General features: G+C 64.3%; 39 protein-coding genes and 1 pseudogene (1 of these 40 running past the window's edge). 22 read left to right on the forward strand and 18 right to left on the reverse strand.

All coding sequences use genetic code 11. From position 1 onward, the window contains the following. The 13 genes from B9A31_RS22745 to B9A31_RS22805 all read left to right on the forward strand — a co-directional run. Positions 1 to 14,433: BapA/Bap/LapF family large adhesin (locus B9A31_RS22745; RefSeq protein WP_143512083.1), on the forward strand; the 14,433-nt coding region annotated here is incomplete at its 5' end. A gap of 63 nt (positions 14,434 to 14,496) precedes the next feature. Further along, on the forward strand, positions 14,497 to 15,933 hold the full coding sequence (locus B9A31_RS22750) for a TolC family outer membrane protein (protein WP_025754800.1): 1,437 nt from the start codon (positions 14,497 to 14,499) through the stop codon (positions 15,931 to 15,933). Then, a complete protein-coding gene (locus B9A31_RS22755; RefSeq protein WP_019099761.1) occupies positions 15,930 to 18,098 on the forward strand; it encodes a type I secretion system permease/ATPase in 2,169 nt (722 codons plus the stop codon). The genes B9A31_RS22750 and B9A31_RS22755 overlap by 4 nt, the downstream gene beginning before the upstream one ends. Beyond that, positions 18,095 to 19,279 carry an HlyD family type I secretion periplasmic adaptor subunit gene (locus B9A31_RS22760; protein WP_027609920.1) on the forward strand — a complete coding sequence of 395 codons (1,185 nt, stop codon included), beginning with the start codon at positions 18,095 to 18,097 and terminating at the stop codon, positions 19,277 to 19,279. The genes B9A31_RS22755 and B9A31_RS22760 overlap by 4 nt, the downstream gene beginning before the upstream one ends. A gap of 171 nt (positions 19,280 to 19,450) precedes the next feature. Next, positions 19,451 to 20,350 (forward strand): chemotaxis protein, encoded by a 900-nt coding sequence (locus B9A31_RS22765; protein WP_019099759.1) that lies wholly within the window; start codon positions 19,451 to 19,453, stop codon positions 20,348 to 20,350. A gap of 88 nt (positions 20,351 to 20,438) precedes the next feature. Continuing rightward, positions 20,439 to 20,750, forward strand: coding sequence for a hypothetical protein (locus B9A31_RS22770; protein WP_019099758.1), 312 nt, complete (start codon positions 20,439 to 20,441; stop codon positions 20,748 to 20,750). Next, complete coding sequence (locus B9A31_RS22775; RefSeq protein ID WP_019099757.1) at positions 20,747 to 21,481, forward strand: YkgJ family cysteine cluster protein; 735 nt, start codon at positions 20,747 to 20,749, stop codon at positions 21,479 to 21,481. Before B9A31_RS22770 ends, B9A31_RS22775 begins: the two co-directional genes overlap by 4 nt. Positions 21,482 to 21,634: 153 nt before the next feature. Further along, positions 21,635 to 22,798 carry an efflux RND transporter periplasmic adaptor subunit gene (locus B9A31_RS22780; protein WP_084297393.1) on the forward strand — a complete coding sequence of 388 codons (1,164 nt, stop codon included), beginning with the start codon at positions 21,635 to 21,637 and terminating at the stop codon, positions 22,796 to 22,798. Further along, positions 22,795 to 25,887 carry a multidrug efflux RND transporter permease subunit gene (locus B9A31_RS22785; RefSeq protein ID WP_084297394.1) on the forward strand — a complete coding sequence of 1,031 codons (3,093 nt, stop codon included), beginning with the start codon at positions 22,795 to 22,797 and terminating at the stop codon, positions 25,885 to 25,887. The genes B9A31_RS22780 and B9A31_RS22785 overlap by 4 nt, the downstream gene beginning before the upstream one ends. Before the next feature lie 9 nt (positions 25,888 to 25,896). Beyond that, positions 25,897 to 26,571, forward strand: a complete 675-nt coding sequence (locus B9A31_RS22790; RefSeq protein ID WP_012270545.1) for a heavy metal response regulator transcription factor — start codon at positions 25,897 to 25,899, stop codon at positions 26,569 to 26,571. Continuing rightward, a complete protein-coding gene (locus B9A31_RS22795; protein ID WP_025754803.1) occupies positions 26,546 to 27,961 on the forward strand; it encodes a heavy metal sensor histidine kinase in 1,416 nt (471 codons plus the stop codon). Before B9A31_RS22790 ends, B9A31_RS22795 begins: the two co-directional genes overlap by 26 nt. Positions 27,962 to 28,117: 156 nt before the next feature. Continuing rightward, positions 28,118 to 28,342 carry a hypothetical protein gene (locus tag B9A31_RS22800; RefSeq protein ID WP_019099753.1) on the forward strand — a complete coding sequence of 75 codons (225 nt, stop codon included), beginning with the start codon at positions 28,118 to 28,120 and terminating at the stop codon, positions 28,340 to 28,342. Positions 28,343 to 28,547: 205 nt separating this feature from the next. Then, positions 28,548 to 29,882, forward strand: a complete 1,335-nt coding sequence (locus B9A31_RS22805; RefSeq protein ID WP_084297395.1) for an OprD family porin — start codon at positions 28,548 to 28,550, stop codon at positions 29,880 to 29,882. Between the two features lie 256 nt (positions 29,883 to 30,138). On the opposite strand, the gene B9A31_RS27120 is transcribed toward B9A31_RS22805, so the two are convergent. After that, complete coding sequence (locus tag B9A31_RS27120; RefSeq protein ID WP_143512085.1) at positions 30,139 to 30,591, reverse strand: hypothetical protein; 453 nt, start codon at positions 30,589 to 30,591, stop codon at positions 30,139 to 30,141. A 117-nt stretch (positions 30,592 to 30,708) separates the two neighbouring features. Further along, on the reverse strand, positions 30,709 to 31,113 hold the full coding sequence (locus B9A31_RS22810) for an NUDIX hydrolase (RefSeq protein ID WP_084297396.1): 405 nt from the start codon (positions 31,111 to 31,113) through the stop codon (positions 30,709 to 30,711). 405 nt (positions 31,114 to 31,518) lie between these two features. On the opposite strand from B9A31_RS22810, the gene B9A31_RS22815 reads away from it, so the two are divergent. Then, complete coding sequence (locus tag B9A31_RS22815) at positions 31,519 to 33,009, forward strand: sensor domain-containing diguanylate cyclase (protein ID WP_084297397.1); 1,491 nt, start codon at positions 31,519 to 31,521, stop codon at positions 33,007 to 33,009. Here the strand turns inward: B9A31_RS22815 and B9A31_RS22820 are convergent. Next, entirely contained in the window at positions 33,006 to 33,482 is a 477-nt protein-coding gene (locus B9A31_RS22820) for a ferritin-like domain-containing protein (protein WP_019099750.1), read from the reverse strand. The genes B9A31_RS22815 and B9A31_RS22820 overlap by 4 nt on opposite strands. Before the next feature lie 203 nt (positions 33,483 to 33,685). On the opposite strand from B9A31_RS22820, the gene B9A31_RS22825 reads away from it, so the two are divergent. Beyond that, on the forward strand, positions 33,686 to 33,907 hold the full coding sequence (locus B9A31_RS22825; protein WP_016713256.1) for a DUF3820 family protein: 222 nt from the start codon (positions 33,686 to 33,688) through the stop codon (positions 33,905 to 33,907). 60 nt (positions 33,908 to 33,967) lie between these two features. On the opposite strand, the gene B9A31_RS22830 is transcribed toward B9A31_RS22825, so the two are convergent. The 3 genes from B9A31_RS22830 to ptsP are packed head-to-tail and all read right to left on the reverse strand — an operon-like array spanning position 33,968 to position 39,504. Further along, complete coding sequence (locus B9A31_RS22830) at positions 33,968 to 35,707, reverse strand: PTS fructose-like transporter subunit IIB (protein WP_025754806.1); 1,740 nt, start codon at positions 35,705 to 35,707, stop codon at positions 33,968 to 33,970. Further along, a complete protein-coding gene (pfkB, locus tag B9A31_RS22835; RefSeq protein ID WP_025754807.1) occupies positions 35,704 to 36,651 on the reverse strand; it encodes a 1-phosphofructokinase in 948 nt (315 codons plus the stop codon). Before pfkB ends, B9A31_RS22830 begins: the two co-directional genes overlap by 4 nt. Beyond that, on the reverse strand, positions 36,652 to 39,504 hold the full coding sequence (gene ptsP, locus B9A31_RS22840; protein ID WP_019099747.1) for a phosphoenolpyruvate--protein phosphotransferase: 2,853 nt from the start codon (positions 39,502 to 39,504) through the stop codon (positions 36,652 to 36,654). 284 nt (positions 39,505 to 39,788) lie between these two features. On the opposite strand from ptsP, the gene cra reads away from it, so the two are divergent. Continuing rightward, the gene (gene cra, locus B9A31_RS22845) at positions 39,789 to 40,784 is read left to right on the forward strand and encodes a catabolite repressor/activator (protein WP_025754809.1); all 996 of its coding nucleotides are present in this window, start codon (positions 39,789 to 39,791) and stop codon (positions 40,782 to 40,784) included. Positions 40,785 to 40,786: 2 nt separating this feature from the next. After that, positions 40,787 to 41,563, forward strand: a complete 777-nt coding sequence (locus tag B9A31_RS22850; RefSeq protein WP_084297398.1) for a TatD family hydrolase — start codon at positions 40,787 to 40,789, stop codon at positions 41,561 to 41,563. A gap of 63 nt (positions 41,564 to 41,626) precedes the next feature. On the opposite strand, the gene ampE is transcribed toward B9A31_RS22850, so the two are convergent. The 3 genes from ampE to B9A31_RS22865 form a co-directional block, all read right to left on the reverse strand. Further along, on the reverse strand, positions 41,627 to 42,457 hold the full coding sequence (gene ampE / locus B9A31_RS22855; RefSeq protein WP_084297399.1) for a regulatory signaling modulator protein AmpE: 831 nt from the start codon (positions 42,455 to 42,457) through the stop codon (positions 41,627 to 41,629). Then, positions 42,454 to 43,026, reverse strand: coding sequence for a 1,6-anhydro-N-acetylmuramyl-L-alanine amidase AmpD (gene ampD / locus B9A31_RS22860; protein WP_019099743.1), 573 nt, complete (start codon positions 43,024 to 43,026; stop codon positions 42,454 to 42,456). The genes ampE and ampD overlap by 4 nt, the downstream gene beginning before the upstream one ends. A gap of 88 nt (positions 43,027 to 43,114) precedes the next feature. Continuing rightward, complete coding sequence (locus B9A31_RS22865) at positions 43,115 to 45,271, reverse strand: DUF1631 domain-containing protein (RefSeq protein WP_084297400.1); 2,157 nt, start codon at positions 45,269 to 45,271, stop codon at positions 43,115 to 43,117. 243 nt (positions 45,272 to 45,514) lie between these two features. On the opposite strand from B9A31_RS22865, the gene nadC reads away from it, so the two are divergent. Continuing rightward, entirely contained in the window at positions 45,515 to 46,363 is an 849-nt protein-coding gene (gene nadC / locus B9A31_RS22870; RefSeq protein ID WP_027615751.1) for a carboxylating nicotinate-nucleotide diphosphorylase, read from the forward strand. A gap of 60 nt (positions 46,364 to 46,423) precedes the next feature. Here nadC and trxB read toward each other — a convergent pair whose 3' ends face one another. Then, a complete protein-coding gene (trxB, locus tag B9A31_RS22875) occupies positions 46,424 to 47,386 on the reverse strand; it encodes a thioredoxin-disulfide reductase (RefSeq protein ID WP_003247318.1) in 963 nt (320 codons plus the stop codon). A 331-nt stretch (positions 47,387 to 47,717) separates the two neighbouring features. Here trxB and cysZ point away from each other — a divergent pair, with 331 nt between their 5' ends. Beyond that, the gene (gene cysZ, locus B9A31_RS22880) at positions 47,718 to 48,446 is read left to right on the forward strand and encodes a sulfate transporter CysZ (RefSeq protein ID WP_016713267.1); all 729 of its coding nucleotides are present in this window, start codon (positions 47,718 to 47,720) and stop codon (positions 48,444 to 48,446) included. Positions 48,447 to 48,486: 40 nt separating this feature from the next. Here the strand turns inward: cysZ and B9A31_RS27845 are convergent, their stop codons facing one another. Continuing rightward, positions 48,487 to 48,918 carry a methyl-accepting chemotaxis protein gene (locus B9A31_RS27845; protein ID WP_371105378.1) on the reverse strand — a complete coding sequence of 144 codons (432 nt, stop codon included), beginning with the start codon at positions 48,916 to 48,918 and terminating at the stop codon, positions 48,487 to 48,489. 156 nt (positions 48,919 to 49,074) lie between these two features. Further along, positions 49,075 to 49,824: pseudogene (locus B9A31_RS27850) on the reverse strand (PAS domain-containing protein); the annotation flags it as partial. 157 nt (positions 49,825 to 49,981) lie between these two features. On the opposite strand from B9A31_RS27850, the gene B9A31_RS22890 reads away from it, so the two are divergent. Next, positions 49,982 to 51,172, forward strand: coding sequence for a glycosyltransferase family 4 protein (locus B9A31_RS22890; RefSeq protein WP_084297401.1), 1,191 nt, complete (start codon positions 49,982 to 49,984; stop codon positions 51,170 to 51,172). A 64-nt stretch (positions 51,173 to 51,236) separates the two neighbouring features. Here the strand turns inward: B9A31_RS22890 and B9A31_RS22895 are convergent, their stop codons facing one another. After that, a complete protein-coding gene (locus tag B9A31_RS22895; protein ID WP_016713270.1) occupies positions 51,237 to 51,719 on the reverse strand; it encodes a glutathione peroxidase in 483 nt (160 codons plus the stop codon). Between the two features lie 145 nt (positions 51,720 to 51,864). Beyond that, positions 51,865 to 52,350: an FKBP-type peptidyl-prolyl cis-trans isomerase gene (locus tag B9A31_RS22900; RefSeq protein ID WP_019098136.1), complete on the reverse strand. Its 486-nt coding sequence runs from the start codon at positions 52,348 to 52,350 to the stop codon at positions 51,865 to 51,867. Here B9A31_RS22900 and B9A31_RS22905 point away from each other — a divergent pair. Together B9A31_RS22905 and pta are read left to right on the forward strand one after the other, a co-directional pair. Further along, on the forward strand, positions 52,349 to 52,651 hold the full coding sequence (locus tag B9A31_RS22905; RefSeq protein ID WP_084297455.1) for a DUF3565 domain-containing protein: 303 nt from the start codon (positions 52,349 to 52,351) through the stop codon (positions 52,649 to 52,651). The genes B9A31_RS22900 and B9A31_RS22905 overlap by 2 nt on opposite strands. A 31-nt stretch (positions 52,652 to 52,682) precedes the next feature. Next, positions 52,683 to 54,770 (forward strand): phosphate acetyltransferase, encoded by a 2,088-nt coding sequence (gene pta / locus B9A31_RS22910; RefSeq protein ID WP_019098137.1) that lies wholly within the window; start codon positions 52,683 to 52,685, stop codon positions 54,768 to 54,770. A gap of 34 nt (positions 54,771 to 54,804) precedes the next feature. Here the strand turns inward: pta and B9A31_RS22915 are convergent, their stop codons facing one another. The 4 genes from B9A31_RS22915 to B9A31_RS22930 all read right to left on the reverse strand — a co-directional run. Then, positions 54,805 to 55,527: an OmpA family protein gene (locus tag B9A31_RS22915; protein ID WP_016501466.1), complete on the reverse strand. Its 723-nt coding sequence runs from the start codon at positions 55,525 to 55,527 to the stop codon at positions 54,805 to 54,807. A 109-nt stretch (positions 55,528 to 55,636) separates the two neighbouring features. Next, entirely contained in the window at positions 55,637 to 56,281 is a 645-nt protein-coding gene (locus B9A31_RS22920) for an MBL fold metallo-hydrolase (RefSeq protein ID WP_025754817.1), read from the reverse strand. Positions 56,282 to 56,579: 298 nt separating this feature from the next. Continuing rightward, positions 56,580 to 57,272 carry a sensor histidine kinase gene (locus B9A31_RS22925; protein ID WP_016713275.1) on the reverse strand — a complete coding sequence of 231 codons (693 nt, stop codon included), beginning with the start codon at positions 57,270 to 57,272 and terminating at the stop codon, positions 56,580 to 56,582. Beyond that, on the reverse strand, positions 57,269 to 57,671 hold the 3' end of the coding sequence (locus B9A31_RS22930) for a tetratricopeptide repeat-containing response regulator (RefSeq protein ID WP_019099592.1). Its footprint extends 1,205 nt past the window's final position; 403 of the gene's 1,608 nt are visible here — the last part of the coding sequence; its start codon lies off the right edge, out of view; the stop codon is at positions 57,269 to 57,271. Before B9A31_RS22930 ends, B9A31_RS22925 begins: the two co-directional genes overlap by 4 nt.

Genomic DNA, 57,671 nt, shown 5'->3' on the forward strand with positions numbered 1-57,671 from the left:
GCCACTGCCACCGATGCGGCCGGCAACACATCCACAGCCAGCTCGGTCACCGCACCGGATATCGACGGCGTCGATACCACGCCACCCGCAGCACCGACCGACCTGGTGATCGGCGTGGCCGGTAGCCAGCTCACTGGCCGTGGCGAAGCCGGCACCAGCGTGCAGGTCCGTGACGCTGCGGGCAACCTGCTGGCGACTGGCACCGTTGGGCCGGATGGTACCTTTGTGGTGTCCTTGACCCCTGCCGTGATCGACGGCAGCACTCTGCAAGTCACCCTGACCGATGCTGCAGGCAACGTGTCGCAGCCGGGCTCGGTGACCTCCGCCGACCTGCTGCCTCCGGCTCAACCCACCGACCTGGCCCTGGCCGATGGCGTGACCTTCACCGGTCGCGGCGAGCCAGGCGCCACCGTGCAGGTGCGTGATGCCGCTGGCACCATCATTGGTACGGGGGTAGTGGGCGCCGATGGCCTGTTCAGCGTTACCCTTAACCCAGCCCAGGCCAACGGCGAAGCGCTGGACGTTCGGTTGGTGGACGCGGCCGGCAACACTTCTGCCCCGCTGCAGTTCGATGCCCCGGATATCACCCCGCCCGCGGCGGTCAGCAACATCGTGGTCGGCAACGGCGGCCAGGCCCTGAGCGGGCGTGGCGAAGCCGGCGCCACCGTCGAAGTGCGTGATGCCAACGGCACGGTAATCGGCACAGGCATAGTGGGTGCCAACGGCACCTTCCTGATCGACCTTGACCCGGCCGCGCAGCCCGGCGAACAACTGAGCCTGGTGCAGACCGACCCCAGCGGAAACGCCTCCGAAGCGCTGCAGTTCGAAGTTCCGATAACCACCGCCCCGGCCAGCCCCAGCGATCTGGTGTTCGCCGAGGACGGCACCAGCATCAGCGGCACGGCGCCGGCCGGCACCCGCGTGGAAGTGCACGATGCCAACGGCACGCTGATCGGCAGTATCGTGGCCGGCCCTGATGGCAGCTTCACTGTCGTTCTGGCCCCCGCCCAGGCTAATGGCGAACTGCTGGACGTCGTGGCCGTCGATGATGCGGGTGTATCGTCACTACCAACGCAAATCACCGCGCCAGACATTACCGCGCCGGTCGCCCCGAGCGAACTGGCTGTCAGCGCCGACGGCACCGTGCTCACCGGCCGTGCCGAACCGGGCAGCACCGTGCGGGTACTGGCCGCCGATGGCACTACCGTGCTGGGTAGCGTCGTGGTTGGCGCTACCGGCAGCTTCAGCATCACCCTCAGCCCGCCACAAGTGGACGGCGAAGTGCTGCAAGTCACCGCCACCGATGCGGCAGGCAACACCTCGACGGCAGGTTCAGTCACCGCGCCAGACATCGACGGTGGCGACATCACGCCACCCGACGTACCAACCAATCTGGTGGTCGGCCTGGCCGGCAGCCAGCTGAGCGGGCGTGGCGAAGCCGGCACTACCGTGCAGGTGCGTGACGCCGCAGGTACTGTGCTGGCAACCGGTACGGTCAGCCCCGACGGCACATTTACGGTGACCTTGGCTCCTGCCGTGAACAACGGCAGTACCTTGCAAGTCACCCTCACCGATGCCGCTGGCAACGTCTCGCAACCCGGTTCAGTCACTTCGCCGGACTTGCAGGCCCCTGCGCAACCTACTGACCTGGCCCTGGCCGAAGGTGTCACCTTCACCGGCCGCGGCGAACCCGGTGCCACCGTGCAGGTGCGCAATAGCGCCGGCACTGTGATCGGCACCGGCCTGGTCAACGCAGACGGCACCTTCAGCGTCACCTTGTTCCCCGCCCAGGCCAATGGCGAGGCGCTGGATGTGCGGGTGGTGGATGCCGCCGGCAACAGCTCGGCGCCACTGCAGTTCGACGCCCCCGACATCACCCCGCCTGCTGCCGTCAGCAATGTCGTGGTCGGTGCCAGTGGCCTGGTGCTCAGCGGTCGCGGCGAAGCGGGTGCAACCGTCGAAGTGCGTGATGCGGGCGGTACCGTCATCGGCACCGCCACGGTCGGAGCCAACGGCACCTTCACGGTCAATCTCGACCCGGCAGCCCAGCCAGGCGCCGTGCTGAGCCTGGTACAGACCGACCCGAGCGGCAACGCGTCCGAAGCCTTGCAGTATGAAGTACCACTGACCACTGCCCCCGATAGCCCAAGCGGCCTGGTGGTTGCCGCCGATGGCACCAGCCTCACCGGTTCTGCCCCGGTGGGCAGCCGTGTGGAAGTGCGTGATGGCAACGGCATCCTGGTCGGCAGCGTGGTGGTGGGCGGCGATGGCACCTTCATCGTCATCCTCAACCCGGCCCAGGCCAACGGCGAACTGCTGGATGTAGTGGCCATCGACGGCACAGGGGCATCGTCGCTGCCGGTGCAGGTCAGCGCGCCAGACATCACCCCGCCAGCCGCGCCAAGCGAACTCGCGATCAATGCCAACGGTACCGTTGTCACCGGCCGTGCCGAAGTGGGCAGCACCGTGCGCGTTCTGGCTGCCGACGGCACTACGGTACTGGGCACGGCGGTGGTGGGTGCGACCGGTAGTTTCAGCATCACCCTCACCCCGGCACAAGTGGACGGTGAAGTGCTGCAAGTCACCGCCACCGACGCCGCCGGCAATGCTTCCGGCGCCGCTAGCGTCACAGCCCCCGACATCGACGGTGTCGATACCACGCCACCCCTGGCGCCGACCAACCTGGTCGTTGGCCTGGCCGGTGGCCAGCTGAGCGGCCGTGGCGAGGTGGGTGCCACCGTGCAGGTGCGCGATGCCCAAGGCAACGTGCTGGCCAGCGGCACGGTCAACCCGGACGGCACCTTCCAGATCGCCCTGACACCGCCCGTCAACGATGGCAGCACCCTGCAAGTGGTGCTGACCGATGCCGCCGGCAATGCCTCCACTCCAGGCACGGTGGCCTCCCCAGACCTGCAGTCCCCTGCTCAGCCCACCGGCCTCGACCTGGCCAGCGGCGTTACCTTGACCGGTAGCGGTGAACCTGGCGCCACTGTGCAAGTACGCGACACCTCAGGCACCGTGATCGGTACCGGTGTGGTCAACCCGAACGGCAGTTTCAGCGTTACCCTGTCCCCCGCCCAGGCCAATGGCGAAGTCCTCGACATCCGCCTGGTGGACGCCGCCGGCAATACCTCGACGCCGCTGCAATTCAACGCCCCGGACATCACCCCACCTGCGCAGGTCAGCAATATCGTGGTCGGTGCCGATGGCCTGACCCTGAGCGGTCGCGGTGAGGCCGGTGCCACCGTTGAGGTGCGGGACACCAATGGCACACTGATCGGCACAGGTACGGTGACCGGCAACGGCACCTTCGTGCTCGACCTCGACCCGGCCGCGCTGCCGGGCGAACGCCTGAGCCTGGTGCAGACCGACCCAAGCGGCAACGCTTCCCAAGCTTTGACCTTCGACGTACCGTTGGTGACCACGCCGGCCAGCCCGAGCGACCTGGTGTTCGCGGCGGACGGCACCAGCATCAGCGGTTCGGCGCCAGTCGGCAGCCGTGTGGAAGTGCACGATGCCAATGGGAACCTGGTTGGCAGCATCGTAGTGGGTGCCGGGGGCACCTTCACCGTTGTGCTCACCCCAGCCCAGGCCAACGGCCAGCTGCTGGATGTGATCGCCATCGACACCAACGGGGCCTCGTCACTGCCGACACAAGTGACTGCGCCGGACATCACCGCCCCAGCCGCGCCAAGTGAACTGGCCGTCAGCGCCGATGGCAGCGCAGTGACCGGGCGCGCCGAAGCCGGCAGCACCGTACGCGTGCTGGCCGCCGACGGCACTACCCTGCTGGGCAGTGTCGTGGTGGGCGCCAGCGGGGCCTTCAGCATTGGCCTCACCCCGCCGCAAGTGGCAGGCGAACAGTTGCAGGTAACCGCCACCGATGCCGCAGGTAATGCCTCCACAGCCGGTACCGTTACCGCGCCGGTCATCGATAACGGCGGCGATACCACGCCGCCGGCGCCAGCCACCAACCTGGTGATCAGCGCCGACGGCCGTACGGTTTCAGGCCGCGGCGAAGTGGGTGCCACCGTCAAAGTGCTCGACGACCAGGGCCAAGTGCTGGTGAGCGGCACCGTTCAACCCGATGGCAGCTTCAACGTGCAGTTGCCAACCCCAGTGGTGGATGGCTCCTCCCTGCAGGTGACCCTGACCGATGCCGCCGGCAACGTCTCCACACCTGGCCCACTGACCGCGCCAGACCTTGTGGCCCCCCTGCAACCAACGGGCTTGGTGTTGACCAATGGCGACACCCTGACCGGTACTGCCGAAGGCGGTGCCCGGGTAGAGGTGAAAGACGGCTTGGGCAACCTGATCGGCAGCGCCATCGCCCAGCCGGATGGCAGCTTCAGCCTGACCCTGAACCCGCCACAGGCCAATGGCGAAACACTGTCCATTACCGTGACCGATGCGACAGGTAACACCTCTGTACCGCTGAGCTATGTGGCCCCGGACATCACGGCACCGACACTCGTCACTGACGTGGTGGCCGCCGATGGCAGCCTGGCCGTGTCTGGCCGTGGCGAACCCGGTGCCACGGTGGAAGTGCGTGATGCGCAGGGTACGGTGCTCGGCACCGGCACCGTCGCGCCAAATGGCACCTTCGTGGTCGACCTCGAAACGCCGTTGGCGGCGGGCGAAACCCTGGTGCTGGTGCAGACCGATGCCGCCGGCAATACATCGGTAGGGCTTAGCGTGACGGTTGCCGATGCACCGCTGCCCGAGAGCCCCAGCGGTGTCGTGGTGAGCGCAGATGGCGCCAGCGTTTCCGGTACCGCACCGACGGGCACGCAGGTGCAGGTGCGTGACGCGCAGGGCAATGTGCTGGGCAGCGCACAGGCAGGTCCGGACGGCAGCTTCACCATCGGACTGACCCCGGCACAAGCCAACGGCGAAACCCTGGATGTGGTGGCTGTGGATGGTGCCGGCAACGCGTCACTGCCGACCCAGGTCACCGCCCCTGACATCACTCCACCCAATGAAGCCAGCCAGCTGCAACTGAGCGCCGATGGCAGCCTGCTCACTGGCCGCGGCGAGCCGGGCACCACCGTGCAGGTCATCAGCGCCCAGGGTGTCGTGCTGGGCAACGCCCAGGTCGGCGCCGACGGCGTGATCAGCGTGGTGCTCAACCCGCCGCAAACCGACGGCCAGGAACTGGACGTGGTGCTGCGCGACGCGGCCGGCAATACCTCGACCGCCACCGTCATTGCCCCCGATCTGGATGGCCCGCTGCAACCCTCGGGGATGGCCATCGATACCGCAGGCATTCACCTGACCGGCGAGGGCCAAAGCGGCTCCATCGTCACCGTGCGCGATGCCAACGGCAACGTGCTGGGCACCGCCATAGTGGGTGCAGACGGGAAGTTCGACGTCACCCTCAATGCGCCACAGCGCAATGGTGAGAGCCTGAGCGTCGAGGCCACCGACAACCTGGGCAACAGCGCCGGCCCGGTGAGTTTCACCGCACCCGACTCCACGCCGCCGCAGGCGGTCACCAACCCGACCATCGATGGCACAGGCACCACGGTCACTGGTAGCGGCGAACCTGGCGCCACCGTGACCGTGCGTGGGTCGGATGGCAGCGTGCTGGGCAGTGCCGTGGCAGGCCCGAACGGTGCATTCGAAATCATCCTCACTCCACCACAGACCAACGGCCAGGCACTGACCGTGGAGCAGCGTGACCCAACCGGCAACCTGTCGGCGGCGGCCGACCTGCCGGCACCGGACACCGAGTTGCCGGCAACCCCGACCGGCCTGACCCTGTCTGGCGATGGCAGGACCATCACCGGCAGTGGCGAGCCAGGTGCGCAGGTGAGTGTTACCAATACAGCAGGTACCGTGCTGGGCACCGCCACGGTTCAGCCAGACGGCAGCTTCCTGGTGAGCATCGACCCGCCCCAGCTCAATGGCCAGACGCTGTCTGTGACCCAGGCGGACAGCGCCGGCAACGACTCCCCAGCCGGCACCGTGACCGCGCCTGACTTGGAGGCACCGCTGCCAGCGCAAGGCCTGGGCCTGGATCCGACCGGCACACTGCTCAGCGGCCAGGGCGAGGCAGGCACCACGGTAGAAGTTCGCAACGCGGCAGGCGACCTGCTGGGTACCATTCAGGTGGAGCCCGACGGCACGTTCGAAGTACCACTCGCCCCCGCCCAGACCAACGGCGAAGTATTGTCGGTGGTGTTGATCGATGGCGATGGCAATGCCTCACCGTCTGCCAGTTTCACCGCCGATGACAGCAGCGCGCCAACAGCGCCGGGCGGCCTCACCATCACCCCAGGCGGCAACGCCATCCAGGGTACTGGTGAAGCAGGGTCCACGGTGGAAGTGCGGCTTACCGACGGCACCCTGGTGGGTACCATCGTCGTGCCGGCAGGTGGCAGCTTCACCGTGCCACTCTCGCCCGCCCAACTGGACGGCCAGTCACTCAACGTGACCCTGACCGATACTGCCGGCAATGTGTCCCTTCCCGGCCAGATCAATGCGCCGGACATCACGCCACCGGCAGTGCCCACGGGCGTGCTGGTCAGTCCGGACGGCAGCACCGTCACCGGCAATGCGCCTGGCGCCAACTCAGTGTCCGTGGACGACGGGAATGGCAATGTGGTCGTGGTGGCCGTCAATCCGGATGGCAGTTTCAGCGTACCGCTGGATACCCCGCTGACCAATGGCCAGACGGTGACCGTGGTGGTGACCGATGCAGCCGGTAACGACTCTGCTCCGGTCTCCGTCAACGCCCCGGATACAACCGACCCGGATGCGGCCACCGGCCTGACCGTGAGCCCGGATGGCAGCACAGTGGGAGGTAGCGCGGAACCTGGGAGCACAGTGGAAATCCGCAATCAGGATGGTAGCGGCGTGCGCGGCACGATAACCGTCGGGCCAGACGGCACCTTCGTGGTTGACGTCGACCCGCCACTGGCCACCGGCGAAACCGTCGATGTGGTGGTGATCGACCCTGCCGGCAATGAATCCTCCGAAGTGCCACTTGCCGGCCCGACCGGCACCGAGGTGGCCACACCTTCGGCCCTGTCCATCAGTGCCGACGGCTTCCTGCTGACCGGCCAAGGTACGGTCGGCTCGCTGATTACCGTGACCTCCGGTGGCACCACCCTGGGCACCGCCACGGTCGGCAGCGATGGCACCTTCAGGGTGTTCTTCCAGAACGCCCAGCTCAACGCCCAGATCTTGCAGGTCAGCGCCAAGGCTACCGTCGATGGCCAGCCTTCGGTGCCAGCCATTGTCGTGGCCAACGACACCACGGCGCCAAACGCACCGACCCAAGTCGTCCTCAACGCCACCGGCAGCACGCTGACAGGCCAAGGCGAAGTGGGTGCTACCGTGCGCGTGACCGATGCGCAGGGCAATCTCCTGGGAACCGCGCCCGTCGGCAGCAACGGCCTGTTCAGCATCGATTTCTCACCCGCTGTCGCCAACGGCCAGAACCTGATCGTGACCCAGGCCGACGCGGCGGGTAACGTCTCGCTCGCGGCCACCCTGCAAGCCCCTGACCTGCAGGCACCGCTGGCCGCCAGCAACCTCAGCCTCAACAGCGCGGCCACCGTGCTCAGCGGCCAGGGCGAAGCCGGCGCCACCGTGACCGTACGCGATGCCAGTGGTGCCATCCTGGCCACCGGCACCGTCAACCAGAGTGGGCAGTTCCAGATCACACTGCCCAGCGCGCAAACCAGCGGCAGCGCGTTGCAAGTCACCCTCAGCGATGCCGCCGGTAACATTTCCGGCCCGGCCAGCCTGACGACGCCAGACCGCACGCCGCCTGCCGCCATCACCAATCCGGAGCTGAGCCAGGACGGCCGGCAGCTGTCCGGCAGTGGCGAAGTGGGGGCTACCGTGCAGGTGCGCAACGCCGCCGGTGCGTTGCTGGGCACGGCCACGGTGGGCGCCGACGGTCGCTTCACCGTGACCTTCGACACCCCGCAAGCCACCGGCCAGGCCATCGGCGTGACGCAAGTGGATACCGCCGGCAACACCTCGCCAGCCGTCAATGTGGCCACCCCGGACCTGACCCCACCGACCCCACTCACCAACGTGGTGCTGAACAACAACGGCCTGACCCTGACCGGCTTGGGCGAAGCGGGTGCCACAGTCACCGTGCGCGGCCCGGACGGTACCATCATCGGCACTGGACTGGTGGCCGCCAACGGCAGCTTCACCCTCACCCTGAACAGCGCCCAGCTCAACGCCCAGCACCTGAGCGTTACGCAGACCGACGCAGGCAACAACACCTCTGCCGCCGTGGCCGTTACCGCGCCGGACTTCACCCCACCCGCTGCACCGACTGCACTGGCCCTCGCCGCCACCGGGCTGCAACTGTCCGGTAACGCCGAAGCCGGCAGCACCGTGACCGTGCGCGATGCCAGCGGCAACGTGCTGGGCACGGCGACAACCGGCAGCAACGGCACCTTCCAGGTCACCCTGAACAGCGCCCAGACCAACGGGCAGACCCTGCAGGTAACGGCTACCGACGCGGCCGGCAACGTTTCACCGGCCGCGCCTTACACCGCAGCCGATACCACGCCGCCAGCGGCCGTTACCAACCTGGCGGTGTCTGCCAGTGGCACCACCCTGACAGGCAATGGCGAAGCCGGTGCGACCGTCACCGTACGGGCACCCGACAACACCGTGCTGGGCACCGCCACGGTCGGCGCCGACGGCCACTTCAGCGTCACCCTGTCGCCAGCCGCGATCACCGGTGAAAGCCTGAGCGTGGTCCAGGCCGACGCCGCACAGAACGTCTCCCCTGCACAAAACGTCACCGCGCCGGGCCTTCTGGCACCGGCGACACCGGACAACCTGGTACTGGCCGCCGACGGCCTGTCGGTGACCGGTACCGCGACGGTGGGCAGCACGGTCAAGGTGTATGGCCCCAACGGCGTATTGCTGGGCAGCAGCCCGGTAGCCAACGACGGTACCTTCACCGTCAACCTCGGCAGCGCCCAGGCCAACGGCGAACGGTTGGAGGTAAGCGCCACCGGCAGCGACGGCGCAGTCTCGCTGCCGGCGACCCTGCAGGCACCGGACACCACGGCACCGCAACCACTGACCAACCTGGTGCTGTCCAACGACGGCCTGGTACTCACTGGGCGCGGTGAGCCAGGTGCCACCGTCACCGTCATCGGCGAAGGAGGGATCGACCTGGGCACCGCCGTGGTCGATGCCAGCGGCAACTTCAGCGTCAACCTCAGCGCCGCGCAGATCAACGGCGAACAGCTCAGCGCCAGCCAGTCCGATGTGGCCGGCAACGAGTCCAACAGCGTCAGCCTGACCGCCCCCGACCGCGTGGCGCCGGATGCGGCTGGCAACCTGGCCTTCGCTGGCGGTGGCAGCCTGCTCAACGGTACCGGTGAAACGGGGGCTGCTGTTCGCGTGCTGGCCGCCGACGGCACGGTGCTGGGCAACGCAACGGTACGCGCCGACGGCACGTTCCAGGTCAACCTCGCCTCGCCTCAGGCCAACGGCCAGCAGGTGCAGGTGGTGCTGACCGATGCCGCCGGCAACCAGTCCGCCGCCAGTGCCATCACTGCACCGGACACCACGGCACCCGCAGCACCCACCGCGCTGGCAATATCCAGCGATGGCGTGACCATCACCGGCCGCGGCGAAGTGGGCGCGCTGGTCACCGTCACCAACCCGGCAGGCCAGCCAATCGGCAGCGCCACCGTCGATGCCAGCGGCCACTTCACCATCACCCTCACCCCGGCGTTGGGCAACGCCGAACTGCTCAGCTTCACCCAGGCCGATGCCACCGGCAACGTGTCGGCCGTGGCCACCCTGCAAACCCCGGACTTCACACCGCCAGCTCCCCTTACCGCCGTGGTGATCAACGCCGACGGCAGTGTGGTCAGCGGCCTGGGCGAAGCAGGCGCGACGGTCACCGTCAGCAATGCCGCCGGCACCGTGCTGGGTACCGGCACAGTGCTGGCAGACGGCACCTTCCGCGTCGAGCTTTCGCCCGCGCAAATCAACCACCAGGTGCTGTCGGTGCAGCAGGCCGACCCACCCGGCAACATCAGCTTGCCGGTCACCGTTCAAGCACCGGACTATACGCCCCCCGCCGCCGCAACCGGGCTGCAGCTCAGTGTGGCAGGCGATGAACTGGGCGGTGTCGGCGAAGCGGGCGCTACCGTGCGCGTGTATGTCGGCACCACACAGATCGGCACTGCCGTGGTGGCTGCCAATGGCACCTTCGTGGTCGAGCTGGATACACCGCAACTGAATGGCCAACTGCTGCAGGTCACCCTGACCGACAGCAGCGGCAACGTATCGACGGTCAGCACGGTCACGGCGCTGGACATCACCCCGCCGGCCACCGTGATCGCCAGCCTCAACGACAGCGGCACCCAACTGATCGGTACCGCCGAAGCCGGCACCCGCGTCACCGTGGTCAACAACAACGGCGACCTGCTGGGCCAGGTCACAGTCGACCCGGACGGCACCTTTGTGCTCGACCTGAACAACCCGCAAATCAATGGCCAGGTACTGACGGTGATCGCCCAGGACGCCACCGGCAACCCGTCGGCGCCCTTGCAGGTAACCGCGCCAGACCTGACAGCACCGGTGCAGCCAGGCGACCTGCTGCTCAACCCGGCAGGCACGTCGATGACCGGTACGGCGGAAGCCGGCTCCACCATCACTGTTCGTGGCCCTGACAACAGCCTCGTGGGTACAGTGGTGGTGGGTGGCAATGGCGAGTTCACCGTTGCCATCAACCCGGCTCAGAACAATGGCCAACTGCTGACCGTGGTGTCCACGGATGCTGCCGGCAATGCCTCGATACCCGCCAGCTACCAGACCAACGACACCTCGCCACCCGCCGTGGTGACCAACCTGGCGATCGACAATACCTATAGCTCGTTAACCGGCAGGGGCGAAGCCAATGCCACGGTCACCGTCAGAATCGGTGGCCCCACCGGCACCGTGATCGGGACCGGTCTGGTGGATGCCGCTGGCAACTTCCAGATAAACCTTTCGCCGACGCCGGGCTCAGCCGCACTCCTCTCCGTGAGCCAGTCCGACGGTACCAATACCTCAGGGGCCGTGACGTACATCACCCCTCTGGTACCGCCACCCGAACCTCCGACCAATGCGATACTGGGCAGCGACGGCCTTACCTTGACCGGTACGGCCGCAGCCGGCGCAAGCATTCGCGTCTACGATGCTGCCGGCAACCTGATCGGTTCAGGCTCCGCCAACATCGGAACGGGTAGCTTCAGCATCACGCTGAACGCGGCTCAACTCAACGGCCAGCACATCTCGGTGACGGCAGTCTCCCTGCTGGGCGGCGAATCGCAGCCGGTCTTCCTGCAAGCGGCCGACATCACCCCACCGGCCAACCCGGTGGTTACCAGCCTGTCGGCCAATGGCCTGGTGCTTACCGGTACCGGTGAGGCCGGTGCCACAGTGACCGTACGTGATGCCAGCAACAACGTGCTTGGAACGGCGTTGGTGAATGGCGGTGGCGTGTTCACCGTCAACCTCAACGCGGCGCAGCTCAACGGCCAGGTACTGGGCGTGAGCCAGACCGACGCCGCAGGCAACGCGTCTGGCAGCACCAGCTACACGGCAGTCGATGTCCAGCCGCCAGCCGTGCCGACCAACGTGGCCATCAACGGCACAGGCACGGTACTGACCGGTAACGGCGAAGCAGGCGCTACCGTCACCGTGCAAGGCCCGAGTGGCCAGGTGGGTACCGGCGTGGTGCAAGCCAACGGCTCCTTCAGCATCACCCTGACCTCGCCACAGAACGATGGGCAATTGCTGGTGGTGCGCCAGACCGATGCAGCCGGCAACCTGTCCGCCAGCACCAGTTTGACCGCACCGGACACCACGCCGCCCGCAGCCCCGGTGGCGGTCATCAACGCCAACGGCACCTTGGTCAGCGGCTCTGGCCAGGTCGGCAGCACCGTCACCGTGCGCAATAGTGCCGGCACCGTCCTGGGTACCGCAACGGTGGGCACCAACGGCCTGTTCGTAGTCAGCTTGGCTGCCGCGCAAATCGACAACCAGGCGCTCAGCGTCACCCTCACCGACAGTGCCGGCAACGTGTCTACCGGCACCGCCCTGACTGCACCGGACCTGACCCCGCCTGCAGTGGCCGGAAACCTGCAGATCAGTGCCGACGGCAGTACCCTCACCGGCACCGGCGAAGCAGGCGCCACCGTCACTGTGCGCAGCGCCAGCGGTACCGTGCTGCAAACCGCGACCGTACAACCGAACGGCAGCTTCACCGTGACCCTGAGCCCACCTCAGGACAACGGCCAGGTCCTTTCGGTCGGCCTCACCGACCCGCGTGGCAACGTGTCGGGCAACGTCACCATCACCGCGCCCGATGTGGATGCCAACGCCCCGGTCATCGCCAGCGACAACCTGGCAACGGCAACGGTCAACCTGGTACCGGTCACTGCAACCAAGACCTACACCGACAGCTTCACCACCCTGCTGTCGGGCTTCACCAAGACCTACACCTGGACCGTAGCCGCCGGCACCACGGTGGACCCGACCCTGACACTGACCACCAACAGCGTACTGGCGCTGCTCAACAACTCCACGTTCACCCTGCAAGTGAAAGACGCTACGGGCGCCTGGGTGACGCTTGCCACCGGCAACACCCAGGGCCTGCTCGACCTGATCGTGCTACCACTCGGCCTGCAGGTCGATATCGGTACCCTGCAAGCCGGTGACTACCGCCTGACCGTGGGCAGTGGCGGTATTGGCCTGATCACCAACGTGACCACTTCGCTGGACATCACGGCCACCAGCCTGACCGAGTTCACCGGGACAGGCACCGCCACCACCGGCAACGTCATCACCGATGTGGGCACCGATGGCACTGTCGATGCACGTGGCCCGGACAGCGCCGCCGTGCTCCAGGTGTTCAAGGACGGCAGTTATGTCGCGGCCGGCAGCGCCACCACGGTACAAGGCCTGTACGGCACCCTGGTGATCCGCGCGGACGGCAGCTACACCTACACGCCAAACGGCAGCCCGAGCAGTGTCGGCAAGGTCGATGTGTTCAGCTACCAGCTGGTGCATGCGAACGGCCTGTCCGACTCCGCCAACCTGTATGTGCGTATCGACAGCCCGCAGGCCACGGAGGTGTGGAGCGACATCAACTACGGTGCGCCGGCCACAGTGGTAGATGCCGTCAACGACGTCGGCTTCAGCCACCTGACCCTGGTCAACCGTGTAGACACCAGCAGCAGCTCGCTGGGCACGCTGAGCCTGCCGGTAATTGGCACGCGCCAGGCCACCTACACCACCGCGGTTGCAGCCGATACCACGGCAAACCTGCAAGTGGTGGTCAACTCCACCAACCTGTTGAGCCTGCTCAACGGCACCACCATCGAGTTGCTCAAGCTCAATCCGGCCACCGGCCAGTATGTGCTGGTGCAGTCGGTGCCTGGCAGCTCATTGGTCAGCCTGCTGGGGGGCGGTGCGGCTTATACCTTCCAGAACCAGGGGACGGGTACCTACCACATACGCGTTACAGCGGGCGGCATCGGCTTGCTCAGTTCCATCACCACCAGCGTAAACGCCACCACCACGCACCTCACCGAGTTCGTGGTCAGCAGCGCGACCACGGCAACCGGCAACCTGCTCGCGGATGACACCGTGGGTTCGGCCTTGACCGTGCTGAGCGTGCTGACGGCGGCCAACACCTACACCATCCCGGGCTATAACGGGGTGAGCGTGGCGGGCACCTACGGCACGCTGCTGGTGCATGCCGACGGCAGCTACACCTACACCCTCAACTCAGGGCTCACGTCGACAGCCGTCGGCCAGCACGACACCTTCACCTACGAGCTGACCCACCCCAACGGCACCACCGACACCGCAACGCTCACCATCAACCTGGACAACGCCGCTGGTCTCACCAGCACGATGTCGCTGCTCTCCGATACCGGTGACGAAGGGGTAGCACTGGCCAGTGTGGCCGCATCCGCTTCCACAGAGGTGATCGCCGGCACCGACGGCAATGACCACCTCGATGGCAGCCAGGGTGGCCATATCACCCTGCAGGGTGGCGCAGGGGACGACACCCTGGTGGTGGTCGACCAGAACTTCGCCAGCGTCGAGGGCGGCACAGGGACCGACACCCTGCTGTGGGGCGGCGGCGATGCCAGCATCGACCTGGGCAACCTGGCCGATCGGGTGCATGACATCGAAGTCATCGACCTCAACGACACCAGCGCGGTGGCGCTGACCCTGAACCTGGCGGACGTGGTGGCCATCACCGAAACCGGCAACGACACACTGATCATCAAGGGGGACGACAAAGACACGGTTCACATGACAGACAACTGGACGCTGGTCGGGAACCAAACCGCCGACGGCATCGACTATAACCAATACACGGCCCAGGAGGATCCGAGCCATCACCTGTGGGTGCAGAACGGTATCCATGTGGTCTGAGGCCGCTGCAAACCCGCCGGGCACGCGCCCGGCGGCATGGACGACCAGCAGTAAGGGAACTATGTGAAGCGAAGCAGTCCGCTGTCACCGCTGTTGCTGGGCGCCTTCGGGCTCCTGGTGCTGAACTTCCATCCGGCCGCCCAGGCAGCCGACGACATCGACCCACAACTGCGCCAGATCGGGCCATCGCTGCTACGCGATGCGCCCGAAGCGGTACCCGCCCGCCCCGCTATCGGCATGGCCCCGGTGGCCAGTGGCGAGCGCCTGGGGCTGACCGACGCGGTGCTGCAAGCCGCGCAATGGCACCCCAGCATCGCCGAGGCCATCGGCAACCTGTACAAGCAGGGTGAAGGCATCAACGTCGCCCGTGCGGGGTATTACCCGCAGATTTCCGGCGGTATCCGCACCGGCTATGACACCGGTTACGGCGGTGACCGCAACAGCCAGGCACTGAACCTGTCGCTCAAGCAGATGCTCTACGACTTCGGCAAGGTAGACAGTGCCGTCAGCGCGGCCCAGGCCGCCGCCGCCCGCGCCCAGGCCAACATCCTGCTGGTGGTCGACGAGCTGGCCCGCGACACGGCCTACGCCTGGATCGAAACCCGCCGCTACGAACAACTGATGACCATCGCCCGCGACCAGATTCGCGGGGTCGGCGACATTGCCGGCATGGCCCGTCAGCGCAGCGACATGGGCGCCAGCACCCGCTCCGACGTGGTGCAAGCCGAGTCCCGCGTGGAAAGCGCACGCGCCACGCTGGAGGAATACCAGTCGCAGTATGAACGCTGGCGTTCCACCCTGGCGGCGCTGATGGGGCGCGTTACCCCACCAGCGCTGACCGAGCAGGCACCGCCCGAGCTGAACCAGGCCTGCAAGCGGCCCTCGCAGGGCGATGATCGCCTGCCCGCCGTGCTGATGGCCCTGGCCCAGCGCGCCCAAGGCCAGGCCGAACTGGCCCAGGCCAAGGCCGAGGCCTACCCGACCCTGTCGTTGCAACCCCAGGTCAACCACTACCTGGACGACGACTACAACCGCGACAACGCGCGCCTGGACCGCACCCAGGCCGGCATCTACCTGAACGTCGAGGTGCCCATCTACCAGGGCGGCGCCATCAGCGCCCGCACACGCGCTGCAGGCCACGCGCTGACCGCCGCCGACTCCGCCGAGGATGCGGCACGCCTGCAGGCCCGTCGCGGCCTGGCCGAGGCCATGGCGCAAACCTCCGGGCTGGGCCGGCGGCTGACGTCGCTGGAGGCGCGCCAGGCGAGCATCCAGGAAGCGCGCATGCTGTACGGCCGACAGTACCTGGACCTGGGCACGCGGCCCCTGCTCGACCTGCTCAACGCCGAGCAGGAGATCTACCAGTCACGCTTCGAACTCGCCGGCACCCGCTCCGACCTGCTGCGCCTGGATGTCGACTGCCTGTACAACACCGGCGCCCTGCGCACGGCCTTTGGCCTTGAGGGGCGCAACCTGCAAGGGGTGGAGATCCAGCCATGACCGATTCCATCAATGTAACCCTGCCTAACCAGGCGCCCGCTGCTGCGCCCGAAGCGGCTCACCGGCCAGACCTTGGGCCATGGCTGGAGGTGATGCTGCAAGTAGCGCATCACTACCGCCTGGACGTGTCACCACAACGCATCCGCCTGGCCGCCGTCGAGGACGCCCGCCCGCTGGACGAAATCCTCCGCCACATGGCGCGTCAGGCTGGGCTGGCCCTGCGCTTCGTGCGCTTCGATGCCAAGGGCTTGCGGCAATGGCGCACCCCGTTGGTGCTGGAGCTGGATGACGGCCAGTTGGCCGTGGTCGAGTCAGTCACTGAAGAAGACGATTTGGCGGTGGTATTTGCCGGCGACCAGGGCCTGACCTCACGCCTGCCGCGTGACAGCCTCAAAGGCCGCATCAACCGCGTCGCCCTGCTGCGCCCGGCACGGCCGCTGCGCGACGTGCGCACCGACGACTACACCGCGCCCTACGACCGCCACTGGTTCGCCCGCATCGTGCTGCGCGACCTGCGCCCGTATGGGCAAGTGATGGTCGCCTCGCTGGTGGCTAACGTCCTGGCCCTTGCGGGGGTGCTGTTCTCGATGCAGGTGTATGACCGGGTAATCCCGGCCGAATCGCTGCCCACCCTGTACGTGCTGTTTGGCGGCGTGGTGCTGGCGCTGGTGTTCGACTTCAGCATGCGCCTGCTGCGGCTAAAGGTAACTGACCTGCTCGGCAAGCGTGCCGACCTGCGGGTGAGCGACCTGGTCTACGGGCATGCGTTGCGCCTGCGCAACTCGGTGCGGCCGAAGTCCACCGGGTCGTTCATCTCGCAACTGCGCGAGCTGGAATCGATCCGCGACCTCATCACCTCCAGCACGGCCACGGTATTGGCCGACCTGCCGTTCTTCCTGCTGTTCCTGCTGGTGTTCTGGCTGATCGGCGGCGTGCTGGTGTTCATCCCGCTGGTCGCACTGCTGGCCATGGTAGTGCCCGGGGTGCTGGCACAGCGGCGCCTGGCGCGGCTGGCCAACGCCTCCATGCGCGAGTCGGCGCTGCGCAACGCCATGCTGGTGGAAAGCATCCAGGGCCTGGACGAAATCAAGGCACTGCAAGCCGAGGCGCGCTTCGAGCGGCAATGGAACCAGTACAACGCGGCCTGCGCCCACACCAACCTGCGCCTGCGCACCCTCACCAATGGCCTGGTGACCTGGACGCAGAACGTACAGGGCGCCGTGTTTGCCGTGGTCATCGTGATCGGCGCGCCCATGGTGATCGCCGGCGACCTCACCACCGGTAGCCTGGTGGCGGCGTCGATGCTGTCGTCGCGGATGATGGCGCCGCTGGCGCAACTGACCCATGTATTGACCCGCTGGCAACAAGCCAAGGTGGCCCTGCAAGGGCTGGATAAACTGATGCAGTCGCCGGTCGACCACCCCGAAGGTGAAGCCCGCGTACACTTGCCAGCCATTCGTGGCGAGTATCGCCTGCGCCAGGCCAACTTCCGCTACAGCGAAGAATCGCCGCCGGTACTGAATATCGGCCAACTGGACATTCAACCGGGCGAGCGCATTGCCGTGCTCGGGCGCAATGGCGCTGGCAAGTCGACCCTGCTGCAAGCCCTGGGCGGGGCCATGGACCTGGTGCAAGGCGACGTCAGCCTGGACGGCATCGCGCTGGCCCACCTCGACCCCGCCGACCTGCGCCGTGACGTGGGTCTACTGCCGCAATACGCGCGCCTGTTCCACGGCACGCTGCGGGAAAACCTCACCCTCGGTGCCGGCCAGGCCAGCGACCAGGAACTGGTGGCCGCGCTGGCGGCCACCGGCGCACTGGACTTCGTGCGCCGCCTGCCCAAGGGCATGGACCACCTGATTTTGGAAGGTGGCCTGGGTTTGTCGGGCGGCCAGCGCCAGGCCCTGGTGCTGTCGCGCCTTCTGGTACGCCAACCGCAAGTGCTCCTGCTGGACGAACCCACCGCCTCGCTGGACGACATGACCGAGCGCAAGCTGCTGGATAACCTCGAACGCTTCTGCCAGGGCCGCACTCTGGTGATCGCCACGCACCGCCTGAGCGTGCTGCAACGGGTCGACCGCATCCTCGTGCTCGACGGCGGGCGCATTGTCATCGATGACACCCGCGATGCCGCGCTGGCCAAACTGCAAGGAGCCCAGGCATGAGCAACCATGAACTCCCGGCCTCCTACCTGGATGGGCAGGACGACCAGGCGGTATTCCGCGCCGGACGTATCATCACGATTTGTGCATTGATGCTGGCCGCGTTCCTGGCCTGGGCCGCCTGGTTCGAGGTGACCGAGGTATCCACCGGCACTGGCAAAGTGATCCCCAGTTCGCGGGAGCAGGTGATCCAGTCGTTCGAGGGTGGCATCGTGGCGCAGATGAGCGTGGCCGAGGGCGACCTGGTCGAGCGCGGCCAGGTGCTGGCCCAGCTCGACCCGACCAAGACCGCCTCCAGCGTTGGCGAAAGTGAAGCCAAGTACCGCGCCGCGAAGGCCAGCCAGGCTCGCCTGCAGGCGGAGGTGACCGGCAAGCCGCTGACCTTCCCCGACAGCCTGCGCGACTCGCCCGAGCTGATCGACGCCGAAACCGCGCTGTACCAGACCCGCCGTCGCGGCCTGGAGCAAACCCTGGCGGGCATCCAGGACTCACTGCAACTGGTGCGCAGTGAACTGAAGATCACCGAAAACCTGGCCAAGATGGGCGCTTCGAGCCGGGTCGAAGTGATCCGCCTTAACCGCCAGCGTTCAGAGCTTGAACTGAAGGCCAACGAAGCCCGCTCCGACTACCTGGTGCGGGCCCGGGAAGAACTGGCCAAGGCCAGCGCCGAGGCCGACAGCCTGTCGGAAGTGGTGCGCGGGCGCAGCGACTCGCTTACCCGCCTGACCTTGCGTTCGCCAGTACGTGGCATCGTCAAGGACATCGAGGTCAACACCCTGGGTGGCGTGGTGCAGCCCGGGGGCCAGGTGATGAAGATCGTGCCGATGGACGAACGCCTGCTGATCGAAACCCGCATTGCCCCGCGTGACATTGCCTTCATTCACCCGGACCAGGCGGCCAAGGTCAAGATCAGTGCCTATGACTATTCGGTGTACGGCGGGCTGGATGGCAAGGTGGTGGGCATTTCGCCGGACACCTTGCAGGATGAAGTGAAGCCCGAGATCTACTACTACCGGGTGTTCATCCGTACCGAGCAGGACAGCTTGCAGAACAAGGCCGGCAAGCACTTTGCAATTGTGCCGGGGATGGTGGCCACGGTGGATATCCGCACCGGGGAGAAGACCATTCTGGATTACCTGATCAAGCCACTGAACCGGGCCAGGGAGGCCCTGCGCGAACGCTAGAGTACGACGTGATTTTTGTGTTGCTGGTGCGACCGAGCGCCGCGCGGGCGGCGCTCGGTCGCATCGGCAACCAAAAAGCCAAGGCGAACCCATCATCTGCCATCACCACCCTAAAGCCAGCCACCAAAGGGCCGATAACCGGTTATCCCCTGTTCCCCACCGAAGGTCACCATGGCCACGCAAAATGCCCGCGCGGACTCGCTGTCCCTGCTGCTGTTCACCCTGCGCAGCGGCAAGTTGATGGCAATCAACCTGCTCAAGGTCAGCGAGATCATCCCCTGCCCGCCGCTGACCAAGCTGCCCGAGGCGCACCCCCACGTAAAAGGCGTGGCGACCTTGCGCGGCCATTCGCTGTCGGTCATCGACCTGTCCCGCGCCATTGGCGAGCGGCCCCTGGCCGACCCGGACGGCGGCTGCCTGATCGTCACCGAGATCAGCCGGTCGCGCCAAGGCCTGCATGTGCAGGCGGTCAGCCGCATCGTGCATTGCCTGAGCACCGACATCAAACCGCCGCCCTTTGGCTCAGGCAACCGCTCGTTCATCACTGGCGTAACCCGCGTGGACAACACCCTGGTGCAGGTGCTGGACATCGAAAAAGTCATCCATGCCATCGCCCCACCGGTGGCCGAGCCGCATCACGGCACCTTGAGCGAAGAAGACGCCAGCCTGCTGGCCGCCGCCAATATCCTGGTGGTGGACGACAGCCAGGTAGCCCTGCAGCAGTCGGTGCACACCCTGCGCAACCTGGGCATCGAATGCCACACCGCGCGCAGCGCCAAGGACGCCATCAATGTACTGCTGGAGCTGCAAGGCACCGCGCAGGAGATCAACATCATCGTCTCCGACATCGAAATGAGCGAGATGGACGGCTACGCCTTCACCCGCACCTTGCGCGAAACGCCCGACTTCCAGCACCTGTACGTGCTGCTGCACACCTCGCTGGACAGCGCCATGAGCAGCGAAAAGGCAACCCAGGCAGGGGCCAACGCCATCCTCACCAAGTTCTCCTCACCGGAGCTGACCGATTGTCTGGTGGTGGCCGCGCGTACCGTGGTGTTCACCGAGCGCTGATATATTCAGCGACAACTTCCCCGGCTTGCCGCCGGGGGTGAGTCGGGCATAATTCGCGCCCCTCGGAAGAAAACTGCCGGAACTGCGTATGAAGTTTTTCAGCTCCATCCTGATCAGCTGCGCCCTCTTCAGCGGTATCGCACAGGCCTCCAGCAGCCAGGCCTGGAACGAGCAGCGCCAACAGATGCTCAAGGCCTGCCTGGCCGCCAGCCAGTTCAAGGACGCCCACGCCCGTGGCAAGCTCGCCGAGTTCGATGACCAGGTGGGCATGAGCGCGCTGCTGATCGAAGGCGTCTACCCACAGAAGCACATGCAGCAGCGCACCGGCACGGAGTTGTGCCTGTACGATCGCCAGCACCAGCGTGCCTTTGTCAGCGAGTGGAGCCCGGAGGCCAAGTGACCGACAGCTTGCGATTTGGCTGTACCGGTTGCGGCAAATGCTGCACGGGCCACCATGTACCGTTGACGCTTGATGAAGCGCGACGCTGGGCGGACGATGCCGGCCAGGTAGTGGTGCTGATCGAGGCGTTCATCGCCGACGGCCCCGGCATGCCGGCTGAACAGCGCGAGCATGTCATGCGCCGCTCCCATCCCGTGCACTGCGGTAACGGCGAAGCACGCGTGTCAGTAACCTTTGCCGCCTTCAACCCCGGGCGCTGCCGCAACCTCGACGACAACGACCTTTGCACGATCTACGACCAGCGCCCGCTGGTCTGTCGCATCTACCCGGTAGAGATCAACCCACACATTCCGCTGCGCCCGGACAACAAGGACTGCCCGCCAGAAGCCTGGCAGCAGGGGCCGGAACTGATCCACGGTACGCAACTGGTCGATGCGGAGCTGGAAGCGCTGGTGCAAGCCTCACGGCAGGCCGACCGGGATGACATTGCTGCCAAGGTGGCGGTGTGCCAGGCGCTGGGCATGACCACCAGTGCGCTCAAGGGGAATGGTTTTACAGCTTACCTGCCGGATATGGGGGCATTTGCCACTGCGCTGGCGCAGGTGCAGGGGGATCACGGGGGGCAGTGGACCTTGCATGTGCAGGATGAGGCGCTGGTCGCGAGTTTGCAGGGGCTTGGTTTGCGCACTACCAGCGAAACTCCGGTGTATTACGCCTTTATTGGTTTCTAGGCAAAACCTACGCGCGCCTACACGGGATCGCATTCTGCCGTGAGCGAAACTGACAGCGCTGTCAGCCAGCGGTCACGCTGCCGACCCGGTTCGGGGGCTATAAGCTGTATACAGACAGCCCTTCCCTCCCTTCTGGCCAAGGTGCCCGCACCGATGCGACGTCCGTCCCGCTCTGTCATCTTCGCCGCCCTGACGCTTCTTGTCCTGGTGGTAGCGGGCAGCTGGTACAGCCAGCGCCAGCCTGCACCCGCTGCCCGTGCGCAGGCGGCCATCCCCGTGCGCGTGGTCAGCGTCGCCCAGCAGGACGTGCCGCGGTACGCCAGCGCCATCGGGACAGTTCAGTCGCTGCACAGCGTCGAGGTGCGGCCACAAGTCGAGGGCGTGCTCACCCAGGTGCTGGTCAAGGAAGGGCAATGGGTCAAGGAAGGCGACCTGCTCGCCACCCTTGACGACCGCAGCATCCGCGCCAGCCTCGACCAGGCCCGCGCCCAGCTCGGCCAAAGCCAGGCTCAGATTCAGGTGGCCGGCGTCGACCTCAAGCGCTACCGCCTGCTCAGCAGCGACGACGGCGTATCCAAGCAGACCCTCGACCAGCAACAGGCGCTGGTCAACCAGTTGCAGGCCACCGTCAAGGGCAACCAGGCCGCCATCGCCAACGCAGAAGTGCAGCTTTCCTACACGCAGATCCGTTCACCGGTTACCGGGCGCGTCGGCATCCGCAATGTCGACCCAGGCAACCTGGTACGCACCAGCGATACCCAAGGCCTGTTCAGCGTCACCCAGATCGACCCCATCGCCGTCGAATTCGCCCTGCCGCAGCAGATGCTGCCAACCCTGCAAAGCCTGCTCAAGGCACCTACCCCGGCGCTGGTGCAGGCCTACATGGACGCCGACGGCGACCGCAGCCTGCTCGGTGAAGGCCACCTGGCACTGATCGACAACCAGATTTCCGGCACCACCGGTACCGTGCGGGTAAAGGCCGAGTTCGACAACAAGGACGGCCGACTGTGGCCGGGCCAGCTGGTCACCATCCGCCTGCGCACCGCCGTGGAAGAAAACGCCTTGGTGGTGCCGCCGCCGGTGGTGCAACGCGGCGTCGACGGGCACTTCGTCTACCGACTGGACGGCGACAAGGTCACCAGCGTGCCGGTGAAGGTGCTGTACCAGGACAGCGGGCTGAACATCATTGCCGGGGTCAAGCCAGGCGAGCGCCTGGTGCTCGATGGCCAGTCAAGGCTCAAGCCGGGCGCGCAGGTCGAGGTAACGCCTGATGCTCCCGCGCCGTCGGAAATGGCCGACCGCCGGAGCCAGCCATGAACACGCGCAACGGTGTTTCCGCCTGGTGCATCGACCACCCCATCGCCACCCTGCTGCTGACCTTTGCCCTGGTGCTGCTGGGGGCCATCGCCTTCCCACGCCTGCCGGTGGCGCCGTTGCCGGAGGCGGACTTCCCGACCATCCAGGTGACCGCCCAGCTGCCCGGCGCCAGCCCGGAAACCATGGCCTCATCGGTGGCCACGCCGCTGGAGGTGCAGTTCAGCGCCATCCCCGGCATGACCCAGATGACCAGCAGCAGCGCGCTGGGCTCGACCACCCTGATCCTGCAGTTCACCCTCGACAAGAACATCGACACCGCCGCCCAGGAAGTGCAGGCGGCGATCAACACCGCCACTGCGCGCCTGCCGCAAGACCTGCCCAACCCGCCAACCTGGCGCAAGGTCAACCCGGCCGACAGCCCGGTGCTGGTGCTGACGGTCAGCTCCGACCAGATGCCCGGCAACGACCTCAGCGACTACACCGAAACCCTGCTGGCCCGCCAGCTGAGCCAGATCGACGGGGTGGGCCTGATCAACATCACCGGCCAGCTGCGCCCGGCAATCCGCGTGCAGGCGCAGCCCGAGAAGCTGGCCGCCATCGGCCTGACCTTGGCCGACCTGCGTCAGGCCATCCAGCAGACCAGCCTGAACCTGGCCAAGGGCGCGCTGTACGGCGAGCACAGCGTGTCGACCATCGCCGCCAACGACCAGCTGTTCCACCCCGAGGACTACGCGCAACTGATCGTCTCGTACCGCGATGGCGCCCCGGTACACCTCAAGGACGTGGCCAAGGTGATCAACGGTGCCGAAAACGCCTACGTCAAGGCCTGGTCCGGCGACCAGCCAGGGCTGAACCTGGTGATCTTCCGCCAGCCCGGGGCCAACATCGTCGATACCGTAGACCGGGTGCTGGCCGCCCTGCCCCGACTGCAAGAGATGCTGCCAGCCTCGATCGAAGTGTCGGTGCTGCAGGACCGCACCCAGACCATCCGCGCCTCACTGCACGAAGTGGAACTGACGCTGATGATCGCCGTGGCCCTGGTGATCGGGGTAATGGCACTGTTCCTGCGCCAGTGGTCGGCAACCATGGTGGTATCCAGCGTGCTGGGCGTGTCGCTGATCGCCAGCTGCGCGTTGATGTACATCCTGGGTTTCAGCCTGAACAACCTCACCCTGGTGGCCATCGTCATCTCCGTGGGCTTCGTGGTGGACGATGCCATCGTGGTGGTGGAGAACATCCACCGCCACCTGGAGGCCGGCGACGACAGCCGAACGGCGGCGCTCAAGGGTGCCGGGGAAATCGGCTTTACCGTGGTGTCGATCAGTTTCTCGCTGGTTGCCGCATTCATCCCGCTGCTGTTCATGGGCGGTGTGGTCGGGAGGCTGTTCAAAGAGTTTGCCCTGACCGCCACGGCCACCATCCTGATTTCGGTGGTGGTTTCGCTGACCTTGGCGCCAACCCTCTGCGCGCTGTTCATGCGCCGCCCACCCGGAGAACACAAGGGCGGCTTTGGCGAACGCCTGGTCGGGTGGTACGAAAAGGGCCTGAACCGCGCCCTTGCCCACCAGCGCCTGACCCTCGGTGTGTTTGGCGTGACCCTGGCGTTGGCGGTGGCCGGCTACGTGGCCATCCCCAAGGGGTTCTTCCCGCTGCAGGACACCGGTTTCATTCTGGGCACCAGCGAAGCAGCGGCGGATGTCTCGTACCCGTCGATGATCGAGAAGCACCAGGCGCTGGCCAAGATCATCGGGGCAGACCCGGCCGTGCGCGCGTTCTCCCATTCGGTGGGCGTTACCGGCAGCAACCAGACCATCGCCAACGGCCGTTTCTGGATCGCCCTCAAGCCACGCGGCGAGCGCGATGTGTCAGCCAGCGAACTGATCGACCGGCTACGGCCCAAGCTGGCCCAGGTACCGGGCATTGTCCTGTACATGCGCGCCGGCCAAGACATCAACCTCAGCTCAGGCCCATCACGCACCCAGTATCAGTACGTGCTCAAGAGCAACGACGGCGAGGCCCTGAACCGGTGGACCCAGCGCCTGACCGACCGGCTGCGGGAAAACCCGGCGTTCCGCGACCTGTCCAACGACCTGCAACTGGGCGCCAGCGTCACCCGCATCGACATCGACCGCCAGGCCGCCGCGCGCTTCGGCCTGACCACCACCGATGTCGACCAGGCGCTGTATGACGCCTTCGGCCAGCGGCAGATCAGCGAATTCCAGACCGACACCAACCAGTACAAGGTGATCCTGGAACTGGATGCGCAGCAGCGTGGCAAGGCCGAGAGCCTCAACTACTTCTACCTGCGCTCGCCGCTGAGCAACGAGATGGTGCCGCTGTCGGCAGTCGCCCACGTGGCGCCGCCCAGCACCGGCCCCTTGTCGATCAGCCACGACGGCCTGTTCCCGGCGGCCAACCTGTCGTTCAACCTGGCCCCCGGCGTGGCCCTGGGCGATGCGGTGCGCATCCTCGACCGCACCCAGCGCGAGCTGGGCATACCCGACTCCATCAGCGGCAACTTCCAGGGCGCGGCCCAGGCCTTCCAGAGTTCGCTGTCGAGCCAACCGTGGTTGATCCTGGCCGCGCTGGTGGCGGTGTACATCATCCTCGGCGTGCTGTACGAAAGCTTCGTCCACCCGCTGACCATCATTTCCACCCTGCCCTCAGCCGGCCTGGGTGCGCTGCTATTGCTATGGGCCATGGGCCAGGACTTCAGCATCATGGGGCTGATCGGCGTGGTGCTGCTGATCGGCATCGTCAAGAAAAACGGCATCCTGCTGATCGACTTTGCCCTGGAGGCCCAACGCCATCAGGGCCTGACGCCGGAGCAGGCGATTCATCAAGCGTGCCTGACGCGCTTCCGTCCGATCATCATGACCACCCTGGCAGCCTTGCTGGGCGCGGTGCCGCTGATGTTCGGCTTCGGCACCGGCGCCGAGTTGCGTCAGCCACTGGGCATTGCAGTGGTGGGCGGCCTGCTGGTGAGCCAGGCCCTGACGCTGTTCACCACCCCGGTCATATACTTGGCCCTGGAGCGCCTGTTCCACCGCCGCCGGACTGCCCGTGCGGCAGCGCCAAGTGCCAGCTAGGACAAGACCATGCGTGTGCTGATCATCGAAGACGAAGAAAAAACCGCCGACTACCTGCATCGTGGCTTGAGCGAACAGGGCTTTACCGTGGACCTGGCACGGGACGGCATCGACGGCCTGCACCTGGCCCTGGAGGGCGATTACGCGGTGATCGTACTGGATGTGATGCTGCCCGGCCTGGACGGCTATGGCGTGCTGCGCGCCTTGCGCGCGCGCAAGCAGACGCCGGTGATCATGCTGACCGCCCGCGAACGGGTCGAAGACCGCATCCACGGCCTGCGTGAGGGGGCCGACGACTATCTGGGCAAGCCGTTCTCGTTCCTTGAACTGGTCGCCCGTCTTCAGGCCCTTACCCGCCGTAGCAGCAGCCACGAACCGCTCCAGGTGCAGGTGGCAGACCTGTGGATCGACCTGATGGCGCGCAAGGCCACCCGCGCCGGCCAGCGCCTGGACCTGACTGCCAAGGAGTTCTCGCTGCTGAGCGTACTGGCCAGGCGGCAGGGTGAAATCCTGTCGAAGACAGCAATTGCCGAGCTGGTCTGGGACATCAACTTCGACAGCGATGCCAACGTGGTTGAAGTGGCGATCAAGCGCCTGCGCGCCAAGCTGGACGGGCCTTTCGACAACAAGCTGCTGCACACCATCCGAGGCATGGGCTATGTCCTGGAAAACCGTGCGGGGTAATTCCATCGCCCTGCGCCTGTCGGCGCTGTTCATCCTGGTAGCGCTGGGCGTGTTCGTGTTGATCGGCTCGGCACTTTACCGCCAGGTCGACCACAGCCTGGACTTGCTGCCGCAAGCCGAACTGGACGCACGCTTCAGCGTGCTCGAATCCACCCTCAACCGCTTCGGTACGCCAGACCACTGGGCCAAGATCAACAACAAGCTCAACCTGCTCAGCGAAGAAGACAAACGCATCCGCTTCTGGGTGGTCAGCAGCAACCCGGCCTACGAGTACGGCCACCCCAGCGAGCTGGTACGGGCGTTCGCCGAAGGCCCGCAGGGTATGCGCGACCTGCGCCTGCCCGACCGCCCCTACCCTTACAAGGTGCTGGTCAGCGAACTGCCGGCGATGGGCGAGCGGCCACCGCTACGCTTTCTGATCGGCATCGACACCGAAACCTTCTGGCAGGCGCAGCACAGCCTGCTGGTGGCGATTGTCGGGTTGGCAGTGCTTGGCGTACTGCTGGCCTCAGTGCTGGGCTACTGGGTGGCGCGCATTGGCCTGCGCCCGTTGCTGGCGTTGTCCAACGAGGCCCAGGCCTTGGCCCCGCCACGCCTGGACGGGCGCTTGAAGACCCACGCGCTGGCCCCGGAACTGGCGCAGTTTGCCGGCGCCTTCAACGCTGCGCTCGACCGCGTGAGCCAGGCCTACTCGCGGCTGGAAGCCTTTAACGCTGACGTTGCCCATGAACTGCGCTCCCCGCTCACCAACCTGATAGGCCAGACCCAGGTAGCACTCACCCGAGGCCGCAGCGCCGAGCATTACTTCGAAGTGCTGCAATCCAACCTGGAAGAGCTGGAGCGCCTGCGCAGCATCATCAACGACATGCTGTTTCTGGCCAGTGCCGACCAGGGCAGCAAGGCCACTGCCCTGATTCAGGCCTCGCTGGCCGAGGAAGTGGCAACCACGCTCGACTACCTGGACTACATCCTCGAAGACGCGCAGGTCAGCGTGAACGTAAGCGGCGATGCCCACGCCCCCATCGAAAAAGCCCAACTGCGCCGGGCGTTGATCAACCTGCTGAACAACGCCGTGCAACATACGGCGCCACACCAGGTGATCCAGGTGCAGATCGATGCCGGGCCGGAGCAGGTCAGCATCGCTGTGAGCAACCCGGGGCCGGCGATTGACGATGAGCACCTGCCGTTGCTGTTCGAGCGCTTCTACCGGGTGGATGCGGCGCGCAGCAACAGCGGTGGGGGTAACCATGGGTTGGGGCTGGCCATCGTCAAGGCGATTGCGCTGATGCATGGGGGTGAGGTGTTCGTGCGCAGTGGTGCAGGTGCCAATACTTTCGGTATCCGCTTGCCAGCGCTGAGGCCTGCGCGCTCGGTGCAGGACCGTGTCTAAGACGGGGGTTTGCGGCGAAAGTCCTATTGCTTTTCCATGGATCGTTACCTTTTGCGCAACAGTGCTTATCGCACTCAGGTCTGTTTCCAGTGCATTGAAAGGACTAACTTTACCCCCGTCCTCATTAGCACTTGCCCCGCAAGAAGGTAGTTTCAAATGTCCAACAGTATGGGTATTGCCAGCGTCTTCGTCCTGTCTTCCCTGTTGTTGTCGCCCCTGGCCATGGCCGAAGAATCCAGCGCTTTCGTCACCCGTAATGCAGCGCTCGCCGCCGTCCACCAAGAGGCCCGCGACGCTGTAGCTGCAAACAAGTCTGACGCCGCCAAAGACGCAAAACAGACAGCTTCCAAAGTTTCTGTCGATGCCAATGCCGACAGCTGATCAAGCGCTGTTGCTGCTCCCGATTTCCCTTGGCTACGCCATGGGCACCACCGGTGCCGATATGTTAGCCTTTTAAAGCCGCTGCCGATCAGCGGCTTTTTTTATGTGCTTTAACGCTCAGCCCGGCTGTAACGTCTACTTATAAGAAAGACGCACATTCAAAAATAAAAACTGCCCCACCGTCACACCAAAGGAGCTAGTACCGGTGCCTTCCGCGTTTCGTTTCACCCCGCTGTTCATTGCGTTGACTGCAACGATCCCTTTCGCCGCCCAGGCAGATGAAGACAAGGCTGATGGCTTCATCGAAGGGTCGTCCTTCAACCTGCATTTCCGTAATGCCTACTTCAACCGCGACAACCACAACGCCGGCGTGCGCGACACCCGCGAGTGGGGCCAGGGCGCAGTCGCGCGCTTCGAGTCGGGCTACACCCCGGGTGTGATTGGCTTTGGCCTGGACGCCCATGCCATGCTGGGCCTTAAGCTCGACGGCGGTGGCGGCCATGCCGGCACCAGCATCCTGCCCGAGCACATCAAGGACGACGGCGAGCTGGGCGCTGCCCCGCACTCGTTCTCCACGGCTGGTGCTGCAATCAAGCTGAAAGCCTTCGACACCGAGCTGAAAGCCGGTGACCTGTTCCTCACCAACCCGGTGATCGCGGGCGGCGAAACCCGCATGCTGCCGCAGTCCTTCCGTGGCGTGAGCCTGACCAACACCACCATCGACGGCCTGCTGCTCGAAGGCGGCCAGGTGAGCTTCACCCACCCGTACAACCAGAGCGGTCACCGCCGTATCGACACCTACTACGGCGCGCTGAACGAACACGACAAGAGCAAGCACCTGAACTGGGCCGGCGCGTCGTGGAGCGGTACCCCGAACATCACCGCCAACCTGTACGCCGCCGAGCTGAAGGACATCTGGAACCAGTACTACGCTGACTTCGACTACACCTACGTAGTCAACGACCTGGTCAGCCTGAACCCGGGCGTGCACTTCTACCACACCCAGGACACCGGCCAGGCCCTGCTGGGCAAGATCGACAACAACACCTACAGCGTTCACTTCACCGTCAACGCCGGGTTCCACAGCGTCACCGCCGCCTACCAGCGGGTAAACGGCAACACGCCGTTTGACTACATCAACCTGGGCGACAGCGTGTACCTGGACAACTCGCGCATGTACTCGGACTTCAACGCGCCGAACGAGCGTTCGTGGAAGCTGCAGTACAACTATGACTTCGCCGGGCTCGGCGTGCCTGGCCTGACCACCTCGCTGTCGTACTCGCGCGGTGAAGCCGACCTGACCAAGGCGGTGCAGGACACCACGCACTACGACTACTACCGTGAAGATGGCAAGAACGCCATGCACTGGGAGCGCGACCTGGACGTGAAGTACGTGTTCCAGGAAGGTGACCTGAAAGACCTGTCGGTGCTGGTGCGCTATGCCACCCATCGTGGTAGCCAGGGTTATGCGTCGATCGACAGCAACAGCGACAACGATGAAGTGCGGGTGATCGTGGATTATCCGCTGAACGTGTTCTGATCGCCGTTTGTAAGCAATAAATCTAATCCTGTGGGAGCGGGTTCACCGAGGCGTCGAACCGCCGCGAACACCGACAAAGCCGGTGCCAAGCACCGCGGTGGATTCTTCGCGGGTAAACCTGCTCCCACATTTGTTTCGGGCCAGTATCGCCTGTGACAAACTACGCGACCACCTTTTTTGTTCGACGCAGTATCGAGCCATACGGTCGTATGGTAGTAAAAATAGTTTTCAACTGATACCTGTTCAAATTGAATTTCTATTTCAACCGCGCCTTGATTTGCAATACTCTCAATCCGCCTGCAAAACCATTAGGAGAGTAAGAAAAGCTATAAAGCGACTCAGCAATTCGGTGTACATCTGCCTCGCTACAGAGGGCATGATTTAGTAAATCTATTGAAATTTGCTTAAATGACTCATAGATTATTTTTTTCTGTTCGATTGTTGCCAACATCGGCTGCGAAACGTTAATGGCCTCTACGTGATAAAACTTTGAGATATCTTCTAGCAGAGATACGGGATTGTTGTAATTGAGGTTAAGTTCTCCAAGCTTGATTGTTAAGGCATTCGCCTCATAAAACTCAGGGAAGTAGGGATGGCAAAACTGACTTCTCAGACAAGGCTCTTCAAATATTGAGATTCCGCTTTCTGATAATGAATCACTGATAGATCTCAAGGCATCTAATCTATTATTTTCGCTCAACAAAGCCAAGAGAGCCAGGTGTGGAAGTACCTGGCGCGGGTCTGGCGGACAGATGAAAGGGCTTTAAGCGGGAGGTAGACTTACTCGGCGGAGATAATGCAAAGCTGGGATTATTAAAATTCCTGTTCAAAACTTCCTACTGGTAACGATTCCAGAAAAATTTAAACAGTCATTGACGCGAATGGCTTGAATTTCACTCAGGGAGGATATTGGGAAAAAATTGTATTCGGAATGTTCACTACTCAAGGTCATTTTTGAAATTTCACTTATACTGCAACGGAAGATAAAGGCCTGTGAGTTATAGTGCTTGTGATAATATACGCCTGTCAGTGTAGCAGCGGTGATTGGCTGGCCTAGTTCTTCAAGGCACTCCCTGACTAATGCTTCATGAATAGTTTCCCCAACTTCTAATGCTCCGCCGGGAAGCCCCCAAGAAAAGCTTTCGTAATTTGCCTTTAATAGAAGCACTTCATTGTTTTCGTTAAGTATCACAGCATGAGAACTCAAGCGAAATGTATCGTCAAATGCCATGTGTCAAACCTTAAGCAGCTTAATGATATGATCGTAAGTAGGTTAGTACCTATCGCAGTTTAGTCAAAAAAGAAAATGTTTTAAGTTGTGACGAACGCTGAAAGGTGCTCGGCACCACATGTTCCGCGCCTATGGAATAACCCAGTGGGACCGGGTTCACCCGCGAACACCGGCGAAGCCGGTGCCATGCACCGCGTGGCTCCCTTCGCGGGACAAGCCCGCTCCCACAGTGGACACTGTTCTCTGCGCGACAGCGCAGTCCGCAGGGCTGGGCAATCTCCCACAGGGTTCGGCGAGAAGCCGGAATACAGCTCTGCGTGATTCCGTCGGACAAATCTTGTTCGACAATCCGCGCTTCCCTAAAATGTCGCCGCCGCGAATGGCCCTGCCCACGCAGTAGCGAGCATGCCCACCCGATTACCGCGCTTCGCATTCCTCAGGTCGCACCCCGAGCTGACCCTCAATCTGGGCAGCTGCCTTGCCGTGCTCGCCATCGTCGCCATCGTCAGCTACTTGCTGGCGCGGGAACGCGATAGCGTCGAGCTGTCGGCCATTCGCTCGTCCAGCAACATCGTTCAGTTGATCGAAAGCGACATCCTGCGCAACGCCGAACTCTACGATCAGTCCCTGCGGGGCCTGATTTGGGCTGTCGGACGCAAGGAACTGCCGGAAATCCCCGGCCCGCTACGCCAGCGCCTGCTATTCAATGAAGCCTTCGTCGACCGCAAACGCGGTGATGTGTTGTGGCTGGACAAACAAGGCAACGTAGTGGGCGACTCCACCAGCAGCGTGCCGCGCAAGGCCAACTTCGGCGATACCGGGGTGTTCAAGGCGCATCAGAACAACGCCAACCTCGGTTTGCTGGTGGGCCCGCCGTTCAAGGCCAAACTGGGCGACCTGGACTGGTGTATCAGTTTCAGCCGGCGTATCTCTGGCCCCAATGGCGAATTCGCCGGCCTGGCGGCAGGGGCATTGCGCCTGTCGTACTTCAGCGAGCTGTTCCAGCGCCTGGACATCGGTGACGATAGCAGCATCAACCTGTTCAACACCGACGGGCAGTTGCTTGCCCGCCAGCCCTCGCGCACGCAGGACCCACTGATCGGCACCAACTATGCCGAGCGGCCCAACTTCAAGCGTATTCTCAGCGAACAGAGTGGCAACTTCACCGCACGCTCCGGGAGCGACGGCAACTCACGCATCTATACCTTTGCCCGTGTCGCGCAGTTGCCGCTGATCGTACTGGTGGTTCACTCCACAGACGAGGTGTTCCAGTCGTGGCGACGTACCGCGATTCTGGTCAGCGTCGCTACCGGCGTGCTCTGCGTGGGCATTCTCTGGCTGACCCTGCTGCTGGGCCGCGAACTGCGCCGCCGCCAGGAAGCCGAGCGAGGCCTGGCAACCCTGGCTGCCACCGACAGCCTAACGGGCCTGGCCAACCGGCGCCGCCTGGACCAGGTGCTGCGCCACGAATGGGCTCGCGCGCAACGCAACCGCAAACCGCTGGCCGTGCTGATGGTGGATGTGGACCATTTCAAGGCGTTCAACCAGCGCCATGGCCATGCAGGTGGCGACCATGCTCTGCGTGAGGTGGCCAAAGCCATCGAAGCGTGCATCCGCCGCCCGGCCGACCTGGCTGCGCGTTATGGTGGGGAGGAGTTTCAGGTGGTGCTGCCGGAAACCGACCTGGTCGGCGCCCGACTACTGGCCGAACGCATACGCGCCAGCGTCGAGGCGCTAGCGCCGTTTGCCGATGATGCCCACGCGGTAACGGTGAGCATCGGTATCGGCCTGTCCGGCATCCAGCACGACCTGGCCGGGGTGCTGGGTGCTGCGGACGAAGCGCTCTACCGGGCCAAGGCCATGGGCCGCAACCGGGTAGAGGGGCCTCGGGATTAAGAACGGGCGCGGGCCGCGTTGCGCAGGGCCTTGACCTGGTCATGGTTGCGCTGCACGCCTTGCAGCTGTTTTTCCACCAGGCTGTAGGTCATGTCGCTGGCGGTGCGGCCCAGTTTCACCAGTTTTTCGCGGGCTTCCTTGTAGGCTTTAAGCGCGTGGTCCTCGCCCCGCTCCACCTCGTTGAGCACCGCTTCTTCATCCTTGCCGGTGACCATCGACTTCAGGTTGACCCAGCCACGGTGCAGGTCGCCGCTGATGCTGGTGGAGGTTTCCGGGTCGCCGCCCAGACGGCGTACTTCGCTTTGCAGTTCGCCTGCAGCATTGGCGCACTCGCCAGCACGCTGAACGAAGAACGCTTTCAACTCTGGGTTCTTCACATCATCGGCCGAGGTCTTGAAGCCTTTCTCGCCATCCTTGCTGTACTCGATCAGGTCGTTGAGCACATCGATCACGTCTTTGTTGGGGTTGCTCATGGTACGAACTCCTTGGCAGGTGATAGTCATCTGTAAGGGAGCAGTGTTCGTGCCAAGCCTCAATCAAAAAATAAATCCAGCATTTTCAATAACTTATTCAATTCAGGATGATAGCTGACAAGGGCGTTCTGCATGATTGCCGCTTGGGCACTCGTGCAGATTGCAGTATGGTCGGCGCTTTTCCACAGCCAGGTGCATCGACGATGAAGCCGGAAACCCTCGAACTGCTGGTGACCCGGACCATGCCGTTTGGCAAGTATCAGGGACGGATCATTGCCGACCTGCCGGGAGACTACCTGGCGTGGTTTGCGCGCAAGGGCTTTCCGGCGGGGGAGCTGGGTGGGTTGCTGGCATTGATGCATGAGATCGACCACAACGGGTTGGGTGATCTGTTGGTGCCGTTGCGGCAGAAGCATCGGCGGTGACCTGCTCCGGCCTCTTCGCGGGCTTGGCCGCGAAGAGGCTAGTAATGCCTCCAGAATTCTCTAGCCTTTTACGGGTGCCACCGCCAACTCCACCCGCTCGCTCTTCTTGATCACCGCATACACCACCGCCGTCACCAGGCTACCCGCTACAATCGCCAGCAGGTAAAGCAGTGCATGGTTGATCGCATTGGGGATCAGCAACACGAACAAGCCGCCATGGGGCGCCATCAGCTTGCAGCCGAAGTACATCGACAGCGCCCCGGTCAATGCGCCACCCACGACACTGGCCGGAATCACCCGCAGCGGGTCTTTGGCTGCAAACGGGATCGCCCCTTCAGAGATGAAGCACAGCCCCAGCGCCAACGCCGCCTTGCCTGCCTCGCGCTCGCTCTGGGCGAATTTGCGCCGGGCCAGGAAAGTGGCGATGCCAAGGCCTATAGGCGGCACCATGCCGGCGGCCATGGTCGCCGCCATCGGTGCGTAGCTCGACGACGCCAGCAACCCCACCGAGAAGGCATAGGCGGCCTTGTTGATCGGCCCGCCAAGGTCGACGCACATCATGCCTCCCAGCAACAGCCCCAACAGGATGGCATTGGTGGTGCCCATGCTGTCGAGGAAGTGCGTAAGCCCTTCGAGCATGGCCGCCACCGGCTGGCCCACCACGTAGATCATCACCAGGCCGGTGAAGAGGCTGGCCAGCAGCGGAATGATCAGGATCGGCTTCAGCGCTTCCAGGCTGGTGGGCAGGCGCGCCCAGCGGGCAATGGCCTTGGCGCTGTAACCGGCAAGAAAGCCCGCGACGATGCCGCCGATGAAACCGGCCCCCAAGGTGCTGGCCAGCAGGCCACCGATCATGCCAGGCGCAAGCCCCGGGCGGTCGGCGATGGACCAGGCGATATAGCCCGCCAGCAGCGGTACCATCAGCTTGAACGCGGCCTCGCCGCCGATCTGCATCAACGCCGCCGGCAGGGTGCCTGGTTCTTTGTACGCCTCGATGCCGAACACGAACGACAGGGCAATCAGCAGCCCACCGGCCACCACCATGGGCAGCATGAACGACACCCCGGTCAGCAGGTGCTTGTACACACCGGTCTTCTCACCCTTTGTCGTACTGGCAGCCGCTGCGGCATCGGCGCTGCTTTCCACTTTGGCTTCGGCCAGAGCCCTGTCCAGCGTGGCGCGGGCTTGCTTGAGGGCGATGCCAGTGCCACAACGGTGGATACGTTTGCCGGCAAACCGTGCAGTGGGCACTTCGATGTCAGCGGCCAGCAGCACCACATCCGCCTCTGCGATGGCCTCGGCAGACAAGGGATTGCGCGCCCCGACCGAACCCTGGGTTTCGACCGTGAGTTGGTAGCCCATCTGTTGTGCCGCTTGCTGCAAGGCTTCTGCGGCCATGAATGTGTGCGCGACGCCGGTCGGGCAAGCAGTGACCGCAACGATTCGCGTGACAGCGCTGCCAACAGCGACTGGGGCGTCTGATGCCGCCACCAACGGCTGGGCGTTGGCTGCTGCCTCATCGAGGAAGCCTTCACGGTCGGCCAGCGCCTGGGAGGGTGTGCTCTGGTACACGCGCTTGCCGACAAAGCGGGCCAGGTCCACTGCGCCAGTGCTGACTACCAGCACCCAGTCGGCCTCGGCGATCTGCTGCGCACTCAGTTGCCGCTCCGGGTGCCCGGCTTCCTGCACTTCGACGCTGGTACTCCAGCCACGCCGCTGGGCAGCGGCGGACAACAAACGTGCGCTCAGCACACTCGACACCTGGCCGTTGGGGCAGGCGGTGACAATGGCAATGTTCATCGGCAACCCTCTTGTTGTTCTGTCAGTTGCACGGCCGCTTCCAGACGCGCCAGTTGCTCGCGGTCACGGATGCCGAAGCCAACCTGGGTGACGGCCTGGGCGGCAATCGCGGTGGCACGGGTCAACGTCTGCGCAGGCAGCTCGCCCTGCAGCAGGCCATGGACCATGCCGGCTACCAGCGAATCCCCCGCCCCCACCGTGCTGGCGACCCGCACCTTGGGTGGGCTTGCGTGTACGGCCAGATCGCGGGCGAACCAGCTGACCCCTTGCTCACCTGCAGACACCACCACATGTTCGACGCCGCTGGCCAGCAGGTGCTCGGCGGCTGCACGTTGCTGCGCCGGGTTATCCACAGCCAGGCCGAGTACCTCGCCCAACTCTTCGGTATTGGGCTTGACCAGCCAAGGCGCGCTTTGCAGGCCCGCACGCAAGGCTTCGCCGCTGCTGTCCAAGGCTACCCTGAGGCCTTGGGCCTTCAGTTGGTCAAGCAACTGGCGGAACCACTCGGCACTGATGCCACGCGGCAGGCTACCGGCCACCACCACCGCATCATGGCCTGGGGCGACCTGTTCCAGGCGGCGCAGCAACGCGCTACCCGCCGCCTCATCGACCTCCGGGCCCTGGCCGTTGATATCGGTGACGCGGCCATCGGCCTCGACCAGCTTGATGTTGCTGCGGGTTTCGCCCGGCACGCGAACAAAGCAGTCGGCAAAGCCTCGCCACTGGATCAGCGCTTCGAACGGCTGCAGGTTGTCCTGCCCGAGAAAGCCGCCGACGGTCACGCTGTGCCCCAGGTCGGCCAATACCTGGGCAACGTTCAGCCCTTTACCCGCGGCGTGGCTCTGTTGTACCTGGCTGCGGTTGACTTGTCCCGGGCGCAGGGTGTCCAGGCCGATGGTGATATCCAGCGCCGGGTTCAGGGTGAGGGTGAGGATCTTGGCCATTCAGGAACGCTCCACCAGCGCGCGAACCGCCGCAGCGCTGTCTTGTTGCAGGGCCTCGCGCGCCAGGGCGCGGGCCGTCTGGTGATCGGCCTGGCGAACCAGGGCCTTGACTTCGGCGATGCTGCGCGCAGACACGCTGAGCTCGTCAACGTCCAGCCCCAGCAGCACAGGCACCGCCTGCGGGTCGGCCGCCAGCTCGCCGCACACGCCTACCCACTTGCCATGGGCATGGGCGGCGCGCACGGTCATGTCGATCAGGCTGAGCACGGCCGGGTGCAGGCCATCGGCCTGGGCCGAAAGGCTTGGGTGGCCACGGTCGATGGCCAGGGTGTACTGGGTCAGGTCGTTGGTGCCGATGCTGAAGAAGTCCACTTCACGCGCCAGTTGCGGCGCCAACAAGGCCGCCGAGGGCACTTCGACCATGATGCCCAGTTGCAAGTCGGCCACCGGGGTTTCTGTACGCAAGCGCTCGACCATGGCCCGCGCCTCGCGCCACTCGTGTACCTGGCCAACCATCGGGAACATGATACGCAGCGGGCGATTGTCGGCAGCCTGCAGCAAGGCACGCAGCTGGTCTTCCATGATGTGCGGGCGCTGCAGCGTCAGGCGCACGCCGCGCACGCCAAGGAAAGGGTTTTCTTCAGCGGCGATCGGCCAGTACGGCAGCGGCTTGTCACCGCCGACATCGAGGGTGCGCACCACCAGCGGGCGCCCGTCCAGGCCATCGAGCACGCGGCGGTACTCGGCTTCCTGGGTCGCCACGTCCGGGGCCTGGGGGTGTGCCATGAAAATCAGTTCGGTGCGTAGCAGGCCGACGCCTTCGGCGCCCTGCTCCACCACCTTGGCGATGCCGTTGCTGTCCCCGATGTTGGCGAACACCTCGACAGCGTGGCCATCGCGGGTCACGGCGGGTTCGAGGCGATTGGCCCAGGCGGCCTGCAGGCGTTGCTCGCGGGCATCACGCTCGGCCAGGGCGCGTTGCAATTCTTCTTCCGGCGGTGCCACGTTGACCACGCCGCGCTGGCCATCGAGCAACAGCGGCGTGCCGGGCTCAAGCAAAAGGACCGCTGCCCCCGCGCCCACCACTGCAGGAATGCCCAGCGCACGGGCGACGATGGCACTGTGGGCAGTGGCGCCTCCTTGAGCGGTGACGATGCCGGCGACCCGGCTTGGGTCCAGCCGCGCCACATCGGACGGGCCGACTTCGGTCATCACCAGTACGTAAGGCTGCGCCGGCTCAACCTGGGCCTGCACACCGCACAATTGCGCCAGCACGCGGCGGCCGATGTCGCGCAGGTCGGCGGCGCGTTCGGCCAGCAAGGCATCGTGCAACGCCTCTTGCTGACGGGCTGCGGCTTCGATTACCGCCATCCAGGCTGCCGCAGCACTTTCGCCTTGGGCAAGGCGTTGTTCGACATCGTCGGTCAGGGCCGGGTCGGCGAGCATTTCCTGATGGGTGACGAAGATCTCGCCAATGGCTTTGTCGCTGCGCTTGACCAAAGCCTGCAGATCGCTGTCCACCGCCGCTATGGCCTGACGCAGCTTTTGCCGCTCCAGGGCACTGGATTCGCCACGTAGCGGATAATCGAACTCACGCTCGACACACACATGCGCCGGGCCGCTGGCAATGCCGGGGGCAGCGCCCACGCCCTGGATACGGCTACCGGCCACGGGGGCTTGCAGCACGTCGGCCGCAACGCTGGCAACGGGTGTTGCACGTTGCGCCAGCGGCTCTACCTCTTCACCCAAGCCCTGTTCGATGGCCGCCAGCAACACCGGCAAGGCATCGGCGGCGATGCCCGGTTCGGCCACCAACTCCAGCGTCTGGCCACGGCGGGCGCCAAGGCTGAGCAGCTTGCTCAGGCTCTTCACCGACACCGCCGGCTGCGCACTGTCGACCACGCGCACGCGGAGCTCGCCCTCGAAGCCTTTGGCCAGTTGCGCCAGCACCTTGGCCGGGCGCGCATGCAAGCCATGCGGGTTGGCCAGCACGATGCGCGCACTGGGCCAATCTGCTGGCGCCTCGCCCCCCAGCATTTCCAGTACCGCACGGCTGCTGGTGGCCTGGTAGAGCATCTGCCCACGCCCTTCGATCAGCACTTCGCACAGGCGCTCAAGCAAGGCCTGGTGGGCCGCGCCGAGGCTGGCCAGGCAGAACAGGCCGTTGAGCGGCTGGTCACGGTAACGCAGTGGCTGCTGCGGGGTGATGAAAGCGAGGCCCGGTTGGCGCACCTGACGCTCGCTGTGCAGCCACCACAGGCCCTCGCCCAATGGCAGCGGCTCGGCCTGTTGCAGCACGGCGGCAAAACCGCTGTCGACACAGTCGGCACGCTGCAGCAGGCGGGCACCCCGCCAGGCCAGCTCGTCGAAATCCTCAGCGGGAACGTTCAGGCCGACCAACTGCGCATCCAGCGCCAGTTCCTGAGGTGCACCTTGCAGCAACTTGAGCAGCGCTTCGGCAGAGCTGGCCCGGCGTAGCGCTTCGGCCAGGTCGGTCTCACCCAGGGCACGGGTGAGCAGTTGCAGCAGGCGCAGGTGTTCATCGGAGCGTGCAGCAATGCCAATGGCCAGGTAGACCATTTGCCCATCACCCCAGTCTACGCCCTCGGGAAACTGCAACAGGCGCACGCCGGTGGCATGCACCAGATCGCGGGTTTGTGGCGTGCCATGAGGGATGGCGATGCCCTGCCCAAGGAACGTTGAGCCTTGGGCCTCGCGGGCCTGCAGCCCTTGCAGGTAACCCTCGGCGACCAGGCCGTCAGCGACCAGCCGGTCCGCCAGCAGGCACAACGCCTCGGCCTTGTCGGCGGCCGTCTGACCCATGGCTATCTGCTCCTTGGCGAGCTCGAGCATGACCTTCTCCTTTTACAGTTCCCGGTCGGGTACTGGAGTATTGTTGTGAAATTCACATGAAGGGCCAGTTCAACAGCCTTGCACAGATGGCAGCCGAGGCAGAAAATTCGGCGGCTGAAACGTTTAATCTGACCAGACGGCCACGTTACTCGATAATCTGCCCGGTAAAAAGCCCCATCCTGTCGGACAATTGCGACAATGGTCGTCTGCGCGTGATGCCTGCGCTGGGTCAAAATGCCCGGTCCGGCCTTACAGCCAGCCCCGGAAATAACAAGGAAAATTCGGTGAAACTCAGCGATATCGCCCGCCTGGCCGGTGTGTCCGTGACCACAGCCAGCTATGTCATCAACGGCAAGGCTGAACAGCAGCGCATCAGCAACACCACCGTCGAGCGCGTGCGTGCAGTGGTCGAAGCCCATGGCTTTACCCCAAACCCTCAGGCCGCTGGCCTGCGCAGCCGGCACACCCGCACCCTGGGCTTCATTCTCCCGGATCTGGAGAACCCCAGCTACGCCCGCATTGCCAAGCAACTGGAGCAAGGCGCCCGCGCCCGTGGCTACCAGTTGCTGATCGCCAGCAGCGACGACCAGCCCGACAGCGAGCGCCAGCTGCAGCAATTGTTCCGTGCCCGCCGCTGCGACGCGCTGTTCGTCGCCAGCTGCCTGCCACCGGAAGACGACAGCTACCGTGACTTGCAGGACAAAGGCCTGCCGGTGATCGCCATCGACCGCCGCCTGGACCCTGCGCACTTCTGCTCGGTGATCAGCGACGATCGCGATGCCAGCCGCCAACTGGCCGCCAGCCTGCTCACTGCCGCCCCGCGCAGCATTGCCCTGATCGGCGCCCGCCCTGAGCTGTCTGTCAGCCAGGCGCGTGCCGGCGGCTTCGACGAAGCGCTGCAAGGCTATGCCGGTGAAGTGCGCCGCTATCAGGGGGAAGCGTTCAGCCGCGAGTGCGGCCAGCGCCTGATGCAGCAGTTGATCGACGACCTGGGCGGCCTGCCGGATGCCTTGGTGACCACCTCGTACGTACTGCTGCAAGGGGTGTTCGATACCCTGCAGGCGCGCCCTGCCGATTCGCGCCAGCTGCAGCTGGGCACCTTTGGCGACAACCAGTTGCTCGACTTCCTGCCGCTGCCGGTCAATGCCATGGCCCAGCAGCATGGCCTGATTGCCGCCACCGCGCTGGAGCTGGCGCTGGCCGCCATCGAGGAAAAGCGCTACGAGCCGGGTGTGCATGCCGTTGGTCGAACCTTCAAGCAGCGCATCACTGCGGCCTGACCATGCGCCTGATCGACACCCACACCCACCTGGACTTCCCCGACTTCGACGCCGACCGCCCGCGCCTGCTGGCCAATGCGGCGGCGCGTGGGGTAGAACGTGTGGTGGTGCTGGGGGTGTACCAAGCGAATTTCCAGCGGGTGTGGGACCTGGCCTGCACCGATCAGCGCCTGTTCGCAGCACTCGGCCTGCACCCGGTCTACCTCGACCAGCACCGCCCGGAGCACCTCGTTCAGTTGCGCGAATGGCTGGAACGCCTGCACGGCGATACGCGGCTGTGCGCCGTGGGTGAATTTGGCCTGGACTACTACCTTGAAGACCTGGACAAAACCCGCCAGCAGGACCTGTTTGAAGCGCAACTGCAGATGGCCTGCGACTTCGAACTGCCTGCGCTGTTGCATGTACGCCGCAGCCATGCGCGGGTGGTTGCCACGCTCAAGCGCTACAAACCGGTGCGGGCGGGGGTGATCCATGCGTTTGCCGGCAGCTACGAAGAGGCGCGCGAGTACATCAAGCTGGGCTTCAAGCTCGGGCTTGGCGGTGCCGCGACGTGGCCACAGGCACTGCGGCTACGCAAGACCCTGGCGCGGCTGCCGCTGGAGAGTGTGGTGCTGGAGACTGATGCGCCAGATATGGCACCGGTGATGTACCCGGGGGTGCGGAACAGCCCGGAGCATTTGCCGGAGATTGCCGGGGCGTTGGCCGAGGTAATGGGGATTGATATCGGGGAGCTGGCTGAGGCTAGCAGCCGCAATGCTTGCGAGTTGTTTGGCTGGTAGATGTTTTGCTGCCTGTCATGGCCTCTTCGCGGGCACGCCCGCGAAGAGGCCAGCCAATTCAGTTCAGACCAGCACTGTCCACAGCGCAAACCCGGCATACCACAACACCGCACAACGCAGCAGCAGCTCCCAAAGGCTGTCCAGCCGCCCCAACCCGCGCTGGCTGTCTTCTTCCTCGGGAATATCGTCGGCAATGCGCCCGACACGGGCCACCAGGTGCGCGGCACTGATGTGCCAGTTGAGTAACTCGTGCAACATCACCCGGGTGACCGAGAGGAAGTTGCCCACCAGGGCAAAGCTCAACGCCAGTACCCGAACCGGCAGCCAGTCCATGATATGCCGCAGCTGTTCGGCCCGCGCCTTCAGCGCAGGCTGCTTGCTGTGCTCGCCGCACAGCGCCAGCAGGCGATAAGCCATCGCCGCTCCAGGCCCCAGCACGAAATACCAGAAGATCACCGCGAAAAAGCCCTGGTACACCTGCCACAGCAGGTTGCCCTGCACCCTTACCAACAAGCTGTGCGGCTCGTCGGCCGCCAGGCCCAGGTCACGCTCTGCAACATGCAGCGCCGCCTGGTCATCACCGCGCCGCCAGGCATCGCGCAACGGCCCAAGCGAGGCCTTGGCATCACCACGGCCCAGGCTATAGACCAGCACCAACAGGTGCACCGGCAAGGCCAACAGCCCATAGGCCACCGGCTCCAGCACATGCAGCAGCAATACCAGCAGCGCTACAGGTGCCAGCACCAGGATGGCCAGCGTCCACCATGGGTGAACCTTGCCGCTGCGTTCCAGCCGCACCAACTCGCCAAGGAAAAACCCGTCACGCTGCACTTGGTGACGAAGGGCCGAAAATTTCTCGACCCACAACGCCAGCAGCAACACCAGAAAACTCATGCCTTGTCCTCTTTGTGCAACAACGCTTCGCGGTAACGCGGCCAATCGAAGGACGGGCCGGGGTCGGTCTTGCGTTGCGGAGCAATGTCACTGTGCCCCTGAATGCGACCCAGGTCGATGGCCGGCCAGGCGCTAAGAATGTGCCGGGTAAGCCGTTCCAGCACGGCGTACTGGGCATCGGTGTAGGCCAGGTCGTCAGTGCCTTCCAGTTCGATACCGATGGAGAAATCGTTGCAGCCTTCACGCCCGTCAAAACACGAAACGCCAGCGTGCCAGGCGCGATCGAGCAAGGATACGAACTGGGTCACCGCCCCGTCACGCTCGACGAACAGGTGCGCTGACACGGTCAGGTGCTTGATGCTGTCGAAGTAAGGATGCTCATCAGGGTCCAGGCGATTCTGGAAAAACTGCTGGACCTTGCCGGTGCCGAAACAAGCTGGCGGCAGGCTGATGTTGTGGATCACCAGCAGGGAAATCGATTCGCCTTCAGGGCGGGCATTGAAGTTCGGCGAGGGGCAGTGGGTGATTCCGGTTCCGTGAAACCAGCCAGTGGCACGGTCCAATTGCATGGGGCAGATCCTGAAAACGCCGTGAACAGGTCAACAGTATGCCCTGCGCTCAACACCGTTTGCATGTGAATGATTGTAATGTTGCCGCCTACTGCACCCAAGGTTGCCGCAACCCATCGAGCACCGCCTCCAACGCCCGCTCGAACAACAAACCGTCATCCAGCATCCGTACGTCCCCTCGGTGCAGTGCCTGGGCCAGGGCGGTGCTGTTCCACTCGCGCACTTTCATGCCGGTACGGTTGGCGAATACCAGCCTGTCGTGACTACCGACGTGCGCCACCAGTTTGCAACGCAGCGGTTCGCCGTCATCCATGACTTCAACCCAGCTTCCGATGCGCAAGCGCTGCACGTGCTGCAGCGTTGCTGCCTGCCCATCGGCAAATTGCAGCGGTGCACAGGCCGGTTCTTCGGGCATCGCCAGTACGATGTCCTCGTCCACCAGCACTTCGGCAAAGGGCTTGTCATGGCCAGCCGGTAGCTCAGTGCCCGCACAGGCATGCAAGTGCAATTGCTCCAGTTGCAGGAAGAACTCTCGGGTTGCTGCCGAATCCAGCGCCACGCTGGCCAGGCCATCGCGCAGCGCCTTGAGCAGGCCCGGAACCTGCTGCAAAAGGGCTTGCGGCTCATGCCCCGGGGTGATGCTGGCCAGTAGCGCATCCACGGTCTGCAGGGCATCGCGCCAGCCCTGGGAGGCTTCACCCTGCTTCAGCCATGCCAACTGCAGTACCTGGCTCCAGGCTTGCACCAGCATCTGCACCACCACCAGGGGCAATACCCGACCGCGCAGGCGCTGGTTGAGCACCTGCTGCACCTGGTGCCGCGCCTGCAAGGCACGGGCACGCCCCTCTTCGGCATCGCGGGTGCGCTGTTCAAGCAGCTCGTTGCGCCGTCGTTCCTCCTGATTGGATGCGAGAAACTCGTCGAGAAGCTCGACAAACAGGCCAGTATCTTCGGCAAAATCATTGAGCAGGCGCTGGACCGTGCATTCTACCCGCAGGTGAAGGCTGTCACGCAGGCCTTCGCTGCCGCACGCCCAGCCAATGGCCGCGCCCGCGATCTCGTTGATCAGCCGGCGCCCCGGGTGGCTGGCCCGACTGAACAGCCCCTTGTCCAGCAATGCTACCTTGAGCAAGGGAATATGCAGGCGCGCAAGCAGTGCGCGCAGGCTGGCGGGCAGGTTGTCATCACGCTGGATGAAGGCGAACACCAGGCCGATCAGGTTGATCACGTCCTCATCGTCCACGGCGATGCGCCGGCGCGTGCCGCTGCGCACACTGACCCGCAACAGTAGTTGCTCAAGCTGCTGGCCGAGCTCGAAATCATCGGCCTCGTGAGTTGCGGGTACATAGTGTTGCAAATGCGACAGCAGGCGTATCAGGTCGGCCGTGCTGATCGGCTGGGCAGCAGCCACCGCCTGCAATCGCGGTGCGAACTGCCCGCGCAGCGGGGCCAGCAAGGTTTGCAATGAGGCGAAATACGCTTGCCCTGCCGCGTCTGCCCCAACGTCCTGGCCTTGGCTCAACGGCCCTCGTCGTGTGCGCAAGCGCCTGTCTTCGGCGCGCCGGCGCGGTGCCGGCTGCAACTCCGGAAGGACACCGGCTGCGGCCAATAGCTGGTTGGCGTCGGCATAGAGGATGTCGGCATCACGCAGTACATAGCGTTCGAACAGCTTGAGCAGCACCAGCTTGACCCGTAAACCAACCCCCAGGTTGCGCCCGGCGTCCAGGAAGTATCCGCACAAAGCGGCCGGGCCCAACGGGTTGTGCTGCTCATGCAGGGGGCGATCGAGCAGCGCCTGCAAGCGAAGACCCAGTTGCTGCAGGGCAATACCATCGCGTGACAGCACCCGCCCAACCATGCCTTCCATGGCCGCAGCCCGCTCCCGTTGGGCCTTGCTCCGCAAGCTACCCGGTTCGGCCAGGTGCGCCAGCGGGTCGGGCTGGCCGATGCGCGCGAAAGTGTCATGAAAGGTATCAAGAAAGCCGCGCTCGATGCTTTTGCGCTTGAGCCTCAGATCACGCATGGCTTCGAAGTACAGATGCTGATCATAACGGTCGAAGGCCTTGTCAGCCATTTCGAAGAGCGTGTCATCGGCGTTGTCGAACAAGTCCTGCAAGCCTTGGCGCAACTGCAAGGCGGCCTTGTCCCGCACCTGCAGCAACAATACCGGAAGGCAAGGAAGAGGCGTGCGCCCCCCTCGGTCGATGGCAGCCGCCAAGGGCACCACCTTGCCTTCTTTCTGCATCCTGGACTCCTTGCAGGGTGTTTTGCCCGACAGGGGCTAATGATCGTCAAAGCTATGACGCCAAATACTGGGCGCCATTATCGGTAAAAAATCGCATCGCTGCCAGCACCGTTTCGTCGACCGGTTAATGCCCCGAATGGGCTTGAATGGCTCACAATGCCCGACCAACGGACATCGCCAAGGCGGCTGTACACACCGGCCCCCTGCCCTATAATCGCGGGCATCTAGCTAGTGGAGCCGAACATGCCGAACCTACGCCTCGCCGACCTGACCGCTGAAATCGAAGCCAATGTGCGCCGTGCACTGTTGGAAGACATCGGCAGTGGCGATATCACTGCGCAGTTGATCCCGGCCGAGCGCCTCGCCAAGGCGACCATCATCACCCGCGAAGACTGCGTGATCGCCGGCACCGCCTGGGTCGACGCCGTGTTTCGTCAGCTCGACCCACGCGTGGCGGTGCACTGGCAGGTGGCGGACGGTGAGCGGGCGACTGCCAACCAGCCGCTATTCCACCTCGAAGGCCCGGCCCGTTCGCTGCTGAGCGGTGAGCGCAGTGCGCTGAACTTCCTGCAGATGCTGTCGGGGGTAGCCACCCGTGCGCGCTTCCTGGCCGACCTGGTAGAAGGCACCCAGGTGCGCCTGCTGGACACCCGTAAAACACTGCCGGGCCTGCGCCTGGCGCAGAAGTACGCGGTAACCTGTGGCGGCTGCGACAACCACCGCATCGGCCTGTACGACGCGTTCCTGATCAAGGAAAACCACATCGCTGCCAGCGGCGGCGTGGCCGAAGCCGTGGCCGCGGCACACCGTATTGCGCCAGGCAAGCCGGTTGAGATCGAAGTGGAAAGCCTGGATGAACTGCGCGAGGCGCTGGCCGCTGGCGCGGACATCATCATGCTTGATGAGCTGAACCTTGATGAAATGCGCGAAGCAGTGCGCATCAACGCGGGCAAGGCCAAGCTGGAGGCCAGCGGTGGGGTCAACGAAACGACCCTGCGTGTGATTGCCGAAACCGGCGTGGACTACATCTCGATTGGTGCCATGACCAAGGATGTGAAGGCGGTTGATCTGTCGATGCGCTTGAGCCTGTAAGCGGCTTGCGGGCAATAAAAAACCGGCTTTTCAGCCGGTTTTTTCAGGGGTGTTATCCAATCAGAACGAGGCGTTGGCCAGGCCGTCCAGATAACGCTCTACGTCCAGAGCAGCCATGCAGCCGGCACCCGCCGAGGTGATTGCCTGGCGGTAAACGTGGTCAGCCACGTCACCTGCAGCGAACACACCTTCAACGTTGGTGGCGGTAGCGTTGCCCTCACGGCCGCCGTTGACCACCAGGTAGCCGTCTTTCAGGGTCAGCTGGCCTTCGAACAGCGAGGTGTTCGGGGTATGGCCAATGGCGATGAACACGCCGTCGACCTTGATTTCGTCGCTGCTGCCGTCGTTGTTCTTCAGGCGCGCACCGGTCACGCCCATGTTGTCACCCAGCACTTCGTCCAGGGTGGCGTTGAGCTTGAGCTCGATCTTGCCTTCAGCCACACGAGCGTTCAGCTTGTCGACCAGGATCTTCTCGGCGCGGAATGTTTCGCGACGGTGTACCAGGGTCACCTTGCTGGCGATGTTGGCCAGGTACAGCGCCTCTTCCACGGCAGTGTTGCCACCGCCAACCACGGCGACCGGCTTGTTGCGGTAGAAGAAACCGTCGCAGGTGGCGCAGGCCGAAACGCCCTTGCCCATGAAGGTTTCTTCCGACGGCAGGCCCAGGTAACGGGCGCTGGCACCGGTGGCGATGATCAGTGCGTCGCAGGTGTACTTGCCGCTGTCACCCTGCAGGGTGAACGGCTTGTTGGCCAGGTCGACGGCATTGATGTGGTCGAAGACGATTTCGGTTTCAAAACGCTCGGCGTGCTCTTGCATGCGCTGCATCAGGGCCGGGCCGGTCAGGCCGTGGGGGTCGCCCGGCCAGTTGTCGACTTCGGTGGTGGTGGTCAGCTGGCCACCGGCCTGCATGCCGGTGATCAGCAGCGGCTTGAGGTTGGCGCGGGCAGCATAGACTGCGGCGCTGTAACCGGCAGGGCCGGAACCGAGAATGATGACGCGCGAATGACGTACTTCAGACATGTCGAACTCCTGTCGAGCGGGCCGCACGGGCCGGCATCGGTGTACCGGCTGCGCCAGCTGGAAATTTAAAACGGACCCACGCAGCACTTGGGGAAGGCTACAACGCGCAGGCCCGAAAAGCGGAAAGTTGAGCGCACTGTAGCGAGGTCGCAAAGATTAAGGAAATATCCTTAGACAATCCACCTCATAGGCATCGTCTATGCCGCGATTTCATCGATAAACACACCCCCGGCGCTTTTGTTACATCCCGTTTCCCGCCCGCAACCCACCTTTCGTCGGCGCGGCAAACTCGGTAAGGTCAGCGCGTTTTCCTTCTCTGCGGAGTACCTCGATGCAAGCCCCTGTCCTCTCTGGCCCCCAATACCTGCGCGAAGGCCTGAAACTGGTGCTGAGCCCCAACCTGCGGTTGTTCGTGCTGCTGCCGTTGGCGGTCAACCTGCTGCTGTTCGGTGGCCTGATCTACTTCGCCGGCCACCAGTTCGGCCTGTGGCTGGACGCGCTCATGCCAACGCTGCCGGACTGGCTGAGCTTCCTCAGCTACATCCTCTGGCCGCTGTTCGTGGCCTTGCTGCTGCTGATGGTGTTCTTCACCTTCACCCTGGTGGCCAATATCATTGCCGCGCCGTTCAACGGCTTTTTGGCGGAAAAGGTCGAGGTGGTGGTGCGCGGCCAGGATAACTTCCCCGCGTTCAGCTGGGGTGAGCTGGTGGCCATGGTGCCACGCACTTTCAGCCGCGAAATGCGCAAGCTGGGCTACTTCCTGCCACGGGCTATTGGCCTGTTCATCCTGTCGTTCATTCCGGTGGTGAACGTGGTGGCCGCACCACTGTGGCTAATGTTCGGGGTATGGATGATGGCCATCCAGTACATCGACTACCCGGCGGACAACAACAAGATGAGCTGGCAGGACATGCTCGCCTGGCTGCGCAGCAAGCGCTGGCAGAGCCTGGGCTTTGGCGGGATTACCTACCTGGCGTTGATGATTCCGGGGGTGAACGTGCTGATGATGCCGGCCGCGGTGGCCGGGGCTACGTTGTTCTGGGTGCGGGAGCGCAACTGACCCCCGCCCCCATCAGATCAATCCTTGCCTGGCCGGGGCTTCACTGCCCCAACCGGCTGGAAAACTGCCCCACCACATCCACCACCCGTTTCGCCCCGTCCTGAATCTCGACAATCACGCTGCCCGTCTCGTCAGCCAGTGCCAGCCCCTGCTCGGCCTGGCGCTTGCTGGTGTCGATGATCGCCACCGCCGCCTGCGCCAGTTGCTCGTTCTGCTTCACCACCCGGGCGATTTCCTCGGTGGCGGTGCTGGTGCGCGAGGCCAGTTGACGCACTTCGTCGGCAACCACGGCAAAACCCCGCCCCTGTTCGCCGGCACGGGCCGCCTCGATAGCGGCATTGAGCGCCAGCAGGTTGGTCTGCCCGGCGATGTCGCTGATGGTCTTGATGATGGAGCCGATTACCCGCGACTGGGTATCCAGCGCCTGAATGCCCTCGGCGGCCTCCTGCATCGAGGCCTCCAGGCCGCGCATCACGCTGACGGTCTGGGTAACCACATCGGTGGCCTTCTGGGCGCTGACATCGGTACCCAGCGAGGTGTTGTAGGCAACATCTGCTGCCTCGGCCACCGCCTGTTCCTGGTTGACCTGGTCGGTAATCACCGTGGCGAACTTGACCACTTTGTACAGCACGTCATGGGCGTCGAAGATCGGGTTGTACGAGGCCTCCAGCCAGATCACCCGCCCGTGGGCGTCGATGCGCTTGAAGCGCTCGGCAACGTATTCGCCACGGCGCAGCTTGTCCCAGAACGCCTGATAGCCGGCCGAATTGGCCTCTTCCGGCTCGCAGAACATGCGGTGGTGCTTGCCGCGAATCTGTTCCAGGCGATAGCCGACGGTGGCCAGGAAACGGTCATTGGCAGTGAGGATGGTGCCGTCCAGGTCAAACTCGATAACGGCGGTCGAGCGCATCAACGCCTTGATCAGGCTTTCATACTCGCGCGAGGTCTCAATGGTGCGGGTGAGGTCGCTGGAATGCAGGGTGAAGTACTTGATACGCCCTTCGCTGTTCTTCACCGGCTGCAGGATCGAGCGCAGCCAGGCTTCCTGGCCATTGCCGCGCAGCAGGCGGAAGGCACCGTTCAGGTGCTCGCCACGGGTGATCGCGCTTTTCATGCGCTGGTAGAAATCCAGCGACTTCACATGCGCGGGGACGATGTCCTCGATGTTGCGTCCAAGCAATTGTTCGGCACGGTAGAGCATCTCGCTCTCGAAGTTGCCGTTGACCATCTCGATCCGTCCCTGGGGGTCGAGTTGAAGTACCAGCATCTCGTTGTCGAGGCTACTCTTGACCTGTTCCACGGACATCAGGTCTTCGCGCAGTTGCCGGATTTCTTGCTTGAGCTTGCTGTTGAACATCACCGCACTCCTGGAGCGCATCACCTAGTCGAATGCATCTTCATCGGCTGCCGGTTGCACCTTCTTGAGCAACGCGCAACGAAATATTCATAAAGGCAAAAGCGTCAGCAGTCAGGCGTCATTTGCCTGTCATATTGCAGTCACATTGGCGCAACCCAGTAGGCGGAAACTTTTTGTCATGAATACACCCGCCCTGCGCATTACCCTGGTCAGCGAAACCTTCCCACCCGAGATCAACGGCGTGGCCAACACCCTTGGCCGCCTTGGCGAAGGGCTGCGTCAGCGTGGCCATGAGATCGAGGTTGTACGCCCGCGCCAGGCCGGCGAAGCGCCTGTGCACAACGACCAGCACCTGATGCTTTGCCGTGGCTGGGCTCTGCCTGGCTACCCCGGTTTGCAGTGGGGCGAGGTGTCGATGCACAAGCTGTTACGTCGCTGGCGGCGGCAGCGCCCGGACGTGCTGTACATCGCCACCGAAGGGCCGCTGGGGCTCAGCGCACTGCGCGCGGCCAGGCGCCTGGGGATCGCGGTCGTCAGCGGCTTCCACACCAATTTCCCGCAGTACTCGGGCCAGTACGGCCTGGGTTTGCTGGCGCGCCTGCTCACCCACTACCTGCGCTGGTTCCATCGGCGCACGGCGATCACCCTGGTGCCCAGTGTCAGCCAGCGCCTGGAGCTTGAACGCCGTGGGTTCGAGCGCCTGGAACTGCTCGCACGGGGTGTCGATGCCTGCCTGTTCAACCCGTCGCGGCGCAGCCAGGCGTTACGCGAAAGCTGGGGGCTCGCCCCGGACGATCTCGCCGTGCTGCATGTCGGTCGGCTCGCTGTGGAAAAGAACCTTGGCTTGCTGCGGCCTTGCCTTGAGGCATTGCGGAAGACTTATCCACAGAAACGCCTGCGTCTGATCATGGTGGGTGACGGCCCGCAGCGCGCCGCCCTCCAACAGCAGATGCCGGATGCTGTGTTCTGTGGTGCCCAGCGCGGCGAGGTACTGGCCGAGCACTATGCCAGCGGTGACCTGTTCCTGTTCCCTAGCCTGACCGAAACGTTTGGCAATGTGGTGCTCGAAGCCATGGCCTCGGGGTTGGCGGTGGTTGCCTATGACGAGGCGGCGGCTGCGCAGCATATTCGCCATGGCCACAGCGGAGCACTGGCCATGCCGGGGGACCAGGCAGCGTTTGTGGATGCGACTTGCTGGCTGCTGGAGGAGGAGGAAACGTTGCGCCGGGTACGCCTGAATGCGCGACAGCATGCAAGCCGTCAGGGGTGGCCGGCGATTGTCGAGCAGTTTGAGGGGTATCTCTATGGTGCTTGCCAGCAAACCGGTACTGCGACTGGGCGTTCTGCTCAATATGTGCAGCGCCTGTGAGATCGAGCGCCGCGCGGGCGGCGCTCGGCCTCACAGGCGCCGAAGATATCGCGGCAGACCGCCTTCAAACCAACGCCTTCTCGATAGCCTGCACCACCGCCGGATCATCCGGCGCTGTACGCGGTGAAAAGCGCGCCAGCACCCGCCCATCCTTGCCCACCAGAAACTTCTCGAAATTCCAGGTGATGTCGCCCGGGAACTCGGCTCCTTCGCCCGCCAGCAGGCGGTATAGCGAATGGCGCTGCGGCCCGTTGACCTCCAGCTTGCCCCCCAGCGGGAAGCTCACCCCATAGTTGAGGCTGCAGAAATCCTGGATTTCCTTTTCGCTGCCTGGCTCCTGCCCGGCAAACTGGTTGCACGGCAGGCCAAGCACGTTGAAGCCCTTGTCCTTGTAAACCTGGTAGAGGTTTTCCAGGGCCTTGTATTGCGGCGTGAGCCCACACTTGGAAGCGACGTTGACCACCAGCACCACTTGGCCCTTGAACGGGGCCAGGGGCAGCTCTCCGCCGTTCAGTGCGTCCAGTTTCAGGTCGTGAAATGCACTCATGATGACATCCCCTCTCAGGTTCCCGGTTGCCGCGCAGGCGAATTCCGCCCACTAAAAAGGCGCTCGTCCAAACCGTCCACCTCCCGTAGGAAGGCAAATCGGCTTGCCCGAGCGCCTGGCGACTTTCTGAGCTTAGCGCAGAAAATCAGTGGTGATGGCCACCTTCACCGTGGATGTGACGGTGAGCGATTTCTTCGTCGCTGGCGTCACGCACGTTGACAACCTTGACCTGGAAGGTCAGGCGCTGGCCAGCCAGCGGGTGGTTGCCGTCAACGGTGACGTCGTCGCCGTCGAGGTCGCGGATGGTGACGATCTGCATCTGGCCATCCGGCGCCGAAGCGTGGAACTGCATGCCCACTTCCAGCTCATCGACGCCTTCGAACAGGCTGCGGTTCAGGGTGCTGACCAGCTCGGCCAGGTATTCGCCGTAGGCGTCTTCCGGCTCGATGGAAACGTTCAGTTCGTCACCGGCCTGCTTGCCTTCCAGGGCTTTTTCCAAGCCCGGGATGATGTTGCCGGCACCGTGCAGGTAAACCAGCGGCGCGCCACCGGCGGAGCTGTCGATGGTCTCCCCGGCGTCGTTGGTCAGGGTATAGTCGATGGAGACAGCCTTGTTGGCGGCGATCAGCATGGGGCAAGACCTTTTGCAAAAGAATGTAGAGCCCACAAGTGTAACGAAGCCATCGTCCGATTGCGAACGTGCTGCGGACGAGCAGCGGCCCATCAGTCGGATCACCGGCTTCCACCAGGACGAAGAAGGCCACTGGGTGGCCGAACTGTCCTGTGGCCATACCCAGCACCTGCGCCACCAGCCACCGTGGCAGGCACGCCCTTGGGTGCTCGACCCGGCCCAACGCGCGCAGCACATCGGCCAGCCTTTCGCATGCGGCTGGTGCGCACAAGGGGCCGATAGCGCTACCCTTGGCCGTTAATTTCTTGCACCGCTTATTTCGAGAAGCACGCATGCAGACATTTTTCATTGCGCCGACCGACTTCGGTGTCGGCCTGACCTCCATCAGCCTCGGCCTGGTGCGCACCCTGGAGCGCGCAGGCCTGAAGGTCGGCTTCTTCAAGCCGATCGCCCAGCCCCACCCGGGTGACACCGGCCCCGAGCGCTCTACCGAACTGGTGGCCCGCACCCATGGCATCAAGCCCCCGGTGCCCCTGAGCCTGGCCCAGGTCGAGCGCATGCTCGGCGATGGCCAGCTCGACGAACTGCTCGAAGCGATCATCCGCCTCTACCAGCAAGCCTGCGTCGGCAACGACGTGGTGGTGGTCGAAGGCATGGTGCCCACGCGCCATGCCAGCTACGCGGCGCGGGTCAACCTGCACCTGGCCAAGAGCCTGGATGCCGAGGTGATCCTGGTGTCGGCCCCGGAAAACGAAGTGCTCAGCGAACTGTCCGGCCGGGTCGAACTGCAGGCCCAGCTGTTCGGCGGCCCACGCGACCCAAAAGTGCTCGGTGTCATCCTCAACAAGGTGCGCACCGACGAAAGCATGGCCGACTTCGCCACCCGCCTGCGCGAGCACTCGCCCCTGCTGCGTGGCAACGATTTCCGCCTGCTCGGCTGTATCCCCTACCAGCCTGAATTGAACGCCCCGCGCACCCGCGACGTGGCCGAGCTGCTCGGTGCCCAGGTGCTCAATGCCGGCGACTACGAGCAGCGGCGCATGAGCAAGATCATTATTTGCGCGCGCACCGTGGCCAACACGGTGCCTCTGCTGACCTCGGGTACCTTGGTGGTCACCCCGGGCGATCGCGACGACATCATCCTTGCCGTCAGCCTGGCGGCGATCAATGGCGTACCCCTGGCCGGGTTGCTGCTGACCAGTGACAGCAAGCCCGACGCGCGCATCCTCGGCCTGTGCCGCGGCGCGCTGCAGGCTGGGCTGCCGATCCTGTCAGTCAGCACCGGCTCGTACGACACCGCCAACCAGCTCAATTCGCTAAACCGCGAAATCCCTGTGGACGACCGCGAGCGCGCCGAGTTCATCACTGACTTTGTCGCCAGCCACCTCGACGCCGCCTGGCTGCACCAACGCTGCGGCACCCCGCGTGAAATGCGCCTGTCGCCAGCCGTGTTCCGCTACCAGTTGATCCAGCGGGCGCAGCAGGCCAACAAACGTATTGTCCTGCCCGAAGGCGCCGAGCCGTTGCTGGTGCAGGCTGCGGCCATCTGCCAGGCCCGTGGCATTGCCCGCTGCGTGCTGCTGGCCAAGCCCGAGGATGTCGACGCCGTGGCGCGCGCCCAGGGCATTACCCTGCCGCCAGGCCTGGAAATCCTCGATCCCGAGCTGATTCGCGGGCGCTATGTAGAGCCTATGGTAGAGCTGCGCAAGAGCAAGAACCTCAACGCCCCAATGGCCGAGCAGCAACTGGAAGACCCGGTAGTGATCGGCACCATGATGCTGGCCCTGGACGAAGTGGACGGCCTGGTCTCGGGCCTGGTGCACTCCACCGCCAACACCATTCGCCCTGCCCTGCAACTGATCAAGACTGCGCCTGGCTCAAGCCTGGTGTCGTCGGTGTTCTTCATGCTGTTCCCCGAGCAGGTGCTGGTGTACGGCGACTGCGTGATGAACCCGCACCCGAGCGCTGCCGAGTTGGCAGAGATCGCCCGGCAGAGCGCCGACTCGGCGCAGGCCTTCGGCATCGCACCACGGGTGGCGATGATCAGTTATTCCAGCGATTCAGCCAGCGATGAGGAAGTGGAGAAAGTGCGCGAAGCAACACGCCTGGCACAAGGCGCAGCGCAGGCGTTGCTGATCGATGGGCCATTGCAGTACGACGCGGCGGCCAACCCGGCGATTGCACGGGACCTGGCGCCGGGTAGCCCGGTGGCCGGGCGTGCCACGGTGTTCGTGTTCCCCGACCTGAATACCGGCAACACCACGCACAAGGCGGTGCAACGCAGTGCTGACGGGGTGAGCCTTGGGCCGATGCTTCAAGGGCTGCGCAAGCCGGTGAACGACCTGCCGCGCGGGGCTCAGGTTGACGATATCGTGCATACCATTGCCCTGACGGCGATTCAGGCCAGCGTGGTGCGCTAGAAGCAGGGGGCTGCTTTGCAGCCCCGGCGGTCAATCAGGGATACTGCTGAACCTGGCCTTGCTGCTGGTCATACTGCTGACCCGGAATCGGCTTCAGGTTCACTTCCACGCGGCGGTTCTGCGCACGGCCATTGGCGTCGGCGTTGCTGGCGATCGGCTGGTCCGGGCCCATGCCACGTACCGAGATCCGCGAGGCATCCACACCCTGCGAGGTCAGGTAGGTGCTGACCGCCTGCGCACGGCGCTGGGACAGGTCCATGTTGTGCTGGCGGCTGCCGGTGCTGTCGGTGAAACCGACCACTTCGATGGTGTTCTGGTTGAACTGCTTGAACGAACCGGCCAGGTTGTTCAGCGGCGAGTAGAAGCTAGGGGCGATGTTGGCCGAGTCGGTGGCGAAGGTGATGTTGCCCGGCATGATCAGCTTGATCTGGTCACCCTGACGTTGCACTTCCACGCCAGTGTTGGCCATTTGCGCGCGCAGCTCTGCTTCCTGCTTGTCGGCGTAGTAGCCGTAACCGGCAGCGGCAGCACCCACCGCAGCAGCGCCGATCAGCGCACCCTTGCCACGGTTGTTATGGTCGATCGCGGCACCGGCGATGGCGCCGGCCAGCGCGCCCAGGCCGCCGTACTTGGCGGTCTTGCTCATCCCAGTGGAGCCCTGCGCCTGACCCTGGTTGTCATAAGGGTTCTGGCCGGCACAGCCGGTCATCAGGGCAGCGGCAGTTGCGACGATAATCAGACGACGCATGGTGAACATGGACAAGCTCCTACTGAAATTCATAAATGCGGCAGATCTCGAATGGATCTATGCCAGCCTTGGATTGCATCGGCAACGAAAAATTCCATGAAAGTGCCTTCATGTGCCATCAGGCACGTACGAAGGGGTTTTCGCGCATTTCATCGCCCAGCCGAGTATCGGGCCCGTGGCCGGTGACCACGATGGCCTCTTCGTCCAGCCGGTACAGCCGCTCCTTGATGGAACGCACAATTGCCCGCTGGTCCCCACCCCACAAATCGGTGCGGCCAATGCCCCGGCGGAACAGGGTATCGCCCGCAACCAACAGCTTGGCATCGGCGAACCAGAAACTCATCGAGCCCGGGGTATGGCCTGGCGTATGCAGGGCCACGCCACAACCGCAGGCCAGCTCTTCATCATCGCCCAGCCAACGGTCGGGGGCAGGCACTGGCGTGTACGGTACCCCGAACATCTGGCACTGCATCTCCAGGTTGTCCCACAGTACCTGGTCGTCCTTGTGCAGGTGCAAGGTAGCGCCGGTCAGCTCCTTGAGCTTGCCCGAAGCCAGAAAGTGATCGAAGTGCGCGTGGGTGTGGATGATGCTTACCAGCGTCAGGCCATGGGCCTGCAGGCGCGCCAGGATCTTGTCCGGGTCACCGCCCGGGTCGACGACGATGGCCTTTTTGGTCAAGGGGTCGCCGATCAGGGTGCAATTGCATTGCAGGGGGCCTACGGGGAAGGTTTCGCGGATGAGAGTGGTCGGGGCAGTCTTCATGGAGGGCCTGTCTTGGACGCTGCAGCGCCTGTGAGATCGAGCGCCGCCCGCGCGGCGCATCGCGAGCTGGCGCTCGCTCCTACGTTTGTTTCGGGCCAATTGTACCAGTGAGATTCGCGTGCGCCCCCTCTGGCGCATACGTTGATACCGTGTCGTATGAAAAAAGGCGGTCGCGCGCGACTGTTACAGGCATAACTGTCCCGAAACAAACGTAGGAGCGAGCGCCAGCTCGCGATGCGCCGCGCGGGCGGCGCTCGATCTGAAGGGCGCTAAAAATCCAACGCCATGCCCTGCTGGCCTAAGGCAAGAACAACCTGAACAACCCGCCCCCAAGCGCCCCGCCATTGGAAATCTCGATCCGCCCGCGCACCCCGCCGCTTTCATGCAAGGCCGCAATCCGCGCCGCAAAGTACAGCCCCAGGCCGGTACTGCCGCTGGTCGAATCGATGCCCTGGATGTACTCCTCCTGGCGCTCGAGCATGTGCTTTGGATAACCCGGGCCGTCATCGTTCACGCAGATGGCCAGCTGGTTGTCGGCCTCTTCGATCGTGATCAGCAAAGCGTGCCCGGCATAGCGGGTGGCGTTGGTGATGACGTTGGCGATCACCGAGGCCACCAGTTCGCGGTCGAAGAAACCCAGCGGGTTGTCGGTGTCGATGCGCCAGGTGGCGAGGATGTCGTTGTGCTTGAGCACTTCCTGGTGCGCCGCCAGCTGGGCTTCGATGAAGTCGTCCAGCTCATGGTAGTCCGGGCACACCGGCAGCTGGTTGATACCCAGTTTATAGAGCCCCAGCAGCTGCACGAGCATGCCGTTGAGGTGGCGAAACTCATGCTCCATGATGCCCTGCTCGGCACCACCGCGCAGCTCTTCGGGCAGGCGTTCTACCCACTGGTTGTGGGACTGGATCAGCGCCGACAACGAACTCTTGAGGTCGTGCACGGTGGAGGCGATCACCGTGGAAAAGTCCAGCCCCTGATTGTCTTGATTCATGCGCCGAACACTCGGATGTGCAGTTTGCGGTAACGGTCATAGCGATTGTCGCTGGCAGGGATACCGGCCACGCTGGTCAAGGCGTCCTGGCATTCCTGCATGATCGCGGGCTGAGGGTTGTCACCGCCAATACGCAGCAGCGCCTGGGCGGTGTTGAGGGCGATGCTGATGTTCTTCGGCTGCAAACCCAGTGCCTTGCGGAACAGTTGCAAAGCCTCGCCAAGCTGCCCTCCTTGGTAACTGCGCACACCCTGGCGATTGAGGGTGACCGCTTCGGTAATGGCGTTGAGCACGCTGGGGTCGTCCGTCAGCTTGCCCACTTTCTCCATGACCTTGGGGTCATCGCCATAACTTTCCACACAGCTTTTCAGCACGCCAATGGCGGCGGCTTCCTGGCCC

Origin of the sequence: Pseudomonas sp. URIL14HWK12:I5 (assembly GCF_900176445.1) — a bacterium.
Lineage (GTDB): Bacteria > Pseudomonadota > Gammaproteobacteria > Pseudomonadales > Pseudomonadaceae > Aquipseudomonas > Aquipseudomonas monteilii.

Bases quoted from the DNA above. Each gene is read 5' to 3' on its own strand.
- B9A31_RS22755 (WP_019099761.1), top strand. From the start codon at position 15,930: ATGACCGATTCCATCAATGTAACCCTGCCTAACCAGGCGCCCGCTGCT.
- B9A31_RS22760 (WP_027609920.1), top strand. From the start codon at position 18,095: ATGAGCAACCATGAACTCCCGGCCTCCTACCTGGATGGGCAGGACGAC.
- B9A31_RS22765 (WP_019099759.1), top strand. From the start codon at position 19,451: ATGGCCACGCAAAATGCCCGCGCGGACTCGCTGTCCCTGCTGCTGTTC.
- B9A31_RS22770 (WP_019099758.1), top strand. From the start codon at position 20,439: ATGAAGTTTTTCAGCTCCATCCTGATCAGCTGCGCCCTCTTCAGCGGT.
- B9A31_RS22780 (WP_084297393.1), top strand. From the start codon at position 21,635: ATGCGACGTCCGTCCCGCTCTGTCATCTTCGCCGCCCTGACGCTTCTT.
- B9A31_RS22785 (WP_084297394.1), top strand. From the start codon at position 22,795: ATGAACACGCGCAACGGTGTTTCCGCCTGGTGCATCGACCACCCCATC.
- B9A31_RS22790 (WP_012270545.1), top strand. From the start codon at position 25,897: ATGCGTGTGCTGATCATCGAAGACGAAGAAAAAACCGCCGACTACCTG.
- B9A31_RS22795 (WP_025754803.1), top strand. From the start codon at position 26,546: ATGTCCTGGAAAACCGTGCGGGGTAATTCCATCGCCCTGCGCCTGTCG.
- B9A31_RS22800 (WP_019099753.1), top strand. From the start codon at position 28,118: ATGTCCAACAGTATGGGTATTGCCAGCGTCTTCGTCCTGTCTTCCCTG.
- B9A31_RS22810 (WP_084297396.1), bottom strand. From the start codon at position 31,113: ATGGCATTTGACGATACATTTCGCTTGAGTTCTCATGCTGTGATACTT.
- B9A31_RS22815 (WP_084297397.1), top strand. From the start codon at position 31,519: ATGCCCACCCGATTACCGCGCTTCGCATTCCTCAGGTCGCACCCCGAG.
- B9A31_RS22820 (WP_019099750.1), bottom strand. From the start codon at position 33,482: ATGAGCAACCCCAACAAAGACGTGATCGATGTGCTCAACGACCTGATC.
- B9A31_RS22825 (WP_016713256.1), top strand. From the start codon at position 33,686: ATGAAGCCGGAAACCCTCGAACTGCTGGTGACCCGGACCATGCCGTTT.
- B9A31_RS22830 (WP_025754806.1), bottom strand. From the start codon at position 35,707: ATGAACATTGCCATTGTCACCGCCTGCCCCAACGGCCAGGTGTCGAGT.
- pfkB (WP_025754807.1), bottom strand. From the start codon at position 36,651: ATGGCCAAGATCCTCACCCTCACCCTGAACCCGGCGCTGGATATCACC.
- ptsP (WP_019099747.1), bottom strand. From the start codon at position 39,504: ATGCTCGAGCTCGCCAAGGAGCAGATAGCCATGGGTCAGACGGCCGCC.
- B9A31_RS22850 (WP_084297398.1), top strand. From the start codon at position 40,787: ATGCGCCTGATCGACACCCACACCCACCTGGACTTCCCCGACTTCGAC.
- ampE (WP_084297399.1), bottom strand. From the start codon at position 42,457: ATGAGTTTTCTGGTGTTGCTGCTGGCGTTGTGGGTCGAGAAATTTTCG.
- ampD (WP_019099743.1), bottom strand. From the start codon at position 43,026: ATGCAATTGGACCGTGCCACTGGCTGGTTTCACGGAACCGGAATCACC.
- B9A31_RS22865 (WP_084297400.1), bottom strand. From the start codon at position 45,271: ATGCAGAAAGAAGGCAAGGTGGTGCCCTTGGCGGCTGCCATCGACCGA.
- nadC (WP_027615751.1), top strand. From the start codon at position 45,515: ATGCCGAACCTACGCCTCGCCGACCTGACCGCTGAAATCGAAGCCAAT.
- trxB (WP_003247318.1), bottom strand. From the start codon at position 47,386: ATGTCTGAAGTACGTCATTCGCGCGTCATCATTCTCGGTTCCGGCCCT.
- cysZ (WP_016713267.1), top strand. From the start codon at position 47,718: ATGCAAGCCCCTGTCCTCTCTGGCCCCCAATACCTGCGCGAAGGCCTG.
- B9A31_RS27845 (WP_371105378.1), bottom strand. From the start codon at position 48,918: ATGCGCGGCCTGGAGGCCTCGATGCAGGAGGCCGCCGAGGGCATTCAG.
- B9A31_RS22890 (WP_084297401.1), top strand. From the start codon at position 49,982: ATGAATACACCCGCCCTGCGCATTACCCTGGTCAGCGAAACCTTCCCA.
- B9A31_RS22895 (WP_016713270.1), bottom strand. From the start codon at position 51,719: ATGAGTGCATTTCACGACCTGAAACTGGACGCACTGAACGGCGGAGAG.
- B9A31_RS22905 (WP_084297455.1), top strand. From the start codon at position 52,349: ATGGGGCAAGACCTTTTGCAAAAGAATGTAGAGCCCACAAGTGTAACG.
- B9A31_RS22900 (WP_019098136.1), bottom strand. From the start codon at position 52,350: ATGCTGATCGCCGCCAACAAGGCTGTCTCCATCGACTATACCCTGACC.
- pta (WP_019098137.1), top strand. From the start codon at position 52,683: ATGCAGACATTTTTCATTGCGCCGACCGACTTCGGTGTCGGCCTGACC.
- B9A31_RS22915 (WP_016501466.1), bottom strand. From the start codon at position 55,527: ATGTTCACCATGCGTCGTCTGATTATCGTCGCAACTGCCGCTGCCCTG.
- B9A31_RS22920 (WP_025754817.1), bottom strand. From the start codon at position 56,281: ATGAAGACTGCCCCGACCACTCTCATCCGCGAAACCTTCCCCGTAGGC.
- B9A31_RS22925 (WP_016713275.1), bottom strand. From the start codon at position 57,272: ATGAATCAAGACAATCAGGGGCTGGACTTTTCCACGGTGATCGCCTCC.